Raw genomic sequence first — 57,671 nt, forward strand, 5'->3', positions numbered from 1 at the left:
TGATTATCTAAAGCAGTTAAACTGATTTAAATAATTGTCGAATAACTCAATACCTGTGAGTGTCCACACAGATTTCTTGTTCGTATTGTTAAAGAGCGTTGCTAACATGAAAAACTTAATTTTCACTTAGCGGCCGTTGACGCTAGGTCGTTGGCTTGGGCTGCGTATTCTACGCAATCCGTTGTCAGCGTCAAGTGTTTTTTTCAAACTTTCTTTTCGCTTTGAAACATTCTATTTGAATCCTTCAAACTGACTCGTCATTGGCGTGAGCCGCTTGCCGTGTCAGTGGTTGCGCATTATAGGGAGCTTAATTTTTTACGCAAGCGCTTTTTAGAGATAATTGTAGTTTTCTTGCTGTTTGTTGTCTTTTTGAACTGAAACCCATATTTTAAGCTATTTTTTATCCAGATCTTAACTTGATAAAGCCTTATACTCAGTAAAACACTTTATTTAGGACTCTCTATGTCAGCTCATTTACGTACTTATCAAGGCATCACACCAACTCTGGCCGAAGGCACTTATGTTGATACTGCAGCTATTTTAGTTGGTGATATCCATTTAGATGTCGACGCAAGCGTCTGGCCCTTAGTTGCAGCCCGTGGTGATGTTAACCATATTCGTATTGGTAAGCGCTCAAATGTACAAGATGGCTGCATTTTGCATGTTACGCGTAAGTCTGCCGCCAAACCTGACGGTCATCCACTTATTATTGGCGATGATGTCACTATTGGACATAAGGCTATGCTGCACGGATGCCAACTTGGAAATCGAATTTTGATTGGTATGGGGGCTATCGTACTTGATGGTGCAGTAATAGAAGATGATGTCATTCTTGGTGCTGGCTCACTTGTGCCTCCTAATAAGGTACTACAAAGTGGTTTTCTCTATGTTGGCAGTCCTTGTAAGCAGTCACGCCCATTAACTGCTGCCGAATTAGCTTTCTTACCTCAGTCAGCTGACAACTACGTAAGACTTAAGAATGAGTACTTGGAAGATTTAGCGGCCACTGCAACTTAACCCAATTAGCTCCTCGTACCACAAATAACAGTTGGCGGTGAACAACACGACTCACCGCCTGCAGCTTATTGCTAGGTTTGACTGGTTAATTGGATCTCGCCTTGTTCATCGAAAGCTTCTTGGGCTATTAGCGACTCAGCCCAATCTTCCATATCGAAACGGTATTCTTCAAACAAGGCCTTTGCATTGCCGCTATGACAATTAACTTCTTGGGTAAATACACTCAATTGGCTAAAGCTAATACGACAAGTGATGTTTTGCCCTTGTTGCTGAGCATAAAAGCTCACGCCGGTATCAGTTACATCGATGAGATCGGTAAAGATCACGCTTTGGTTCATGGATTATCCCAGTTCACTATCTATTTATACCAAGCTAACTTCCAAGTTCGCTGCGAAGCTGCTGCATTACTTTTGCTGCATCAGGGCGTACATTGCGCCATAAATAAAAGCTTTGCGCCGCCTGACCGACCAACATCCCCAAACCATCGCAGCACTGACGAGCACCCAAGGACTGTGCCCATTGATTAAATAAACTCACCTCACGGCCGTAGCTCATGTCATAGCAATAAGTGCTGCTAGTAATAATCGTGCTCGGCAAGCTAATAAGTTTGCCGGTTAAGCCTGCTGAGCTTGAATTAATAATGACGTCATAGCCAGCAGCGAGCTCTGTAAGCGTTAGCGCCTTGATATTACCATAGCGACTAAATAACTGAGCTAACTGCAGAGCTTTGTCATGGGTGCGGTTAGTGATATCGAGCTGAGCAACACCCGCCTGTAGCAGGGGTAAGATACAGCCTCTTGCTGCGCCGCCCGCCCCCACTAGCAATACCCGCTTGTTAGTGAGGGAAGTTAATTGACGCTCAATATCGGCAACCAAACCAAGACCGTCGGTATTATCGCCCCTAAGCTTGCCATCTTCTAAGCGCACTAGGGTGTTCACCGCTCCTGCGAGTTGAGCTAACTCACTGAGCTCATCACATAAAGCAAAAGCTTGCTCTTTAAATGGTGCTGTGACGTTGGCCCCACGACCACCAGAGGCAAAAAATGACTTAATACTAGTCTCAAACCCTTCCACAGGAGCCAGCACTGCCGAATAGCTCATGTTTTGCTGAGCCTGTTTGGCAAACTCAGTGTGGATCATGGGCGATTTACTCTGGCCGATTGGATTACCAAAAACGGCGTACTTATCTGTCATCTCGTTACTCTGTGGTTTGTTCTGCGGTTGTTCCGGCGGCTTACTTTTACAGCTCGCGAATTGCCTCGCCTCGATTATAAGCTTTAGGCAATGGCGATTGCGTCATATAGCGGTTACGAAGCTTATCCTGACGACTCTCAAGTTGCTGTGCCTTACCCTTTATCCATAATTTTTCGACTCTAGTGCTGTATTCGAACGGATCCCCGCTCCAAAGTACTAAATCCGCTTCTTTTCCTATCTTAATACGTCCCGAATTTAACTGAAACACATCGGCAGCATTTGCGGTTAGTGCTTTTAGAGCCTCTTGAGCAGGTAAGCCATTAGCCACAGCATTACCCGCGGTATACCTCAGTGCATATAAACCATGACTGTCACCTGGTAAGGACAAAATAATCTTAACTCCAGCCTGATTAAGCTGAGCGGCATTAGTCATGGCATTATTGAGTGAGTCAAAGCCATCTGGCAGATTATCCATGGCATTGATAATGACCGGTACCTTGGCATCCACCAGCTGCTGTGCCACTAGTGCTCCATCCGCGGCGCCACTTATCACTAGTTTCAGCTGATATTGCTGTTTCAGCTTAAGCAATGCCAAAATATCACTCGCGCGATGAGCTTCTGCAATTAGGGTTTTATTGCCTTTTAGCACCTCGATTAGCACCAACTGCTCGCGACTTGGCTCTTTATCTTCTTTGTCACTTGATTTGGCTTTAGCTTTTTTGCTCGCTTTAAGCTGTGCCTCTTGGGCATCGGCTAATTGTTCTGCAAGGGTTTGCAGTGACATAGCTCGAGAGCCTTCATCTTTAGCACCGACTTTCACCAGTAATGGACCTTGGGCTGAGATGATGCTATCCCATTCTCCAGACAAGGAAACCACAAAGGCTTGCCCCGCAAAAATGCTTTCACCACCGCGACTCACTACCAGATTAGAAGTCACGCCGCCTTTACGGGCAAAAGCGATAGTGCTGGCTTTAGGGTTAAACCCTAAACTGGGGTCGAAACTAATACCGGCCTCTTTGTCGCCGCTATCATTAGTTGTTGCCACCATGCCAACTTCAACTAAGCCTAACGGGTTCATCGAACCGATAAGCCCTGGCGTTAACGTCTTGCCCTCTGCATCAAATTCAACATCGGCTTGGTAGTTTTTGGGGTTTATCCCGATGATTTTATCATCCTCAATCAGCACTGTGGCCTGAGTTAATATGCCTTGCTCTGTCGCCGTATGTACTGTGGCATTTTTAATCGCTAAAGTTTGCGCCGATAGCGAGCCAGTGAACAATAAGGCGCAGGCTAAGCTCAGTGGCAATCGTTTATTATTTATCATGTTAATCCCTGTTGTCGGCCTATTGTTGCCCAAGCATAAAGTCACTTTTAGCCTGATAGGCTGGAACTTTACGGTCGTAGACTTTAGCGCCATCGATATACACTTGGTCTGCTAACGCATAAACACTAAATGGATTGCCATTCCAGAGGACGATATCAGCATTTTTACCCACTTCAACCGAACCTGTTTTAGCATTAATACCTAAAGATTTAGCAGCATTTAAGGTTATCCATGCGATAGCATCCTCTTCCTTAAGCTTAAAGCCTTGCTCATTAGCTCGATAAAGAATTTTGGCCGCTTCTTGGTTCAGGCGCTGAATAGTCACAGCTGAGTCTGAGTGCACTATGGCGCAAGAGCTTTTCGCCGCATCCACCATGGCAACGTTTTCCAACACCATGTCATAGGCTTCCATCTTAAAGCCCCACCAATCTGGCCACATGGCGGCGCAGTTCTGGTTTTGCGCCAAGAGATCAGCAATTTTGTATGCCTCGATGGCGTGATGAAAGGTGCCAGAGTGATAATTAAACTCTTTACCTAAATCTATCATCATCGCCATTTCTTCGGCTTTATAACAATGATTGTGAATAAGTATTTCCCCCTCCAACACCCCGACTAAGGTGTCTTTCATCAAGTCACGTTTCGGGGCTTTAGGATTTTTACCTAAGTTATAATCGGCGTCATACTTATCCCATGCGCGCTTATATTCAGTGGCTTCGATAAAGGCCTGCCGATAACCCGCCATATTGCCCATACGAGTCATAGGCAATGTTTCACGGCTGCCATAGAGCGACTTAGGATTCTCACCACAGGCCATCTTTAGGCCATAAGGTGCTGCGGGAAACTTCATGGCTTGCATGGTTTGAGTGGGCACATTTTTTAAGGTGACTCCCCTGCCACCAATAAGATTGGCAGAACCTGGCAATATCTGCATTGTGGTCACGCCACCTTCTCGGGCGCGGTTAAAGCCTGGGTCTTGAGGCCAAACACTATGCTCCGCCCACACTTCGGCGGTAACAGGTGCCGTCATTTCATTGCCATCATTGTGGGACTCTACCCCAGGGCTTGGGTACACCCCAAGATGGGAGTGAACATCAATAATCCCTGGTGTTAACCATTTTCCGCTAGCATCCACTTGCCGCGCATCTGTGGCCACAAGTTGACTACCGACAGCGGCAATTTTCCCTTCAACCACCAGCACATCGGTATTTTCAAGCTTTTGACCTGTCGCCGTTAACACCGTGGCATTTTTCAGCAACAAGGTATCGCTGGGCATCGCCTGATAAGTACTTGGGTAAGGGTTTTTATTGATAGTCACTTTAGGGTCTTGCTGAACTCGGCCGCAGCCAACTAACGTAGATGCTGTTAGCGCCGCAGTTATTGCAACAAATACCAATGACGGCGAAGAACCTGCCATAGTTTTATCTCCTTTATTTTTGTTCAATCTAAACAAGTTTGCCCTTAAAGAACAGCCGCTAACTGTATAAAAAGATTTCATAAAAGGCAGTTCGCCTTTAAATCGACAAAAAAACACCCTCAAAACTTTGGATCTCGCCAACGCTTAGCCTAGGCTAGCGTTATAATGCCAGCACAATAACCACTATGAATGAAGAGTAAATGAACTGGCTAAAAAAGCTTTTTACAAAATCAGCAGCTCGCGATGACAGGGATGCAGAACAATCCAATGCCTATGACTTAATTGGTGGCGATAAGGTGATTAAAGCCATAGCCCATGAGTTTTACCAGCAGATGCAAACAAGGCAAGATACTCAGGCTTTACTCGCCATCCATCGCGCGCCGATTGCAGAGTCGGAACAAAAACTTTATGAGTTTTTATCTGGCTGGCTTGGTGGGCCGCAACTGTATCAACAAAAATATGGTCATCCGGCATTAAGAGCCAGACACATGCCATTTGCCATTGATGCATCAATGCGTGACCAATGGCTTAGCTGCATGCACAGCGCCATAGAAAAACACATAAAAAAGCCTGAACATCGCCAAGCGATTATTCAGGCTATCTCAACATTGGCCGATCACATGCGTAACCAGTAATGCTCAATAAGGCTTAGGCTTGCTGCAACCAATCTTGGGGTGTTAAATATACCTCATACAATTCAGCTTCCGCTGAACCTGCTACAGGGGTAAAACCATATTCCCAGCGCACTAATGGCGGCATGGACATCAAGATAGACTCAGTTCTTCCGCCAGTTTGCAGGCCAAATAAAGTGCCTCTATCGTAAACCAAGTTAAACTCCACATAACGACCACGGCGATATAGCTGGAACTGGCGTTCATGCTCACCAAAGCTAAGTGCCTTACGGCGCTCAACAATAGGGGCATAGGCGTGAATAAAGCCTTCTCCCACGGCGCGCATAAAGGCAAAGCTCTGCTCAAAACCGGCTTGATTGAGATCGTCGAAAAATAACCCACCAACACCGCGAGTTTCGTTTCTATGGGGTAAGAAGAAGTAGTCATCACACCACTTCTTGTACTTGGGATACACCTCTTCACCAAAAGGCGCACACAAGTCTGCTGCGGTCTGATGCCAACTAAGCACATCTTCTTTAAAGGGATAATAAGGCGTTAAATCGAAACCGCCGCCAAACCACCACACAGGATCGGCCCCTTCTTTACTGGCTATAAAGAAGCGCACATTAGCATGCGTTGTGGGTATGTATGGATTATTAGGGTGAATAACTAACGATACGCCCATGGCTTCAAAGCTGCGCCCTGCAAGCTCAGGTCTGTGAGCAGTGGCAGATGCAGGCATTGCTGCACCTGTAACATGGGAAAAGTTCACCCCTGCTTGCTCAAAAACCTTACCCTTGGTTAATACGCGGCTAGTACCGCCGCCGCCTTCGGCACGCTCCCATGAGTCAGCTTTAAAACTTGCTTCACCATCGAGTTGCTCTAACTGCGTGCAAATACTCGCTTGCAGTGCCAACAAAAATTGTTTGACGGCATTAGTATCAGGCCCTGTCATTAAAAATCCTTTATTGTCCGTTACGTAAAACTAAGCCACTACGGGCATCGATTATGGTCGAAGGTTGTGCTTGCTGCCCTAAATCTCCAAGGATCAAGGCATCTATTTTACCAGTAAAATCAGTCAATATTTGGCTATTTGTTAAAACTGGTGTTTGACCTGCCAAATTGGCACTGGTGGACACTAACGGCTTGTTTAAGCTGTCGCACAGCTCACGCACAATAGGATGAGCCGAAATCCGTACGGCGATGGAGTCAAACTCACCGCGCAATTTGGTAGATACATGCGCTTTGACCGGCATTACAAAAGTAAATGGTCCTGGCCACTTGCTGTGAGCAAACTCTAACTGGATTTGAGTTAATTGAGAGACATCAATATAAGGCAGTAACTGCTCAAAAGAACTGGCGACTAAGATAAGTCCCTTCTGCCAAGGTCTTTGCTTAACCGCCAATAGCTTTTCGATTGCCTGGTCATTATCTGGATCGCACCCCAAGCCATAAACGGCTTCCGTGGGATAAGCGATAACACCACCCCGAGCGATTACAGGGCTAACTTGAGTCGGAGACAGTTGCAGCATTAAGGTTCCTTGGGCACTAAGATTTCATTGATGTGTAGATAAAGAGCTTAACTTCAGCGCGATTATACAGTCTCTATAAGTGGGCACAAATAACCTTTAAAGCCAGAGTAACATCAATAAATTATAACGCTCGTTTGTACTTGCAAGCCTTTTGCGGACATTCTAAACGTAAACCCGCAGCGCCTTTACGCTCCACGAGAATACCAAAACCACAGTCAGGGCAAGCCTCATTGTGGGGCGGATAGTTGACAATAAATTTACACTTGGGGTAGTGATTGCAAGCAAAAAAGGTTTTGCCAAAACGACTGGTGCGGGATTCTAACTGGCCTTTATGGCATGTTGGGCATGTTATGGGTTCTTGCGCCACGCTATGGTCGGTTTTTTCGATGTGATTACACTCAGGATAATGGCTACAGCCGATAAAAATACCAAACCTGCCCGATTTAACCGCCAATTCATGACCACATTTAGGACACTCAGATCCCGCAATCAATTGGGTATCTATGGCCTCATGCTGCACTAGTGGGCGAGTATAGTCGCAGCTTGGATAATTATTGCAGCCAACAAAGCCGCCATGTTTGCTATGCCTAACCGATAATTCACAGCCGCATTTAGGGCACTGTTCATACTCTTTCTCTAGCGCATGCTCATGGGCACTAAACAGTTGTTGATCGATTTTGGACATGGGACTCTCAATTACCTAAGCATTATTTATATTCGATTAGCGATCAAAAAAGGAGGCTAAGCCTCCTTTCATTTTTCTCATTTAAGAGTGTAAGCGCCCTTCCGGTTGCTCAAAGATTAAGTCTTCCATCTGTTCATAGGCTGACTCATTACCAGGCACATTAAATAGTACCATAAGTATTACCCACTTAAGATCATCTAAGATAAGGCTAGCCTCATCTAATTCCATGACTCTGTCGATCACCATTTCACGGGTTTCAACGCTGAGCACTTGAATTTGCTCAAGGAATAATAAAAAACCACGACTCTCAACATCAAGTTTCGCCATTTCATCTTTGGTATAGATGCGAAATGATTGCTGCGCATGATTGCACAGATATGGCTTATCGCTTTCTTGCAGATCAGCCAAACGCTCAAGCCAAGAAAGCGCTTTTAAAATATCGGCTTGGTGAAAACCAGCTCGGGTGAGTTCTTTGGTTAGTTCATCTTCATCAACTAACAACTCAATTTCACTATGCACATAGTTTTCAAATAGATACATGAGGATATCAAACATACCTAGCTCCTCTTTAGTCTGACGTAACCGCCGGGGACCGATGCCACCCAACCCTGTAACTCAAGTTCAAGCATTTGCACTAACACCAGATCTATCGTTTTTCCACTATGCTCAACCACCATATCAAGACTTGTGGTCTCATATCCTACACTAGCTAACAGCTGAGGAAATGGCAAATTACAATTATTGTCAGCTTGTATATGGTGACGACTACGCACATCTTCAAGGTGAAAGTCGATTAAACTGACTAATTCTTCCATTATATCGGCAGCAGACTCCACAAGCTTTGCCCCATTTTTAATTAAATCGTGACAACCTTGATGATATCCGCCTATCACTGAGCCCGGCACCGCAAACACTTCGCGGTTTTGCTCCATGGCAAGGCGAGCACTAATGAGTGAGCCACTCTTGCGACACGCTTCCACCACTAAAGTGCCCACACTCAAGCCACTGACGATGCGATTACGGCGAGGAAAATTGGCAGCAAAGGCGGTAACGTCCGGCCAATATTCGCTAATAATGCAGCCTGACTGTTGAATCTGTTGATATAGACCTTGATGACGTTTGGGGTACACTTGTTCAACCCCTGAACCTAAAACAGCAACTGTACTCCCTCCCTGAACCAAGGCACCTTTATGGGCCGCACCATCTATGCCTGTAGCCATTCCACTAGTAATGGCTAGACCCTGATAAGCCAATTGCCCTGCCAATGTATGTGCAATTTCAAGTCCCGCCGGCGATGCGTTACGGCTACCTACGATTGCCAATGAAGGTAATAATAAGCGATGAATATCGCCCTTGATAAATAACACACTCGGGGGATCGCTGATTTGCTTTAATAACCTAGGGTACTGAGCATCACTAAAGGTCACAATATGGTGATTTTCAGCAGATGCTAGCCAAGTTAATGCCTGTTCGACCTTGGGAAAGTTGATACTGAGTTTGGCAAGAGTGCTGCTAGAAAGGGGCAAGGTGTGCTTTTCATGCTCGAGGCGTTGCCGCAACTCTTCCACGTCCATATGGGATAATAATTGTTGGATCCGAGCTGGCCCTAACCCAGATACAGCAGCAACAATTAGCCAGTCGACCAGGTTGTCAGAAATTACAAATTCCGCAAAGACTTAAGTTCAGGCGTAATAAGTTTATCTTTGACCCTCACTGGATGAGCATTAGACATAATCAACGCCATACTGGTTTTTTCAAACACTTTAAACACCATCACATTGCCATTAAATACATCGGGGACTTGATAAACTCTGTCGTTGGAAAACTTAGCGACTAGGTTATCATATGATGATCTATCGATTTCTCGCACCGGTAAGCCATCTTGGCCTATCACTATTTTTTCACCATCACGGTAAATCGCAAACACATGCCCAGGTTCAATGCCATCGGCTTTCCCCCTGTCCAGATATACCACATCTAACTTACCCACTTCACGAATATCCTTTTCAATAGCAAGCACTTCCGTAGGCTCAGTAAGTTGAGCCGCTTTAGGCATAAACAATGCTGACATTAAAGCTTGATCTTCAACCGGTGCAACACGAAAACCGACTTTGGTCTCCTGCAGGTTAGTTAACAATTTAATCTTAGAGATTTCGCCAGACTCCACCACTCGCCCGCTAGCACTCAAGATAATCTCCTGCCCCAGGGGTTCATCCGTGCTCGCCTGAAAAAACTCTCGGCCAGGAACGTAAATGGCAACCTTCTCACCTATTGGCATATTAGTATCGACATAGACGATATCGCCCACAATATGATGTTTAGAAGGGCTTTCGCCGCCAAGTACCATGGGTAGAGCTTCTAACCAGGTTTTCTCGACAATACGATTTTGGGCTAAATATGGCTGTATCAAAGATAACGCTACCGCTGGGATAGCGGCATTCTTCGATTTAACCCTACCTTCAACCAACTTCTTGAGCAGGGTTTTATTCCGCACCAATCTAGGTTGGCCATCAATAAATACTAAGGTCAATTGGTCGCCAGGGTAAATCAGATGGGGGTTTGCGATATGAGGATTTCCCCCCCACAAGGTGGGCCAACGCCAAGGATCATTTAAAAAATAACCTGAGATGTCCCAGAGAGTATCGCCTTTTTTAACGACATAGGTATCAGGGTGCCCTGACTTTAAAGCCAACGTATCTGCATGTAATTGCGTCACACCCAATGAGAGAAATATAACTAATAATATGCGTTTCATGGTGGCATCCATGTTGTTTAGCTCTTTATTAGAGCTTTTTACTGTTATTGAGAGTCAGTAGGGATTAAAATTACCCCCATTAGCAATAGCCAGTATAGTTAACTGGTTATCAATTGACATATTTCTACGAGTTTATATATGCCACTATTAAATGTATTACGCTTTCCAGATGAACGTTTACGCACGATTGCCAAGCCAGTAACCGATTTTGGCCCTGAACTACAGGCCCAGATCGATAGCATGCTTGAAACCATGTACGCAGAGAAAGGTATAGGTTTAGCCGCTTCTCAGGTGGATTTTCATCAGCAACTTATTGTGATGGATCTTCAAGATGATGTTGAGCGCCCTAAAATATTCATCAATCCTGAGATTGTCGCCAAAAGTGGTGATTTTAGTAATGAAGAAGGTTGCCTATCGGTACCCGGCGTTTACGCTAAAGTGGATCGCGCCGAGTTTGTGACTTTGAAAGCCTTAGACAGAGACGGTAAGCCCTTCACTGTGGAAGCCGACGAGTTGTTTGCTATCTGTATTCAGCATGAAATGGATCATCTTAAAGGTAAGCTATTCGTTGACTACTTATCACCACTTAAGCGCCAGCGCATCAAGACCAAGCTTGAAAAAGAAGCCCGACTAGAAGCAAAAGGCAGCTAAATATCAATGAAGCCATTAAATATTATCTTTGCCGGAACTCCGGATTTTGCCGCCAGACATTTACAAGCCTTGCTCGATTCAGAGCACAATGTCATTGCCGTTTATTCGCAGCCAGACAGACCCGCTGGACGCGGTAAAAAACTGACAGCAAGCCCAGTGAAAGAGCTCGCTATGAATCATGATGTACCTGTGTATCAACCCGCCTCTTTAAGAGTTGCTGAAGCTCAGGACGAATTGGCTGCACTGAATGCCGACATTATGGTTGTTGTGGCTTACGGCTTAATTTTACCTCAGATAGTATTAGATACTCCCCGTTTAGGTTGTATCAATGTTCATGGTTCTATATTGCCAAGATGGCGTGGCGCAGCGCCAATTCAGCGAGCACTTTGGGCCGGTGACAATGAAACGGGTGTCACCATAATGCAGATGGATCTTGGACTTGATACTGGCGACATGTTGCTCAAAACTCATTTACCTATTGAAGACATTGATACCTCTGCCAGTCTCTATGAAAAGCTCGCTGCACAAGGACCCCAAGCCTTGCTTCAAGTCTTAGAGGGGTTAAATGCTGGCAGCTTACAAGGCGAGCCACAAAATCAAGCATTAGCCAATTATGCTGAAAAGCTATCAAAAGAAGAAGCGAGAATCGATTGGAATAAGAGTGCTAAGCAGCTATGGCAAGAAATTCGCGCTTTTAACCCTTGGCCTGTAAGTTATTTCGAATACCAAGACAGCACTATTAAAGTCTGGCAAGCCAGCTATAACCCACAAGCTAACAGCGCAGCTGCGGGGACTATTATTAGCGCCGATAAACACAGTATTGAAATCGCAACAGCCGAAGGCAGTTTATTATTAGAAATTATCCAGCTACCGAACAAAAAACCTTTGGCTGTTGCCGATATTTTAAACTCTCGGGCAGACTGGTTTACAGCGGGCTTGAGCTTAACCCAAGAGACTAACGGATGATGAATTTACGCGCTTTGGCGGCCAAAGCTATATTTGATGTGCTTGAGAAGGGATTATCGCTCTCGGTGGCTCTACCCTTACAGCAGCAACATGTGCACAATGGCAAAGACAAAGCGTTATTAGCCGAACTCTGCTATGGCGTGATGCGCCAACTGCCTCAGCTTGATAAATGCGTCAGTGATTGTTTAACCAAACCCTTCAAAGGCAAGCAGCGTATCTTGCATCAATTATTGCTTGTCGGTTGTTACCAACTGTACTTTACCCGCATCCCTAGCCATGCTGCGATATCTGAGACTGCTGAAGCCTGTCGTCAGTTGAAATTCGATGGTCTAGTGAAAGTGGTCAACGGCGTACTTAGAAATATCCAGCGTCAAGAACCTCAACTCAATACCGACTCCGACACCTTAAAGTACAATACCCCTGCATGGTTAATTAAGCGCTTGCAGCAAGCCTACCCACAAGACTGGCAGCAAGTGATAGAGCAAAGCCATGAACGCCCACCTATGTGGCTACGTAATAATCGCCTAGTGCAAACCCGTGATGCCTACCTTGCAAGCTTAGCCGCTGAAGATATTCAAGCCACAGCAGGCTTAAGCCCTGATGCAATTTTGTTAGCAAACCCTACAGATGTAATGCAACTGCCCGGTTTTATGTCAGGTAGCGCGTCGGTGCAAGATGGCGCCGCCCAATGGGCCGCGACCTTATTAGCCCCACAAGCCAATGAAGTAGTACTTGATGCCTGCGCAGCTCCTGGAGGCAAGACCTGTCACCTATTAGAAATTGCACCAAACATTAGCCTAACTGCAGTTGATTTTGACCAGAAGCGTTTAGAGCGAGTGCAGCAAAACCTAGACAGATTAAATTTATCAGCGCAAGTTATCCATGGTGATGCAGCCAATATTGATAGCTGGTGGCAAGGTGATAAATTCGATCGCATTCTACTGGATGCGCCGTGCTCCGCCACAGGAGTTATCCGCCGCCATCCAGATATCAAATGGCTACGTAAAAATAGCGATATTAGTGAACTTGCCACATTACAGATGCAAATTTTAGATCATTGTTGGCAATGGCTAAAACCTGGTGGCACGCTGTTATACGCCACTTGCTCAATTCTTCCTGAAGAAAACAGCCAGCAGATCAGTGCATTTCTAAGCCGCACTGCCGATGCCTCACTGGTCGCCATAAGCGAACAAACTAATCCTGATGATATCGGCTGGCAAATTTTGCCTGGACAACATAACATGGACGGCTTTTATTACGCTCGTCTCGTGAAAGCACTCTAAATAGGATACACGGGCTAGATGAAAATCATCATTTTAGGTGCAGGGCAAGTAGGCGGAACCTTAGCGGAAAACTTAGTCGGTGAAAACAATGACATCACTCTAGTGGACAGCGACAGAGACCGCCTGCGGATCTTGCAAGACAAGTTTGATTTGCGTGTAGTCGTGGGCCATGGCGCCCACCCTAGTGTATTAAGAGATGCCGGCGCCGAAGATGCCGACATGTTGATTGCGGTCACCAACAGCGATGAGTGTAATATGGCGGCCTGCCAAATTGCCTACACCTTGTTTGGCACCCCAACCAAAATTGCCCGCATTCGCTCGGAAGCCTATCTAGATATTCAAGATAAATTATTCATCAATAGCGAGATAAAAAATAGCGATGCCAAGCCTCGAGGGGGCTTTGTTATTGATGAGTTAATCGCTCCCGAGCAACTCGTCACCAACTACATTCAGCGATTGGTCGAGTACCCTGGCGCACTGCAGGTGCTGCAATTTGCTGAAGGCAAACTCAGTTTAGTGGCTGTAAAAGCCTATTATGGTGGCCCGTTAGTGGGTAATGCTCTGGCAACACTGCGAGAGCACATGCCTAATATCGACACTCGGGTGGCAGCAATCTTTCGCCAAGGCAGGCCTATTATGCCAAGGGGCACCACTGTCATAGAAGCCGATGATGAAGTGTTTTTCTTGGCCGATACCCGCCATATTCGCGCCGTAATGAGCGAAATGCAAAAACTCGATGGTTCTTATCGCAATATTATGATTGCAGGCGGCGGTAATATCGGTTTTGGCCTAGCTAAAAAACTGCAACGTAATCACTCGGTGAAGTTAATCGAGCACAGACAAGAGCGCGCCGAAGCACTGTCTGAGAAGCTAGATAAAACCACAGTATTTTGCGGTGACGCCTCAGATCAAGAGCTGTTAATGGAAGAGCATATAGACCAAATCGATGTGTTTATTGCTGTCACCAACGACGATGAAGCCAATATCATGTCAGCGTTACTCGCAAAACGTATGGGCGCCAAAAAAGTCATGGTGCTGATCCAGCGTGAAGCCTATGTAGATATTGTCCAAGAAGCCAATATTGATATTGCTATTTCACCACAGCAAGCCACTATTTCAGCGTTACTAACTCATATACGTCAAGGTGATATCTGCAACGTGTATTCGCTACGTCGTGGTGCAGCAGAGGCCATTGAAGCTATTGCTCATGGCGACTCTAGTACCTCTAAAGTCATTGGCAAGCAAATCGGTGACATTAAACTTCCACCAGGCACTACAATTGGCGCGGTAGTGCGTAACGATGAAGTATTAATGGGCCATGATAGAACAGTAATAGAACAAGGCGACCACGTTATCTTGTTCTTAGTCAATAAGAAGTTTATTAGCGATGTCGAAAAATTATTCCAACCAAGTGCGTTTTTCTTTTAATTATCATTCAACTACTGGGAGCTAGAATGCAGCAAGAAATCGAGGTCGATGTCATGCTTAACAATGCACAAACAGCGGCAAAATGGCTCAAAGCCATCGCCAATCCTTATCGTTTAATGATTTTGTGTTTGTTGCTAGAAAATGAGCTCAGTGTTACTGAGCTTAATGAAACAGTGCCTTTAAGTCAGTCCGCACTATCACAACATTTAGCAGTATTAAGGGCGGAAGATTTAGTGGCAACACGCAAGAGCTCACAAATAGTCTATTACGCCCTTAAAAACGCTGAAGTCACTGAGATCATCTCAATATTACATCGCCGCTATTGCAGTGAAATGAACAGCGAAGTCTAGGTTAACTATTGCTGATTCATAAAGTGCTTAGCGAACTCATCAACTTTATTCCAATCAGTAAAATCAAAGGTGCCTTTAGTGTCCGTCGGGCCTTTTGTCATCCACATGATAAAACGTATCATAAAGCGATCAAACGGGCCGTATTTAGGGTAAGCAATTTTACCGCCGAAAACCTCTAATATTTGAGGCTGCCAAGCTGATAACTGCAAAAACTTAATCATATAAGGATTGGTAGCAGGAGTATTCTTCTCAGGTTTTCTAGCAACAACATTAACACTAAAAAAGCCATTCACCTTGCTACGCAGCAAGGCTTGGTGAGAGTTAACAAAACTAAATAACTCAGGCCTGTGTTTGCCGTAGCGGATACTGGCACCGATCAAAATTCTATCTGCTTGAGTTAAGGATTCAACACTCGCCTCCGACAAGTTTAGTAGCTCCACTTGCTCGCCTGCATCTTGCATCACCATCTGCATTTTTTGACAAATGGCTAAGGTTTGCCCATCCACTGTTGAATATAAGATTAACGTTTTAGTCATTAGTTTTTCCAGAATGTGGGGGTAAATAGTACCAACAAAGTAAACACTTCCAAACGGCCAAATAGCATAGCAATAACCAACACCCACTTAGCGCCGTCACTGATGCTCGCATAGTTGTTAGCCACATCGCCTAGCCCTGGACCTAAGTTATTTAAACTCGCAGCTGTGGCACTAAATGCCGTGAGTGCATCCATTTCCATCATCATTAGTGCCAGCATGCAAACAACAAACACTAGAGCATAAGCCGAGAAAAACCCCCAAACAGCATCAATAATTCTGTCTGGCAAGGCCGAGCCTGCAATTCGAATTGAATACATGGCCTTAGGATGAACTAAGCGCTTTAGCTCTCGTGAGCCTTGAAGCAGCAAGAGAATAAGTCGAATCACCTTCATACCCCCCCCCGTAGAGCCTGCACAGCCACCAATGAAACTTGAGAATATCAATAGTATCGGTAGAAATAACGGCCAAGTATTGAAGCTTTCAGTCCCAAAACCTGCGGTGGTAGAAATAGAAACCACCTGAAAAAAAGCATAATCTAAGGTTTGCTCTGGGGTATCGTAAATACCTGCAGAGTAAAGTGTTACAAAACAAATAGCGGTCAAGATCAGTTGTATTGCAATCAAGGCTTTAAATTCGGTATCTTTAAAGTACACCTTGAAATTAATCCCTCTGAGGGAAAATGCCGCAAAATGCAAACTAAAGTTCACCGCTGCAATCAGTAAAAATACCGCGCAAATAGTGTTAATCATCGGGCTATTAAAATAACCGATGCTAGCATCGTGAGTTGAGAAACCACCAATAGCAATGGTAGAGAAAGAGTGGCAAATAGCATCAAATACACTCATGCCAGCAAAGTAGAATGCCGTAGCACAGGCTACGGTTAGCAATAAATAAATGTACCACAAGGCTTTTGCTGTTTCGGCAATACGCGGGGTCATCTTACTGTCTTTGACGGGGCCTGGGATCTCTGCTTTGTACAGCTGCATGCCACCGATACCTAATAGTGGCAAGATTGCCACCGCAAGCACGATGATCCCCATACCGCCCATCCACTGCAACAAATGCCGATAAAACAAAATAGCTTTCGGCAATACATCAAGCCCAACAATGACTGTTGCGCCTGTAGTAGTTAGCGCTGAAAATGATTCAAAAAAACTGTCGGTCCAACTTAAATCGGGTTCCTTAGCAAAAATAAAGGGTAAAGCACCTATTGAGCCCAGTACAGTCCAAAACAGCACCACAATAAGGAAGCCTTCGCGGGTTCTTAATTCTGCTTTTTGGTGACGATTGGGGTACCAGAGTAATAACCCAAGTAAGATGCTAACAACAAATGCTTTAATAAATGCTGTACCACCACCATCACCGTAAAAAATAGCAATTAATGCTGGTGGAAGCATGGTGATGGAGAATAATCCCATCAACAAACCTGTGATCCTTATTATTGTTTTATATTGCATTTATCAGTTTCAGTCAGTTTGTTAATTAGGTTAAGAAAGCTATTTTGGCACAGATGTGCGGCTCATCAAACAGCAAACTCTGGGATTAAACAGCCTTGACTCATCGCCGCCAATTCTAAAATAAAATGGTCTCGATGACTTAGGGCTAGCTCAAAGTCTAGCTCAACGGCTTCGGTAAATCGCCTATCGACAATCACCCCGTGGTATTTTTGAATTAAGTGTTCAACATCAGCCAATTGGCTATACTGACATTTAAGCTTCGCCGCTTGGCGGATAAACTTAACTTGAGTGCTTAAATTGTTTAGTCCTTGCTTAATGCCTGAGGAGTAAGCTCTTACTAACCCACCAACACCTAACTTAGTGCCGCCAAAATAACGCACCACAAGTGCCCCAATCTCTCCCAACTGAGCACCTTGTAAGGTGGCAAGCATAGGACGTCCAGCACTGCCAGCTGGCTCACCATCATCACTTGACCCCATATCAATAGTGTTGCTCGGCATTCCGGCAACAAAGGCATAGCAATAATGACTGGCGCCGGGGTAATCGATTTTTGCTTGGGCTAGCATCTGTTTCATCACCTCAGCATCTGGGCAATGAAACAATAAGGAAATAAAGCGGCTGTGCTTGATTTCCTCTTCTATGACTAAGGTCTGAGATGGAACCCTATATTGCTCTATCAAACCCAGGCTCAATCAGTCAGGCCACACTCACGGGTCATATTTTCATTTCTATCATGGTGAACAATGACATTGTCTTCTATGCGTATGCCGCCAAAAGGACGGAAATGCGCCACTTGTTCCCAATTGATTTGCTGCTTACGACCGTCTTGTTTAAGTTCGTCCAGCAAAGAATCGATAATATACAAGCCAGGCTCTATGGTCAGCACTTGATTGGCTTCTAGTGTGCGGGTACAACGCAAATAGGGATGTGCTTCTGGCGCTGGGATGTGGGTACCGCGCTCATCATGAAGATAGCCGCCCATATCATGTACTTGCAGGCCTAACATGTGACCCAAACCATGGGGGAAGAACACATTGGTGATCCCCTGCTCGACTAAACCAGCGGCCTCACCTGTTGCCAAGTTAAAATCGAGTAACAGCTGAGCAATATGATGATGGGTCTCAATATGAAGGTCAGTGTACTTAACCCCTGGCTTTATTCTGTCGATGATAGCCAACTCGACAGCATTAAGTGCCGCTATCAAATCGCAAAAACTATTTTTCTCAAATGCATAAGTACGGGTAATGTCCGACGCATAACCATGGAAGTTAGCACCGGCATCTAATAGAAATGACAAGCGCTGAGCAGGTTTTGTGTGCTCCAATGCCGTGTAATGCAAAATAGCAGCATTCTGGTTAAGTGCTACGATGTTGCCGTAGGGAACTTCGTTTTCACTCTGGCCAACACTGGATAAATACTCTTGTTGGATCTCAAATTCACTGCCGCCATTAAAAAACGCATTCTTTGCAGCCTGGTGTCCCTTAACGGCGATGTTATTGGCTTGGCGCATACACTCAAGCTCATATTGAGTCTTAGTGGCTCTGTGATAATGCAAGTAGTTCATCACGGCATCTGGGTTACGTGAGGTAAAGCCTAATACATCAGCAACATCTAAGTGCTCACCTAAATAAGCCCAGTTAGTGATGTCTTTGGGTAAAAACTCTGCCACGCGATCGGCTTTAGTTAACAGCTTAATATCCACATGTTCAGTCCAAAAAGCATCGGGCACATCACTGACTTTATGCCAAAAATCCACTGGACGATAAAAAACTAACGTGGGCTTGTCTCGGCCATTCACTATTAACCAACAGTTAGGGTTATCAATCACAGGCACCCAAGCCTTGAACTGTGGATTAACCTTAAACGGATAGTTCATATCATCTAGAAATTGCCTATGGGGTTGCCCAGAATGGATCACTAATCCCGATAGTTTTTCTCTTGCGATAATCTCAGCAACGCGTCGATTAAGTTCTACAATATGTTCACTAAAGTGATGAGCCAATTGATCCATGATTATTCCCTGTTATAAAAGGTTTGCAAACCCTGTGAGTCTATCACAAAGATGAAAAATCACTCTAGTCGATAAAAAATTAAACGGCCGTTTAAATTGGGTGTTGTAATTTCTGTCATTTAGTCGCACACTGAGTGTAACTGGTCAAATGATGGCCGACACTGCTGTAGAACAAGCTACTGTGTATCGATGTGGAAGTCGCTTTTTAGCAATAAGGAAGCAAGCAATGATCTACCAAAGCCCCACCATTCAGGTTGAGTTACTTGAAGATAATATTGCCAAGCTGTGCTTTAACGCACCAGGCTCGGTTAACAAATTCGACAGAGAAACTCTTGCCTCGCTCGATGCTGCACTAGACAGCATCAAAAGCAACGCCAGCATACAGGCGTTGGTATTAACCTCAGCTAAAAGCACCTTTATCGTGGGTGCGGATATCACCGAATTCTTAGGCCTGTTTAAGCAAGATGATGCAACTTTGCTCTCTTGGGTAGAACAAGCGAACGCGATTTTCAATAAGCTAGAAGATCTGCCATTCCCGACTATCTCTGCAATCAATGGTTTTGCATTGGGTGGCGGTTGTGAAACCATTTTAGCCACAGACTTCCGCGTTGCAGACACCAATGCGCGCATCGGTCTTCCTGAAACCAAACTAGGTATTATTCCAGGTTTTGGTGGCACAGTACGTTTACCTCGCGTTATTGGCGCAGACAACGCACTAGAGTGGATCACCACAGGTAAAGAGCAACGCCCAGATGACGCCCTTAAAGTTGGCGCTATCGATGCCGTTGTTGAACCAGAAAACTTATTCGCTGCGGCACTGCAAATGCTTAAAGATGCCCTAGCCGAGAAGCTAGATTGGCAAGCCCGTCGTAAACGCAAGCAATCACCATTAACGCTGCCAAAACTTGAAGCTATGATGTCGTTCACTACAGCTAAAGGCATGGTCTACGCGGTTGCGGGTAAACACTACCCAGCGCCAATGGCTGCTGTTGGTGTTGTTGAGCAAGCGGCAGGGTTTGATAGAGCTGGTGCATTAAAAGTGGAAAATCAAGCCTTCATCAAGCTTGCTAAAACTGATGTTGCTCAGGCATTAATCGGTATTTTCTTAAACGATCAGTTCGTTAAAGGCAAAGCCAAGAAAGCTGGTAAGTTAGCAAAAGATGTTAATAACGCTGCGGTATTGGGTGCAGGCATTATGGGTGGCGGTATCGCTTACCAGAGCGCCAGCAAAGGCACACCAATCGTGATGAAAGACATCGCTCAGCCAGCCCTAGAATTAGGTCTGAATGAAGCCGCTAAGATTTTAGCTACCCAAGTGGCTCGCGGTCGTTCAACACCTGAGAAAATGGCCAAGGTACTTAACAACATTACTCCATCATTGGACTACGCAGCCATTAAGCATAGCGACATTGTGGTTGAAGCTGTTGTTGAGCATCCAAAAGTTAAAGCTACAGTACTTGCAGAAGTTGAAGATTTTGTCGCAGAAGATGCCATCATCGCCTCTAATACTTCGACCATTTCTATCAACCTATTGGCAAAAAGCCTGAAGAAGCCTGAACGCTTCTGCGGCATGCACTTCTTTAACCCAGTGCACAAAATGCCGTTAGTTGAAATCATCCGTGGTGAGCACAGCTCAGAAGAAACCATTGCCTCAGTTGTGGCTTATGCCAGCAAAATGGGTAAGACACCCATAGTAGTAAACGATTGTCCAGGCTTCTTCGTTAACCGCGTGCTATTCCCCTACTTTGCTGGTTTCAATGGTTTGCTTGCTGATGGCGCTGACTTTGCAGCTGTCGATAAAATCATGGAAAAGCAGTTCGGTTGGCCAATGGGCCCAGCTTACTTGCTTGATGTTGTTGGCCTAGACACGGGTCATCACGCTCAAGCAGTTATGGCTGAAGGCTTCCCAGATCGCATGGGTAAAAGTGGCACAGATGCAATTGACATCATGTTTGAAAACAAACGCTTAGGTCAGAAAAACACCAAAGGCTTTTACACTTACTCAGTGGATAATCGCGGTAGACCAAAGAAAGATGTTGATGCCACTAGCTACCAGTTATTAGGTGCCGCTTTTGGTGAATTAAAAGCATTTGAAGCTGATGATATTATCGCCCGTTGTATGATCCCGATGATCATTGAAACGGTACGTTGCTTAGAAGAAGGCATTATCGCTTCTCCTGCTGAAGGCGATATGGGTCTAGTTTACGGTCTTGGTTTCCCACCATTCCGTGGTGGCGTATTCCGCTACATAGATACCATGGGCGTCGCAAACTTCGTCGCTCTTGCAGACAAATACGCACACTTAGGTGGCTTATATCAAGTTACCGATACTATGCGTGAACTTGCAGCCAATAACGGTAGCTACTACCAAGCCTAATTCAGTGGGAAAGGAAATAATCATGAAACAAGCTGTTATCGTAGACTGCATTCGTACCCCAATGGGCCGCTCTAAGGCTGGGGTATTTAGAAATGTACGTGCAGAAACTTTGTCTGCAGAATTAATGAAAGCCTTACTTATCCGCAACCCGCAACTGGATCCAAGTCTGATTGAAGATGTGATCTGGGGTTGTGTGCAGCAAACATTAGAGCAAGGCTTTAACATAGCCCGTAATGCGTCACTGCTTGCTGGCATCCCAAAGACAGCTGGTGCTGTTACGGTTAACCGTTTATGTGGTTCATCTATGGATGCGATGCATCAAGCTGCTCGCGCCATTATGACTGGTATGGGCGACACCTTCATCATTGGTGGTGTGGAACATATGGGCCACGTGCCGATGAACCACGGTGTTGATTTTCACCCAGGCTTAGCAAACACAGTTGCAAAAGCTTCTGGCATGATGGGCTTAACCGCCGAAATGCTAGGAAAAATGCATGGCATTAGCCGCGAGCAACAAGATGCATTTGCAGTACGCTCACACCAGCGTGCCCATGCAGCAACAATTGAAGGTCGATTTGCCAAAGAGATTTGGGGTATCGAAGGCCATGACGCAAGCGGTGCGTTAATCAAAGTTATGCATGATGAAGTTATTCGCCCAGAAACCTCAATGGAATCACTTGCAGGCTTACGCCCAGCATTCGATCCTGTGAACGGTACTGTTACTGCTGGTACTTCTTCTGCACTTTCTGATGGCGCATCAGCCATGCTAGTGATGGAAGAATCTAAGGCTCGCGCATTAGGTTTACCAATTCGGGCACGCATTCGCTCTATGGCGGTTGCAGGTTGTGATGCTGCAATCATGGGTTACGGCCCAGTTCCAGCCACTCAAAAAGCACTGGCGCGCGCAGGGTTAACGGTTGCAGATTTAGATGTCATCGAGCTTAACGAAGCCTTTGCGGCTCAATCACTACCTTGTGTTAAAGACTTAGGTCTTCAAGATGTAGTGGAAGAGAAAATCAACCTTAACGGCGGCGCGATTGCACTTGGTCATCCACTAGGTTGTTCTGGCGCACGAATCTCTACGACGCTGATTAACTTGATGGAAGAGAAAGATGCCACCATAGGTCTTGCGACTATGTGTATCGGTCTTGGTCAAGGTATTGCGACTGTGTTCGAGCGGGTTTAATTCCCTAGCGCTTAAGCCATAAAAAACGAGTTCAATGCTAAATTGGACTCGTTTTTTTTATTTCTAAATTTTCCTGATTAGGATTATGTTCCACGTGAAACAACTTTGATGAAAATTTATTTTTAAATAAATCCCCCTTCTTAACACTCTGGAAACTGAATTAACCTAAGTTTTACCCCAAGCAAACTTGGCAAGGCTAGATCACAGGAGTAACATTAGTCCAATTTATTTTTAAGAAGTTAATTCGAATGACTGATGTTTTCTCACAGGCCCAACACCAACTCGACGCACTTGGCTTACGTTGCCCTGAACCTGTAATGATGGTCAGAAAAACCGTGAGAAAAATGGCTGATGGCGAAACCTTGCTTATCATCGCCGACGACCCTGCCACTACCAGAGACATTCCCAGCTTCTGTGAATTTATGGACCACACTCTAATCGCCAGCGACACCAGTAAAACACCCTACCAATATCTACTTAAAAAAGGTCTCTAATCATGTCTGTCGCTTTAGTTTCTGTCGCTTATAAAACCGTGAAACGCGGTCCAATGAATGAAGTGATAACGGCTAACGTGACCATAGATAAAGGGGTTGAAAATGATATTTTGGGCCGTCCAAGCAAGAGACAAGTAACAGTTTTATCTAAGCAACAATGGGATAAAGCCTGCGCTGCAATTAATGCCGACTTAAGCTGGCTCAAACGCAGAGCGAATCTATTAATTAGCGGGCATGAGTTTAGCGCCGCTGATGTAGGTAAAATCATTCAAATTGGCGATGACTTACGCTTATTAATTACAGGCGAAACCGATCCTTGTCGCAAGATGGAGCAAAGCCATCCAGGTTTAGAGGAGGCACTAACCCCAGATTGGCGCGGCGGTGTTACCTGCAAAGTTTTACACTCGGGGCTTATTTACCCAAACGACAAGATTGTTATCAGCAAATACTAGATCGATTCATCACCTGAGTGTTCGTGCTCTTTCATTCGAAAGCCTTTATTCGAACCGCTTTATTCAAATTTGCCGCAGAATAAACAAGCTGCAATTGTCTGTCATTATTTGAAACAGATTTAAGATGTTACTTTATCCATTAATATGGGATAAAGAGTATCAAAAATAGCACTCGATTGACTCATAGAAACTCATTTTTAGCGTATCTCAGCGAGAGATAAGACTTAGAAAGTGAACAACATTCGTCAATAATCCTCCATTATTAAAATCACAATAAACGGAATGCTTATGCTAACAATAAAATTGACCCCACTCTACACCGCCATTGCATTAACACTTGGATGCTCATCATTGGCTTATGCAGAAGATAAAGCACCAAAATGGCAAGTCAGCGCTCCAGAAAACGCCCCATTGGAACAAGCCTCCATTAATGTCAATGAAGGCACTTGGATGAATCTAAGCGTCTCACCTGACGGCAAGCATATCGTATTTGATTTGTTAGGAGATATATACCAGATCTCAACTTCCGGTGGTGATGCAAAACCCTTGGCCAAAGGTATCGCTTGGCAAATGCAGCCAGTCTATAGCCCAGATGGTAAATATATTGCCTTCACCTCAGATGAAGATGGCGGTGACAATATTTGGGTAATGAATGCCGATGGTAGCAACCCACACCCAGTGACCAAGGAAACATTCCGCTTACTAAACAGTCCTGCATGGAGCACAGACTCACAGTACTTAGTCGCTCGTAAACATTTTACAGCCAGCCGTAGTTTGGGCGCTGGTGAAGTATGGTTGTACCATGTGGCTGGAGGTGAAGGGGTTAAACTTACCGAACGCCCTAACGATCAGAAAGATTTAGGAGAGCCAGCCTATTCCCCCGATGGTCGCTACATTTACTTTAGCCAAGACGATACTCCAGGAAAAACCTTCCATTATTCAAAAGACTCCGTCAGTGGTATTTACAAGATAAAACGCTACGATACTCAGACTGGCGATATTGAAATATTAGTTGAAGGTACCGGTGGTGCGATTAGACCAACCCCTAGCCCTGATGGTAAAAAACTGGCTTATATCAAACGTGATGGTTTCCAATCGTCGCTATATTTATTAGATTTACAATCAGGCGAGACTAACAAGCTTTATGCTGAACTCGACCGTGACATGCAAGAAACCTGGGCTATCCATGGTGTTTACCCAAGCATGGCCTGGACCCAAGATAATGAAAACATTGTATTCTGGGCCAAGGGTAAAATTAATAAACTCAAGCTTAATGATTTGTCAGTCAGCAACATTCCTTTTAGCGTAAACACTCAACTGGATGTACAGCCTTCAGTTCGATTCAGCCAAAATCTTGATCAAGATAAATTCGATGTGAAAATGTTACGTATGGCACAAGTGTCACCAGACGGTAAGAAGGTGGTATTCGAAGCTTTAGGTAAGTTGTGGATCCGTGACATAGAAAATGACACTCAAGAACGTTTGACTCGACTCGATGATGATATCAACGAGCTATTCCCGCAGTGGTCACGTGATGGCAAGCAAATAGTGTTCACCACTTGGAATGATCAAGACCAAGGTACGGTCAGCCTGATTAGCGCCCGTGGCGGCAAAGCGACAAGGTTAACTAGCGAACCAGGTAAATATGTTGAACCAACGTTTGCCCCCAATGGTCAGTTTGTTGTGTACCGCAAGGCCAATGGCGGCAACTTAACCCCGCGCACTTGGTCACAGGAAACAGGACTGTATAAGGCCGACATCAAAGGTAAGCAAAACACAAAGATCACCGCTGATGGCTACCAAGCACAATTTGGTGCAGGCTCAGATCGAGTTTTCTTTATGGAGCAAGGTGAAACACCTCAACTGTCCTCAATCCGTATCGATGGTTTTGACAAACGAGCTCATTACACCAGTGAGCATGCCACTGAATTTAGAATCTCCCCCGATGGTGAGCATCTGGCTTTTGCTGAGCGCTTCCGTGTCTATGTTACTCCTTTTGCTAAACACGGCGAAACCATTGCCATAGGTCCTAAAGCCAGTAATTTACCTGTTATACAGCTAAGCACCAGAGCCGGTGAAAGCATTAGCTGGGGCAATAGCAGTGACAATCTTTATTGGACACTTGGCCCAGAACTTTACCAAGCTAAAGTTGACACTCAATATGCCAGTAAAGAGAAACCTGAGCCAGCCAAAGTGACAAATATCGGCTTTAAAAAGGATACCTATGTTCCACGTGGAACAGTCGCGTTTGTTGGTGGCACAGTCATTACCATGGAAGATGATAACGTCATAGAAAAAGGCGTGGTTATTGTCAAAGATAATAAGATTGTCCTTGTCGGTGATGCGAGTACTCAACCCCCTAAAGACGCTCAAGTATTCGATATTTCAGGTAAAAGCATTATGCCAGGACTCTTCGATGCCCATGCACATGGCCCACAAGCAGACCATGAGATTATTCCACAGCAAAACTGGGCATTGTATTCAGGCCTATCTCTTGGGGTTACCGCTATTCATGACCCATCAAATGACACCACTGAAATTTTTGCAGCATCGGAACAACAAAAAGCCGGTAGCATAGTTGGGCCGCGGATATTCTCTACTGGCACGATATTGTATGGTGCCAATGTGCCTGGTTACACTTCCCATGTAGACTCCCTTGATGATGCAAAATTTCATTTAGAACGCCTCAAAAAAGTCGGCGCGTTTAGCGTTAAAAGTTATAACCAACCAAGGCGTAATCAGCGCCAACAAGTTATTGCTGCAGCTCGTGAATTAGGAATGATGGTCGTGCCAGAAGGCGGCAGTTTACTGCAGCATAATCTTTCAATGGTGGTCGATGGTCACACGACCCTAGAGCATTCATTGCCAGTCGGTGCTATTTATTCTGATATCAAACAACTGTGGAGCCAAACTAAGGTGAGTTATACCCCAACCTTAGTGGTCGCCTATGGAGGTATTTCGGGTGAAAACTATTGGTATGACAAGACTGATGTGTGGGCTCACCCAAGATTGTCGGCTTACGTGCCCGCTGATATTCTTCAAGCACGCTCTATGCGCAGACCTACGGCACCGGATGGTCACTACAATCATTTCAATGTGGCTAAAGTAGCCAATGAGCTTAATGATCTTGGTGTTAAAACCAACATAGGTGCTCATGGACAAAGAGAAGGTTTAGCCGCACATTGGGAAATGTGGATGTTTGCTCAAGGTGGTATGAGTAATCAAGATGTGCTTAAGACAGCGACTATTAACCCTGCAATAACTTTTGGTATGGGTCATCAATTAGGCTCAATCAAGGCTGGAAAGCTGGCTGACCTTATTGTTATCGATGGTAATCCGTTAACCGATATCCGAGTCACAGATAAAGTTGTCTATACCATGACCAATGGCCGTTTATTCAATGCTGAAACCATGAACGAACTTAATGGTAATAAGCTGAAGCGAAAAACCTTCTTCTTTGAAGAAAAAAATAAACTTTAATCCATTGTTTAATAGTAAATTATTGAGTCGTCACAAGCAGTATCTATACTTGTATATCATCAGCTATACAAGCTAGAACAAAAAAGGTGTTCCACGTGGAACACCTTTTTTATTACTCGATTTTTATAATCGATTTATTTTTTAACGCTGTTAAGTTAACGGTGAGATTGTGAGTTAATGGCGCAGAAACAATCTTGAGTATGATCGTTCACCATACCGACTGCTTGCATAAAGGCATAACATATCGTCGGACCAACAAAGTTAAAACCTAACTTCTTAAGCGCCTTAGACATAGCTTCAGACTCAGGGGTTTGTGCTGGCACATCTGCCATGGATGAGAAATTATTTAGCTTAGGTGCCCCACCCACAAAAGCCCATAGAAACTCAGAAAAATTAATGCCCTGCCGCTCTATGGCCAAGTACGCTTTAGCATTGCGAATAATAGAATTCACCTTAAGACGATTACGCACTATACCTACGTCTAACATTAATTCTTCAACTTTGGCATCATCAAATTCAGCGATTAACCTAGGGTCAAAGTTAGCAAATAGCCGCTCATAGTTTTGTTGTTTCTTTAGAATAGTGATCCAAGATAACCCCGCCTGTTGACCATCCAAACAGAGTTTGGCGAATAATTGCTGACTATCGTATTCAGGCCGCCCCCAGACATTGTCATGATATTCTTGATAGAGCGGGTCATCACTAACCCAAGCGCAACGATTAATTTGCATGATACGGTATCCATTGGCATTTTTAGTTATGCATTAAAAAATAACCTACATCTAGCCTGATCTACAAGGTATAATCAAAACCATTTTCTAGCCCAACAGCAGTAGACATTACGATGAAACATGACGTAAAGACATTCCAGGGATTCATCCTTACCCTGCAAGAATATTGGGCGCAACAAGGTTGCGCAATCGTTCAACCCTTGGACATGGAAGTTGGTGCTGGGACATTCCACCCACAAACCTTCTTACGTTCATTAGGCCCAGAGCCAATGAGCAGCGCCTATGTTCAGCCTTCACGCCGCCCAACTGATGGCCGTTATGGTGAAAACCCTAACCGACTACAGCATTATTATCAGTTCCAAGTGGTGCTTAAGCCATCGCCAGCTAATATCCAAGAGTTATATTTAGGCTCGTTGGAAGCGTTAGGTATAGACACTCAAGTCCATGATATTCGTTTCGTTGAAGACAACTGGGAATCGCCAACACTCGGCGCCTGGGGTCTAGGCTGGGAAGTCTGGCTAAACGGTATGGAAGTGACACAGTTCACTTACTTCCAACAAGTAGGCGGCATAGAATGTAACCCAGTTACTGGTGAGATCACCTACGGCCTTGAGCGTCTAGCCATGTACATTCAAGAAGTCGATAGCGTCTATGATTTAGTCTGGACTGATGGTCCTATGGGCCGCGTGACTTATGGTGATATTTTCCACCAGAATGAAGTTGAGCAGTCAACTTATAACTTCGAGCACGCCGATGTAGACTTTATGTTTACCTTGTTCGATCAGTGCGAAAAAATGTGTCAGCACTTATTAAGCCTAGAGAAGCCATTGCCGCTTCCTGCTTACGAGCAAGTTATGAAAGCCTCACATGCATTCAACTTACTCGATGCCCGCCACGCCATTTCAGTTACCGAACGTCAACGTTACATTCTTCGCGTTCGCACCATGTCTAAAGGTGTCGCTGAATCTTATTATCAAGCACGTGAAGCACTTGGCTTCCCTTTGTGTAAGTAGAGGTCATCCATGAAATTTGAAAACTTACTCATAGAAATTGGTACTGAAGAATTACCGCCTAAATCACTGCGCACTTTAGCTGAATCTTTTCTTGCTAACTTCAGTGATGAACTTGCCAAGGCAGATATCCCTTTTAGTACATCGACTTGGTATGCAGCGCCTCGCCGCCTAGCATTAAGCATCACAGGTCTAGCACTAGCTCAAGCCGATAAAGTGGTTGAAAAGCGCGGTCCAGCCGTGAGCTCTGCCTTCGATGGCGACGGTAACCCGACTAAAGCCGCCCAAGGTTGGGCGCGCGGAAACGGTATTACGGTAGAGCAAGCCGAGCGTTTAGTCACAGATAAAGGCGAATGGTTAGTTCATCAAGCCAAAGTCGTGGGTGTTCAGACTAACAGCCTGATTGCAGCTATGGCTCAACGTGCCTTAGATAAACTCCCTATCCCTAAGCCAATGCGCTGGGGCGCCAATAGCACCCAATTTATTCGTCCAGTACACACAGTGACCATGCTACTTGGCAGCGAATTAATTGCCGGAGAATTACTGGGCATTACGTCGGACCGTATTATTCGCGGTCATCGCTTTATGGGTCAGCCAAGCTTTCAACTGGATCACGCCGATAACTACTTAAGCGCCCTGAAAGAGCAAGGCAAAGTCATGGCTGATTACCAACTACGTAAAGCTATCATTAAAGCTGATGCAGAAGCTGCAGCCGCTAAGATTGGTGGTGTGGCTGATATTCAAGAAGACTTGCTCGAAGAAGTCGCCTCCTTAGTTGAATGGCCAATCGTGCTCACAGCAAGCTTTGAAGAAAAGTTTTTAAACGTGCCAGCTGAAGCCTTGGTTTACACCATGAAGGGCGATCAAAAATACTTCCCAGTGTTTGATAAGTCAGGAAAATTACTGCCTAACTTTATCTTCGTGACCAACATTGAATCAAAAGATCCACAGCAGATTATTTCAGGTAATGAGAAAGTCGTACGCCCTCGCTTAGCCGATGCTGAATTCTTCTTTAACACAGATAAAAAGCACAGCTTGGCATCACGCCTTAGCAGCTTAGAGACAGTGGTATTCCAGAAGCAATTAGGCACAGTAAAAGCACGTGTCGAGCGTATATCAGGGTTAGCTGGTTTTATCGCGACTGAGCTAAATAACAATAATGTCCCAAGTAGCAGTGTTGATGCCGCGCGCGCAGGGTTATTATCCAAAGCAGATTTAATGACCAATATGGTGATGGAGTTTACCGATACTCAGGGCACCATGGGCATGCATTATGCGCGCCTTGATGGTGAGACTGAAGCGGTAGCTATTGCCCTTGAAGAGCAGTACAAACCAAAGTTTTCTGGTGATACTGTGCCTACAGCGAGTGTCTCTTGTGCGGTCGCGTTAGCCGAAAAACTTGATACCTTAGTGGGTATTTTTGGTATTGGCCAAGCACCAAAAGGTGCAGCGGATCCATTCGCACTACGTCGCGCCGCCATTGGTATCTTACGCATTATTGTTGAGAACAAACTGCCGCTAGATTTGGTTGACCTTATCGCTAAGGCGCAAGCCCTTCATGGTGCGAGCCTAAGCAATAGCAATGCCGCTGAAGACGTACTTGAATTCTTGATGGCACGCTTCCGTAGCTGGTATCAAGATAAAGGCATTCAAGTGGATGTTATCTTGGCAGTATTGGCCCGTCGCCCTACGCGCCCTGCTGATTTTGACAGTCGCGTTAATGCGGTATCGCATTTCCGTGGTTTAGAAGCCTCTACCGCACTTGCTGCTGCTAACAAACGCGTTTCTAACATTTTGGCTAAGGTTGAGGGCGAATTGCCTGCTAACGTAACACTAAGCCTGCTAACTGAAACGGCTGAGAAAGCCTTAGCCAAGCAATTAGCAAGCTTGCAACCTAAGCTAGCGCCTTTGTTTGCAACAGGTGATTATCAGCAAGCACTGACTTTACTTGCCGAGCTTCGTGAAAGCGTCGATCAATTCTTCGAAGATGTGATGGTAATGGCAGATGATGAAGATCTAAAGAACAACCGTTTAGCTTTGTTAAACAACTTACGTGACCAGTTCTTACACGTTGCCGATATTTCACTGTTGCAATAAAATTGTTCCAGCAAAGCCTTTATAAACAGGGCGCTATAAAAGACGTGAATATTCACTAACAAAAATGGAGCCAATGGCTCCATTTTTATATCTGCTGTAAAGTCATACCCATTTTTATTGAAACATCGCCGACTTTGCCGTGTTTTAGTTATCAAAAAAGGAAAGCCTAGGCTTTCCTTTTTTATTTGTTGCTATGTTATTAGCGCAATGCTTAAACCTTCATTGTTAAATGTCGATTTTTATACATCTAGGTTGGCCACGTTCAAGGCGTTAGCCTCAATAAACTCACGACGAGGTTCTACATGATCGCCCATTAATGTGGTGAACAACTGGTCAGCGCCCACAGCATCTTCAATGGTGACGCGTAGCATCCGGCGAGTCTCAGGGTCCATTGTGGTTTCCCACAATTGCTCTGGGTTCATTTCACCCAATCCCTTATAACGTTGAATATAAAGACCACGTTTAGCTTCACCTATCATCCAATCTAACGCTTCAAGGAAGCTATCAACTTCTTTTACTTTCTCACCGCGTTGAACATAACCGCCCTCTTCAACCATTCCATCCAGTGCGACACCGAGTTTAGCGATGCGCTTGTAATCCAATGAATGGAAGAAGTCATAACCGAATAGGTATTCGGTATCAATACCATGCTTACGAATAACCATCTTCGGCAGGTAAACTTTACGCTCAATATCAAACTCAGTGACCATGTCGTAAATCACGCCATTGGTCTCTAATTCAATCAAGTCAGCAACAAAGGCTGCACACCAAGATTTCATTTGCGTTTCATCAGCCAACATAGCACCAGTCACTTCTGGATGATACAACATGCGGTTAAGCACTATGCTTGGATAACGCTTTTGAAGACGAGCGATAATAGCCTCAACTTCGCGGTACTGGGCAACTAAACGCTCTAGCGGCTCACCAGACATACCAGGTACGCCCTGAGATGGATAAATATGAGTACCATCTAACGCTTGAGTGGTTAAATACTCAGTCAAGGCAGGCTCATCTTTAAGGTACTGCTCTTGCTTACCTTTTTTCACCTTGAATAACGGTGGCTGAGCGATGTAAATAAAGCCGCGCTCGATAAGTTCAGGCATTTGACGGAAGAAGAAGGTCAACAGCAAGGTACGAATGTGCGAGCCGTCGACGTCAGCATCGGTCATGATGATGATGTTATGGTAGCGAGTCTTATCTGGATCGTATTCTTCACGGCCAATACCGCAACCTAATGCAGTGATAAGTGTTGCAACTTCTTGAGAAGATAACATCTTATCGAAACGAGCTTTCTCTACGTTGAGGATTTTACCTTTCAGTGGCAGAATCGCTTGGTTCTTACGGTTACGTCCCTGCTTGGCACTGCCACCAGCAGAGTCCCCTTCCACTATGTATATTTCAGAAAGACCCGGGTCTTTCTCTTGGCAATCTGCAAGTTTACCTGGTAAGCCACCTAAATCTAATGCGCCTTTACGACGAGTCATTTCACGGGCTTTACGGGCTGCTTCACGAGCTCGGGCGGCGTCAACAATTTTGCCAACAATCAGCTTAGCATCGGCAGGATTTTCCAATAGGTAGTCGTTTAACTGCTCCCCCATGGTTTGTTCAACGGCACTTTTCACTTCACTAGACACTAATTTGTCTTTGGTCTGCGAACTGAATTTAGGATCAGGCACTTTAACTGAGATAACCGCAGTCAAACCTTCGCGGGCATCATCACCTGTTGCGCTGGTTTTACCTTTCTTATTGAAACCTTCACGCTCCATATAAGTATTGAGGTTACGAGTTAATGCCCCTCTAAAGCCGGCTAAGTGAGTACCACCATCGCGCTGAGGAATATTGTTGGTGAAACAGTAAATGTTTTCTTGGTAGCCGTCATTCCACTGCATCGCCACTTCAACGGTAATACCGTCTTCACGTTCTTGAGAAAAATGGAATACGTCTTTGTTGACAGGGGTTTTATTGCGATTCAAATAGTGTACGAATGCGCTAATGCCGCCTTCGTATTTAAAGAATTCATCTTTGTTTTCGCGCTCATCAACTAGGCGGATACCCACGCCTGAGTTCAAGAAAGATAATTCACGAACACGCTTTGCTAGAATATCGAAATGGAACTCGACGTCAGTGAAGGTGTCGGTGCTTGGCCAAAAACGGATTTCTGTACCTGTTTTAACTGCATCACCAATTTCTGCAATTGGAGAATCTGGGACACCGTGAGTATAAAACTGCTCATAAATCTTACCAGCACGACGAATGGTTAACTGTAGTTTGTGTGACAATGCGTTAACCACTGACACACCAACACCGTGCAAACCACCAGAGACTTTATAAGAGTTGTCATCGAACTTACCGCCAGCATGAAGTACCGTCATGATAACTTCAGCAGCCGATACGCCTTCTTCCTCATGGATAGACACTGGAATACCGCGGCCATCATCTTGTACAGATACAGAACCATCTGTATGTATGGTGATAGTGATATCACTACAGTGACCGGCCAAGGCTTCATCGATAGAGTTATCGACTACTTCGAACACCATGTGGTGAAGACCCGTGCCATCATCAGTATCACCAATGTACATACCAGGTCTCTTGCGTACTGCATCAAGGCCTTTTAATACCTTAATACTCGAAGAATCGTAACTATTATCAGACATATTTCTCTCTCGTTATTATTCAATTACCGTAACTTGCCCTTGTTCCACATGAAACACCTTGCTGGGAGGGCTAGCTAACGAATCGACTATTGCCGCAGGTTCGATGGCAGTGACAAAAATTTGTGCGCCTGTCTCGGTTAACTGCTTGAGCAATAGCTGCCTATGCTGTGCATCCAATTCGGATGGCAAATCATCTACTAGGTAAATGCTTTGCTTATCTTGTTGCTGTTTCAGCAACTTTCCCTGTGCAATACGCAGTGCACAGACTAACAATTTTAACTGGCCACGGGACAAGGCGTCTTGAACGGGCAAGTTGCCGACACGCAGTCTTAAATCTGCTTTGTGCGGTCCACTCACTGTATGTCCTGTGGCTAAATCTCTAGAATACTGGCTTTCGAGTAACTGGGCTAAATCCGTTTTACTGTCCCATCCTCGTGTAAATGAAATGCTGATATTCACCTGAGGTAAAAACTCTTCGATTATACCCTTAAGTAGTTCATTTAACGAGTCTACATAATGATTTCGTATCTGAGTGACCTGTTCAGCATAACGCACCAACTCCTTATCCCAAAATAGAATATTTGCATAGGAAGAATTATTCCTAAGAAGCTGATTTCGTTGTTTTAATACTCGTTTCACATTGGTCCAAGCCAAGTGGAATTGCTCATCAGAGTGAAATGCCCCCCAATCAATAAACTGACGCCTGGCCTTAGGGCCTTCAAACAGTAGCGAAAAACTCTCAGGAGTGATCACTTGTATCGGCAATGTTTCGGCCAAAGTCGATAACCGTTTTACTCTATCCCCATCAATTTTGACTTCTATATCACCGTTTCTATGACGTCTTAAGCCGACTTTGCTCTCACCATTTTGATGACTGAGTAGCGCAAACAAGGTGAGTTTATCTTCATCATGGCGGATCACTCGTTGGGATAAATGACTGCGAAACGAGCGCCCCATGCCGAGGAAGAAAATGGCTTCTAATATGCTGGTTTTACCGCTGCCATTGTGACCATAAATGAGGTTCAAGCCTTCGCTTGGCAGTAGGTTAGCCTTGGTAATATTACGAAACGATTCTATGCTAATCCGCTGTAAACTCATGCAAACCTATATTTGGGACAATCAAGTGGGAAAACCAAGGAAAACGAGAGACAAAGAAGGTGCCAAGGCACCTTCTTAAATGGATACTGCAGTCAAATATTAGAGACGCATTGGCATTACCACGTACATGGAGTCTTCTTCCTTGTGGTTTTCTATCAAGGCGCTTGAATTGCCATCAATAAGCGTAATACGCACATCTTCACTGGCTAAGTTATTCAGTACATCTAGTAAATAACTGACGTTAAAGCCAATCTCAAGATTTTCAGAATCATATTCAACGTCTATGATTTCCTCGGCCTCTTCTTGTTCAGGGTTATTAGCAGTGATCCGCAATAAACCCGGCTCTAACTGAATACGTACACCGCGAAACTTCTCATTAGATAAAATAGACGCGCGGGTAAGGGCTTGTTTAAGTTGATGACGACCGGCAACGACCACCTTGTCACCGCCTTTTGGCAATACTCGGCGATAATCAGGGAAACGGCCATCCACCAGCTTGCTAGTGAACACAGCCGTGTCTGTCACAGCACGGATCGCACTTTCACCAATGGCAATACTGATATCTTTATCGTCGCTGTCTAGTAAGCGTGACATTTCAACCACCCCCTTACGGGGTACAATCACTTGCTTTTCAGGCAAGTCAGCGTCTATTTTTCTGTGGCTTAAGGCCAATCTGTGACCATCTGTAGCAATGGCTTTTAAAGTATTACCTTCGGTTTCAAACAATAAACCATTGAGGTAATAACGCACATCTTGGTTAGCCATAGAAAACTGGGTCGAATCAATAATTGACTTCAGCACGCCCTGCTTAATAGTAAATTCGATTTCTGCCTGAAAGGCTTCCACATTGGGATAATCTGATGCTGGTAGCGTCGCCAAGGTAAAGCGGCTGCGTCCCGAGCGCAATAACCAGCGGTTATCTTGCTGCTCAACGTGCAATTCGCTTTGTTCGGGTAATGATTTGACGATATCGAGTAATTTTTTAGCTGGAACCGTGGTATTGCCAGGGACTACATCACCATGAATAGCAGCCTGGCCAACTAGCTCAACTTCTAAATCTGTGCCGGTAAGACTGATAGAGTCTTGGCTAACCTTAACCAACAGGTTAGCTAAAATAGGCAAATTATGACGACGTTCGACAGCACCGGTAACCAATTGAAGTGGTTTTAATAGGGCGTCTCTATCGATAGAAAATCTCATTTGGTCTTAATTCCCTAAATTAAGAAGATAAGGTTCTAATTAAATTAGCATAATCTTCTTTAATGTCATGACTTTCTTCACGTAATTGTGCAATTTTACGACACGCGTGCAATACAGTTGTGTGATCGCGGCCACCAAAAGCATCACCAATTTCCGGCAAACTTTGGTTGGTAAGCTCTTTAGACAATGCCATTGCAACTTGTCTAGGCCTTGCCACGCTGCGTGAACGTCGCTTAGACAGCATATCAGCCATCTTGATCTTATAATACTCGGCGACTGTCTTTTGTATATTATCTATTGTGACTAATTTTTCTTGTAGCGCTAACAAATCTCTTAAGGCTTCACGCACAAAATCTATGGTGATGGGCCTGCCAGTAAAATTAGCGTTAGCGATAACCCTGTTTAATGCCCCTTCTAATTCGCGCACGTTAGAGCGCAAACGCTTGGCGACAAAAAAGGCCACTTCATCGGGAAGGTTAATACCGCTTTCTTGGGCTTTACGCATCAAGATCGCCACACGAGTTTCTAATTCTGGAGGCTCAATAGCCACTGTCAGTCCCCAACCAAAGCGAGACTTTAATCGATCTTCAACCCCATCGATCTCTTTTGGATAACGGTCAGAGGTTAAGATGATCTGATGATTACCTTCTAATAGTGCGTTAAAGGTATGGAAGAATTCTTCTTGGGATCTGTCTTTGTTAGCGAAGAATTGAATATCATCGATAAATAAAGCATCAACACTGCGATAATAACGCTTAAATTCTTCAATGGCATTATTTTGCAGCGCTTTAACCATATCCTGAACAAAGCGCTCAGAATGCATATAAACCACTTTGGCATTAGGATTGTTTTTAATGATGCCATTGCCGACAGCATGCAATAAGTGAGTCTTACCTAAGCCTGTGCCGCCATATAAGAATAATGGGTTATAAGCGCCGCCTGGATTTTCAGCCACTTGCATTGCCGCCGCTTTACCTAATTGGTTTGATTTACCTTCAACGAAGTTATCAAACTGATAAGTCGGATTAATGTTGCTGCGATGATTATCATTAACCATGGGCTCAGCTTGGATATTAAATGCCGTACCAACGCGAGCCTTAGTTTGGGTATAACCTGCAGTCGGTCTCGGGGTAGCTGGTGCTGGCTGCACGGTGCGCGCAGAAGGGCGACTACCAATATCAAAACGCAATTTGGGAGCATTACTACCCATCTGCTCAGTAAAGAACTGATTGATAATATTGATGTACTTATCCCTAACCCAATCAAGCACAAAGCGATTGGGTGCATAAAGCACTAAGGTATCGCCATCCATTTCAGCTTGTAACGGACGGATCCACATACTGAACTGCTGAGCCGATAACTCATCTTGTAGTCTTCCGATACATTGTTGCCAAAGTGAAACCGCCACTTAACTCTACCCCAAATTTTTTGCTAAAGGAGATGTATTCTATAGTGAGAAGTGTCAGATCGCTATCCTTTAAAACATAATTATCCCCAAGGAGATCATTAGGTGTGGATATCTGTGATCCAACGGGATCAAAACGGATCCACTTTTAAGGATCTATTTAGCAAATACACGCAATTGCTGCTTTATTATCGGATCAAGATCGATCTATAATGCCCCCGCTTTGATCTGCTCAGACGCGCTATAAACCACTAGATATTGTGTTGATGCACAGAGTTATCCACAAACTATTGTGTGTGGGAGCCCTTTTGCAATGAAACAGATTTAAAGTTTATCGGCAGAAAATTTTCATATAATGGCTTTCCTTATTGACGTTAGCCATTAAAGTGATTACAATTCGGCCTCTTTTTTGCCCTTACTACATTTAGTGGTAAGCCAATATTCACTTAACAAAGACGGATTGCCATCATGAGTAAACGTACTTTTCAACCTAGCAACCTGAAGCGCAAGCGTTCTCACGGCTTCCGCGCTCGTATGGCCACTGTAGGCGGCCGTAAGGTGCTTGCACGTCGTCGTGCGAAAGGTCGCGCTCGTTTATCTGCATAAGTAGATAACCAGGTGACTAGTTATACCTTTTCGCGGGAGTTACGTTTGTTAACTCCCGCGCAATTTAAAACTGTATTCTCCAATCCTATCAAAGCATCCTCTGCTGAAATCACTCTGCTTGCTATTCCTAATATTGAGCAACATCCACGCCTTGGGTTAACTGTCGCTAAACGTTTTGTTAAGCGTGCAAATCAGCGTAACCGAATTAAGCGTGTGATAAGAGAAAGTTTTCGTTTAAATCAACATGATATTCCAGCTTTGGATATTGTTGTATTAGTCAGAAATGGCGTGATGGAAATGGAAAATGCTGAACTTAATAAACTGATAGAAAAGTTATGGCGCAAGCTCAGTCGCCGCTACAATGGCTAGCTACCACGGTAATACGTGGCTATCAACTCTTCATCAGCCCTCTTTTGGGACCTAGATGCCGTTTCAATCCCACTTGCTCACACTATGCTATCGAAGCAATTAAATTGCACGGAACAGCGAAAGGTAGTTGGTTTGCATTGAAACGCATATTAAGATGTCACCCTTTACATCCCGGCGGAAGCGATCCCGTCCCTCCTAAAAATGACAGGTGTAATAAATAGGCTATGGAATCTCAACGCAATATATTGCTTATCGGTTTGTTGTTTGTCAGTTTTTTACTTTGGCAGCAGTGGCAAACAGATAATGCGCCGCAAGTAGCGGCTCCGCAAACACAAGTTCAATCTAATATTTCAGCTGAACCTAGCTCAGATGTACCAGAAGCCGATGGCAACCTGAGTGCACCTGTGGTGGCATCAACTAATCTTATCAATGTCACCACAGACCAACTGGTATTAAAAATTAATCCACTTGGCGGCGATATTGTTTATGCAGCATTAGTTAAGCATAAAACTGAAATTGATAAAAATGACCCTTTTATACTACTTGAGCAAAGCAGTGATTTTAACTATATCGCTCAAAGTGGTCTTATTGGCCGTGATGGTATTGATAGCAGCACTAAAGGCCGCGCTCAATTCACCACCACATCAAGTGATTTCACCTTAGACGATGGCCAAGACAGCCTAACAGTACCACTCACATTAGTGACTGATACTGGCGTTAGCTACACTAAGGTATTTACTTTTACTCGTGGTCAATTTGATGTTGGCGTCGATTACAAGGTAAACAACACTTCTGATAAGTCTTTGCAATTGCAAATGTACGGTCAAATCAAGCAAACCATCAAGCCTACCGAAGGTAGTATGATGATGCCGACTTACCGTGGTGCAGCTTTCTCTACTTCAGATGTACGTTACGAGAAGTATGACTTCGAAGACATGGCTGACAAAAACCTTGACCAATCAACCTTAGGTGGTTGGGCGGCAATGTTACAGCACTACTTCGTATCAGCCTGGATCCCACCTGCGACAGATGCTAATACCATTTTTTCTAGTGTGACTGCAGGTGGCTATGCCAACATAGGTTTCCGTGGTGCCATCTATGATGTTGCCCCAGGTAGCGAGCAGAGCATCAGTGCCCAGTTTTATGTCGGTCCGAAAGACCAAACAAGACTAAGTGCCATTTCAGAAACCTTAAATCTCGTTGTAGATTATGGCTTCCTTTGGTGGTTAGCTGTGCCTATTTACAAACTATTGATGTTCTTCCAGTCTCTAGTAACTAACTGGGGTATCGCTATTATTCTTATCACCTTAACAGTGCGTGGTTTGTTATATCCACTGACTAAGGCTCAGTACACTTCTATGGCTAAGATGCGAAATCTACAGCCTAAGCTGACTGAAATGAAAGAACGCTTTGGTGATGACCGTCAAAAGATGGGTCAAGCCATGATGGAGCTGTACAAAAAAGAAAAAGTTAACCCTATGGGTGGCTGCTTACCTATCTTGTTACAAATGCCTATCTTCATCGCCCTTTACTGGGTGTTGCTAGAGAGCTATGAGCTACGTCACGCCCCATTCATGTTATGGATCAATGACTTATCTGTACAAGATCCATATTACGTGCTGCCATTACTCATGGGTGCATCTATGTTCTTAATGCAAAAGATGCAACCAGTGGCACCAACCATGGATCCTATGCAAGTTAAGATGATGCAGTGGATGCCTGTTATCTTTACCGTGTTCTTCCTCTGGTTCCCAGCTGGACTAGTACTTTATTGGTTAGTGGGTAACATAGTTGCGATTACACAGCAGAAGATTATTTATGCAGGTCTTGAGAAAAAAGGCTTAAAATAAGCCCAAGCTCAGCAAATAATTTATTGTGTAATTAGATAAAAAGGCGGCTTAAAGGCCGCCTTTTCCTTTTAAAATTTTACCCTTTATATAGGTATCAGCGTGACAACAGACACTATTGTGGCACAAGCCACAGCTCCAGGCCGAGGCGGCGTAGGCATCATTCGTATTTCAGGTGATTTAGCCACTAATGTGGCCATGGCAGTGTTGGGTAAAGTGCCTAAAACTCGCTACGCCGATTATTGCGACTTCAAAGATGCCGATGACAGGGTCATAGATCAAGGCATAGCGTTATTCTTTAAAGGGCCTAATTCCTTCACAGGCGAAGACGTATTAGAGCTACAAGGCCATGGCGGGCAAATAGTGTTGGATATGCTGATCAAGCGTGTGATGCAAGTCAGCGGCGTGCGCATAGCCAAGCCCGGTGAATTCAGTGAACAAGCCTTCTTAAATGATAAATTGGATTTAACCCAAGCCGAAGCCATTGCCGACTTAATCGATGCCACCAGCGAGCAAGCCGCCAAGAGTGCCTTGCAATCCCTGCAAGGTGAGTTCTCAAAAGAAGTCCATGAGCTGGTTGAGCAAGTGACTAACTTGCGCTTATATGTTGAAGCCGCTATTGATTTTCCCGATGAAGAAGTGGATTTTTTATCTGATGGAAAAATTGCCAACTCCTTGTACCGCATTATCGAAAAGCTCGACACAGTACAAGACAGTGCTAAACAAGGCTCTATCATACGTGAAGGCATGAAAGTGGTTATTGCCGGGCGCCCTAATGCCGGTAAATCAAGCTTACTCAATGCCTTAGCAGGTAAAGAATCAGCCATAGTCACCGAAATAGCCGGCACCACCCGCGATGTCCTACGTGAGCACATACATTTAGACGGCATGCCACTACACATTATCGATACCGCAGGTTTACGCGACACTGAAGATACAGTAGAAAAAATTGGTATTGAGCGTGCTTGGGATGAAATAGCTACCGCAGACAGAGTCTTGTTTATGGTCGATGGCACCACGACTGAGGCTGTCGATCCCCACGATATTTGGCCTGACTTTATCGACCGCTTACCCGCAAGACTTGGGGTTACTGTTGTGCGTAACAAGGCAGATTTAACCGGTGAATCACTTAAGATGACTCAAGAGCCATCAGCGGGTGAGGAGCCATCAGCAAACGTGGAATCTTCAACCAACCAAGAGCAAGGCTTTGAGGTTTTCCGCATCTCTGCCAAGACTGGTTTAGGCGTTGAAGAATTAAAGCAGCACTTAAAATCCTTGATGGGTTACCAAAGCAATCTTGAAGGTGGTTTTATCGCTCGTCGCCGTCATTTAGAGGCCCTAGAATTAGCCGCCAGTCACTTACACCTGGGTAAAGAACAGTTAGAAGTGTATTTAGCAGGAGAACTGCTTGCTGAAGAACTACGCATGGCCCAAATGGCTTTATCGGAAATCACGGGTAAATTTACCTCCGATGATCTCTTGGGTAAGATTTTCAGCTCCTTCTGTATCGGTAAATAGTCTTAACCTTGATGCTTGCTAATAATGTTGTAGTGCTCGACTTTGAAACCACAGGCTTATTCCCAGAAATGGGCGACCGCGCCATTGAGATTGGTGCAGTCAAATTGGTTAATGGCCAAGTCGTCGACACCTTTCAAGCACTGATAAACCCAGGTCAGCGGGTAAACAGCTTTATTGAGCAATATACTGGTATTAGTAATCAAATGCTTAAAGATGCCCCAACATCAAAAGTGGTGATGGGGCAATTTGCTGAGTTTATCGATGGATTTAACTTAGTGGCCCATAATGCCAGCTTCGATAAAAAATTCTTAGATGCCGAGTTTTCAGCAAATAGGCTCAGTTATAACGGTCAGTTTGCTTGCTCTTTATTGTTATCACGACGCATAAGCCAAGAGGCTCCCAATCATAAACTCGCCACACTAGTTGAACACCACCAATTACCCAACGAAGGTGTATTTCACCGCGCCTTAGCCGATGCCACCATGACAGCTCAGCTGTGGTTACATCAGTTGAATCTATTGCAGCAACAGCTTCCCAGCCAACAAATCACCTTTGATATCATCAGTAACATAACCCATTTACCTAAAGCTAAAATAGTCAGCTTGTTGCAAGCATTAAGATAGACGCAAACGGTCTAAAGTTACCTGTATGAAAACGATTATCCTTGCTAAAAAAAGCAGCTATAGAATTTACGATAACAATTAGTTATATGTTTTAAATACTGTCATTTATTTCGCCGCCACCCTATTGCTATTTGTATGACTAACAGATTAAATTGCGCCGCTTTCTCCCCCTTATTATGGAGACTTAAACATGAGAGCTGTTGTTTGTAGTTTGTTAGTGATAGGTGCAATGAATCTGGCAGGTTGTGCAGCAACGCCAAATACCTTTGCCACAAAAATAAAAGCACAAGGCGAACAACATTTAGATCTATCTCAACAATGGGAACAAGGTCTTAAAGATGTTAATAACGCTAAAGCGCTGCTCACCAGTGGTCAAAAGCTGATTAGCGAAGGCAAGACAGAAATTTTTGAAGGTGAAAAACTCATAACAGAGGCCAGAGCCGAAGCTCAACGGCAACGTAATGTATTTATTGCTAAGGCAGGTAGCCTAAGTGGCGCTCAATCGGGTATTCATGCAACTAAACTCACTGAAATTCTCGAAGACATCGCCGATCTTTGGGAAGACGCTGACGAAAAATTCGTTGATGGCAAAGAACTTATTGAAGAAGGTAATACCAAGGTTGCTGAAGGTGAAAGCGCCTTGCAGCAAGGGCAAACTATGCTTGGAAATGGCCGCAGTAGAATGCAGCAAGCCGAGACTAAATACCAAGAGCGCACAGGCCAAGGCCTAGTAGAACAAATGCACATTGAAGAGCAATCACGTAACTTCTAATCTGCCATATAACTTAACCTCACACAGAGGATTCCAACCGATATTGGACCATACATACACCAATATCGGTTTTATTCTGCATACAAGTGAGTATCCAAAGCGGCTTAATTTAACCCCATCAAATTAATCATCAATTAGGTAAATTTTCAGCTAATTTGTCCACCAATAAGCGCACTTTAGGTGATAAATGGCGATTGTGGGGATACAGTGCCCAAATCCCTTCTTTAGATTGCTGAAAAGGCTCAAGTAATACTTTAAGTTTACCTTCAGCTAATGCTTGGCTGACATAATAATCAGGCAGTTGCACTATGCCAAGCCCCCGGATAGCTGCGTCCAGTAAACTAAAGCCGCTGCTACAACGTAAGCGACCCTGCACTTTAATGCTCTTAATCTTACCTTGCTCAATAAATTGCCACAGAGGCTGACTGCCTATCAGGCAATTATGTTGGTTTAATTCAGACAAACTATAGGGTGCACCATAAGCCTCAATATAACTTGGCGCCGCACACACATACTGACGACGGTTGCTCAGGCGTTTAGCCATCATGCTCGAATCTCCAAGCTGGCCCAGTCGAATCGCTAAATCAAAACCGCCATCGATAAGATCTAACCTTTGATTAGTCAGCTCACATTGCACTTCGACTTGTGGGTATTGGGCCATAAAAGCAATCACGATTGGCATAATGTGAGTTTCACCATAAGTGACTGGCGCTGTCATTTTTATTAAGCCTTGTGGGGTATCTTTAAGGCTCGATATAGCGCGCTCTGCATCGTCTAACCCATTGAGTACCTGACGACAATGTCGATAATACACAGTGCCTTCATCAGTTAAGGCTACCTTGCGAGTGGTGCGATAAAACAACTTGGTGCTTAAACGATCTTCTAACTGACTGACCTGACGGCTGACCTGTGCAGTAGATATGCTGAGCCTTTTTGCTGCCGCAGTAAAACTCTCAGCTTCAGCCACAGCGACAAATTCAGAAATGCCTTCCCACTGCAACATTGTTACATCCTCGTAAAGGTTATTTGTTAAATAAGCCAATTATCATCTGACTATAAAGAAATACAATAGATAAATCGACTAAGGGCTAAACTTAGTCAGCTCACATTTAACCCTCACCATTAGGACATAATTATGACTGCACAATTTATCAAGTCTAAAGCCGCTATCGCTTGGGGCCCAGGACAAGCATTATCCGTAGAAGAAGTGGATGTGATGTATCCAAAAGCCGGTGAAGTAATGGTAAAAATAATTGCCACTGGTGTGTGCCATACTGATGCATTTACTTTATCGGGTGATGATCCTGAAGGGGTATTCCCAGCGATTCTAGGCCATGAAGGTGGTGGTATCGTTCATATGATTGGTGAGGGTGTAACTAGCGTGCAAGTGGGTGACCATGTTATTCCGCTATACACAGCTGAATGCGGTAAATGTAAATTCTGCACCTCAGGTAAAACCAATTTATGTAGCGCGGTACGTGAAACCCAAGGTAAAGGCTTAATGCCAGATGGCACCACACGTTTTTATAAAGATGGCCAACCGATATTTCATTACATGGGTTGCTCGACCTTCTCTGAATACACAGTATTACCCGAAATTTCGTTGGCAAAAGTCAACCCAAGCGCTCCCCTTGAAGAAGTGTGCTTGCTCGGTTGTGGCGTAACCACAGGCATGGGCGCCGTACTTAAAACGGCAAAAGTTCAACAAGGTGATACCGTGGCAATATTCGGCCTTGGTGGCATAGGCTTATCTGCTGTTATTGGCGCAACTATGGCTGGAGCCAGCCGCATTATCGGTGTTGATTTAAACGAATCTAAGTTTGAATTGGCTAAAAAACTTGGCGCCACAGAGTGTATTAATCCTAAAGATTTCGACAAACCCATTCAAGAAGTCATTGTTGAAATGACCGATGGCGGTGTGGACTTCTCCTTTGAGTGCATAGGTAATGTTAACGTAATGCGCAGCGCCTTAGAATGTTGCCATAAAGGCTGGGGTGAGTCTGTGATCATAGGTGTAGCTGGCGCAGGGCAAGAAATATCTACCCGTCCTTTCCAGTTGGTGACAGGTAGAGTCTGGCGTGGCAGTGCCTTTGGCGGCGTAAAAGGACGCAGTGAATTACCCGGTATCGTTGAGCAATACCTAAATGGTGATTTTAAGCTGGATCACTTTATTACTCATACAATGGGCCTTGAGGATATAAATCAAGCTTTTGATTTAATGCATAAAGGCGAAAGCATTCGTACCGTTATCCATTTCGATAAATAATCTACTGCCGCCCTAGCTCAATGCTAGGGCATAAAGGACAAGTCATGACTCTGGATAATATCAGCAGTAATAAAAGTTTTTCTGGTTGGCACAAGCAGTATCGCCATCATTCTCACAGCTTAAATTGCGCTATGCGATTTGCCATTTTTTTACCGCCTCAAGCCATGAATGAAAAAGTACCAGTACTCTATTGGCTATCTGGGCTTACCTGCACCGATGAAAATTTTATGCAAAAAGCGGGAGCCCAAAGACTCGCGGCACAACTTGGTATAGCTATTGTAGCGCCTGATACCAGCCCTCGTGGCGATGATGTGCCCGATTGCCCAGATGCTACTTATGACTTTGGTTTAGGTGCAGGCTTTTACGTTAATGCTACCCAAGCGCCGTTTAACACTCATTACCAAATGTACGATTACATAGTCAATGAATTGCCAAGCTTGATTGAAGCCCATTTCCCAGTGAACAACAAACGCAGTATTGCAGGCCACTCCATGGGCGGTCACGGTGCATTAACCATTGCCTTAAAAAATCCAACTCGCTACCAAAGTGTGTCGGCATTTAGCCCTATTTGTAACCCCATTAACAGTCCATGGGGCATAAAAGCCTTTAGCGGTTACCTAGGTAAAGACAAGCAAAATTGGTTGAACTATGACAGCTGTGAATTAATGAAAAAAAGCCATCATTTTGTGCCTGCGCTGGTGGACCAAGGCGAAGATGATAGCTTCCTTAAAGAGCAGCTAAAGCCTGAAAATCTACAGGCAGTAGCTAAAAACATCAACTACCCACTGAAGTTAAGAATGCAGCCAGGCTACGATCATAGCTATTATTTTATCGCTAGTTTTATCGAAGACCACCTACATTTTCATGCTAAACACTTAAGTTAATTTCCCTCCTGTTTAAGGCGTGCAAAGTCATCCTTTGCCGCCGCAGCCAGCTTCTGCATTAATAACATCTATGTCGTAGTTCGAATGACCTGTGCGCAATTAAAAACTTAGTTCCAACTTACCCCATAATACTGATAAATAAAAAATCACCTTCCATAGGCCATAATAGCGGCGACTACAGGGTCAATATCACCAATCCCCACAGACATGAGAAAACCTCCATAGCTAATACCTTCATTAAGATGCTGACCTCTGATTAACAAGATAAGCATGTACAGTCTCGAGATAAAACAGTTAATTCAGCTGTAGTTTTAGCCCAATCCTGCAGTTTTTCGTCAAATACTAACCAAGCACTAACAAGGTAAATACTGATGAACTTGAATATACCCAATAGGAATTCGGGTAAACTAGGCCATTAATCATTAGTAACGGACGTTTATATGGCAAAAATAGCCTTAATAGTAGGCACTACATTAGGTGGAACTGAGTATGTAGCCGATGATATGGCAGCTCAATTGGTCGAATTAGGCCATCAGGCTGAGGTTTATATGCAGGCAGAATTGATGAAATTATCAGCAGAATCTCTATGGTTAATTGTCAGTTCAACCCATGGTGCAGGTGAATTACCAGACAATATTAAGCCATTTTATGAACAGTTAATGGCAAGTGATCGCGATCTTCGCGGCTTAAAATTTGCCTTATGTGCCATCGGTGACTCTAATTACGATACTTTTTGTCATGGCCCTGAAAAAATAATTGATCAATTAAAACGACTAGGAGGCGATCCCTTTGTGGATAAGATCCAAATAGATATTCAGTCCACTCCCGTACCTGAAGAGCCAGCATTGGCTTGGTTAGCTCAATGGCAACATCTACTCAACTAATCCAGAACTGTTAATTTAAATATAAATACCCACAATTCAAACTACTCTTATCCACAAATTGTTATTTTAAATAATAAGTTTGTGGATAAGCTATTATTTTTAGCGATCATAACTCTGTACTTTTATGAGTCCGATCTGCACAAAGATCCACCTTGTGGATAAGTCGCTATTCTATCCCCACCTTATATCGAGTTTGATCGCTAACTGATCACAGGATCGAGTTCTTGTTATCTTATGATTATAAAGGATTTTTAGGGTTACACACAGAAAAGTGCGATCCTAATAGTAAACATAATAAAGAGATCTATATAAAGATCTTAAGATCTATTAAGCAAAACCTCTGCGATCAAACCAGTGAAATAGATCATTCACGTTCAGCAAAGCAAGTGCTAAAATACCTCCCTTACTCAATTTAAAATTGAACGATACTGTTAAGAAATCTAAGGTCGCATAATGCATTTTCACGAAAGGTTTGATGTTATTGTTGTAGGTGGTGGTCATGCCGGAACTGAAGCGGCATTAGCATCTGCAAGAATGGGCTCTAAAACACTCTTGCTAACTCACAACATAGATACGCTAGGACAGATGTCTTGTAATCCAGCCATAGGTGGGATTGGTAAGGGCCATTTAGTCAAAGAAATCGATGCATTGGGTGGCGCCATGGCAATAGCCACGGATTACGCAGGTATTCAATTTAGAACCCTAAACTCCAGTAAAGGCCCAGCAGTGCGAGCTACTCGTGCCCAAGCGGATCGTGCCTTGTATCGTCAAAAGATCCAACAAATTCTACAAAACCAACCAAACTTACGTATTTTCCAACAAGCCGTTGATGACTTAGTTGTTGAGAATAATCAAGTGGTTGGTGTGGTAACCCAAATGGGATTGGCCTTTGAATCACCAGCTGTAGTGTTAACCACGGGCACATTTTTAAGCGGTAAAATTCATATTGGTATGCAAAATTACAGTGGCGGCCGAGCTGGAGATCCACCAGCAATTGCATTAGCCAACCGCTTACGTGAATTGCCAATTCGTGTCGGACGTTTAAAAACCGGTACCCCACCACGAATCGATGCCAACAGTATAGATTTCTCTCAAATGACTGAGCAAAAAGGTGATACACCTTTACCTGTAATGTCATTTATTGGCAATGTAGAGCAGCATCCGCGACAAATTTCTTGTCATATCACTCATACCAATGAAAAAACTCACGATATTATTCGTGGTGGATTGGACAGAAGCCCTATGTATTCAGGGGTTATAGAAGGCATTGGCCCAAGATATTGTCCATCAATTGAAGATAAGATCCATCGCTTCGCTGATAAGACTTCTCATCAAATATTTATCGAACCAGAAGGCTTAAGCACCAACGAAATTTACCCAAATGGTATTTCAACTAGCTTACCTTTCGATGTGCAATTGAACTTAGTACGTTCAATTAAAGGCATGGAAAATGCTGAGATTATTCGCCCAGGCTATGCCATAGAATACGATTATTTTGATCCAAGAGATCTAAAAAACTCGTTAGAGACCAAAACCATCAATGGTTTGTTCTTTGCAGGACAAATCAACGGCACCACAGGCTACGAAGAAGCAGGTGCGCAAGGTTTATTGGCTGGCATGAATGCTTCATTGCAAGTGCAAGGCAAAGAGACTTGGTGTCCACGTCGCGATCAAGCTTATTTAGGCGTGTTAGTTGACGACCTATCAACATTAGGCACTAAAGAACCCTACCGCATGTTTACTAGTCGCGCGGAATACCGTTTATTGCTGCGTGAAGATAATGCCGATCTACGTTTAACTGAAAAAGGCCGTGAGCTTGGTTTAGTTGATGATGAACGCTGGGCTAAATTCTCTGAAAAGCGTGAATCTATAGAGCTTGAATTGCAGCGTTTACGTGGCCAATGGATCCACCCCAACTCACCTTTACTTGGGGTATTAAATCCTGAATTAAATACCCCTATTTCTCGTGAAGCATCTTTTGAAGACTTATTACGTCGTCCTGAAATGGATTATAAGAAATTAATGTCGTTAGAAGGTTTTGGCCCAGGTCTTGAAGATCCTAGTGCTGCAGAGCAAGTGCAAATTCAAGTTAAATACTCAGGTTATATTCAGCGCCAGCAAGATGAAATCGACAAGGCTATTCGCCATGAAAACTCTCTGTTGCCGTTAGATCTTGATTATCAAGAAGTGCCTGGGCTTTCTAATGAAGTGATTGCAAAGTTAAATAATCACAAACCAGATACCATAGGCCAAGCGTCAAGGATCTCGGGTATAACTCCTGCGGCAATTTCAATTTTGTTGGTTCACCTTAAAAAACGCGGTTTACTTCGCAAAACAGCTTAAAAACGAGGCTAAGTAACCCTCAATTCACTAAGGGAAGTCATAGGGCTTCCCTTAGTGCTTTTACGGCTTCATAATAGCTAACGACTGTTAATTTTACTTTACGAGGCTTTGCCGTGTTATCTTCCCAACTCAGTGCTTATTTAGCTGAAATGAACCTATCGGCCACTGAGCAACAACAGCGCCAATTGATTGGTTTTGTTGAAATGCTAAATAAATGGAATAAGGCCTATAATCTCACCTCGGTTCGTTTACCTGAACAAATGTTAATTCGTCATGTGATGGACAGTTTGGCTGTTTCTCCTTATCTTAGCGGTAACAGGTTTATCGATGTTGGCACAGGTCCAGGTTTACCCGGGATCCCGCTTGCTATTATGAATCCTAATAAAGAATTTGTGTTGCTCGACAGTTTAGGCAAGCGGATCCGTTTTCAAAAACAAGTGCAATTTGAACTTAAAATTAACAATATCAGTTCGATAGAAAGCCGTGTGGAAGCTTTTGAGCCTGAAAATAAATTTGACGGTGTACTCAGCAGAGCCTTTGCATCTGTGCAAGATATGTTAACTTGGTGTCATCACCTTCCTCATAGCGAAGGGACATTCTATGCCTTAAAAGGGCAGTTAAACCCAGCTGAACTTGACGCTATTCCTGAAGGATTTGAGCTGGTAGAGACCATAGTGCTGCACGTGCCCCAATTAGATGAACAGCGTCATTTATTAAAGCTTAGAAAAAAGCGCAGTTGATTCATCAAGTAATTTAGATTTAATCTATTGATATATAGAATAATTTAATAACAATTAAACAAGACAGGATGACATTGTGGGTAAAATCATTGCCGTAGCTAACCAGAAAGGTGGAGTTGGAAAAACAACAACTTGTGTCAACCTAGCCGCGTCTTTGGCTGCAACCAAACGTAAAGTGTTGCTGATTGACTTAGATCCCCAGGGTAATGCCACCATGGGCAGCGGCATTGATAAATACGAGGTTGAACATACTGCCTACGACTTATTAGTGGAAGATAAACCTTTCGATGACATTGTCGTCAAAAATACTGTTGGTAAGTATGATCTTATTGCTGGTAACGGCGATGTAACAGCTGCAGAAATTAAGCTGATGGAATTTTACGCGCGTGAAGTTCGCTTGCGTAATGCTCTTGCGCCGATTAAAGATAATTACGATTATATTTTTATTGATTGTCCGCCATCATTAAACATGCTCACAGTAAATGCCATGTCGGCGGCTGACTCTGTACTTGTACCTATGCAGTGTGAATACTATGCCCTCGAAGGATTGACAGCACTGATAGATACCATTTCCAAATTAGCCGCTATGGTTAACCCTGGGTTAACCATAGAAGGCATTTTACGCACTATGTACGATCCCCGTAACCGCTTATCTAATGATGTCTCAGACCAACTGAAACAACATTTCGGCGACAAAGTGTATCGTACTGTTATTCCAAGAAATATCCGTTTAGCAGAAGCCCCTAGTTTTGGTGCCCCAGCAATGTATTACGATAAAACCAGTGCTGGGGCTAAAGCCTATTTAGCCCTTGCGGGTGAAATTATTCGCCGCGCAGAGCAAACCAACACTAAACAGGCGTAAGGAAGAATAATGACGTTAAAAAAACGCGGTTTAGGTAAAGGTTTAGATGCTTTACTTAGCCACAGTAATGCGGCCAGCCGTAAATCAGAACAACAAGAACAAGCAAACGCTGATCCTATTGATGGCAAACTTATTGAGCTAGATTTAGATTTATTGCAGCCAGGTAAATATCAGCCACGACGCGATATGTCGCCAGACGCTTTAGAAGAACTCGCTGAATCTATTCGCTCTCAAGGTGTAATTCAGCCGATTGTTGTGCGAAAAATAGGTAGTGGTCAATATGAGATTATTGCTGGTGAACGCCGTTGGCGTGCAGCACAATTAGCTCAGTTAGATAAAATTCCTTGTTTAGTTAAGCAAGTCGCCGATGAATCTGCAGTGGCTATCGCCCTGATTGAAAACATTCAGCGTGAAGATCTCAATGCCATGGAAGAGGCGGTTGCTCTTAATCGTTTATTAGAAGAGTTTGAATTAACTCACCAACAAGTGGCCGATGCTGTCGGTAAATCACGGGCAAGTGTGTCTAATCTATTGCGATTAAATAGCTTAAATGAACCTGTTAAACGTTTGTTGGAAAATGGCGATATTGACATGGGGCATGCCCGTGCTTTATTGGCGATTGAAGGTGATGAACAAACAGAACTTGCGCGTTTAGTTGCATCTAAAGACATGACTGTTCGCGAAACGGAACGTTTAGTCAATAAAGCCCTTTCACCGAGCAAAACTGTGGAATCTAAAGAAAAAGATCATGATGTTAGTCGTCTAGAGCAGAGCTTAGTTGAACGATTAGGTGCAAAGGTATCTATTAATCATAGCGCTAAAGGTACAGGTAAGATTGTTATCAATTATCAAAACTTAGGTGAACTTGACGGAATTCTTGCCAAAATAGGTTAGAAACCGTTTGTTTTATAAATAATCAACAACCTACTTAATGAGTGAAAATCTGTTATTTTTGGTTTTTAACACGATTTTCACTCAAATGTCGCACTTTTCCCCCTCTCAAAGTTGCATTGAAAGCTTGAAAAGGTATACTTTCGCAAGCTTTTTGTGCATGACTTTATTCGGATATTGAGTCCGGTCATCGAAACAAAAAGTATTAATGCGGAGAAGATCCATTGAGCAAAGTTTTAGCACATCGTGGCCGATTGTCAGCCTATAAGCTAGTGATGGCACAGGCGGTGGTGGCTGGATTTGTATCGATAGTCTTTTTCGCCGTGTGGGGAGTTCAGTTTGGCTGCTCTGCTTTGGCAGGTGGTTCAATTGCTGTACTCCCTAATTTTGTATTCGCAACCCTGGCCTTCTCTCATATGGGAGCAAGTTCATCGGCAAAAGTCGTTAAGACTTTTTACTGGGGGGAAGCGGTAAAGTTGCTGTTAACCATTGCGATGTTCTCACTGGCGTTTATCAAGCTAGAGGTGGTATTTATGCCGCTTTTTGTTTGCTACACACTGGCGTTAATCGTGCATTGGACGGCTCCTTTATACTTCAAGCAAAGTTAAGTGGGATGAATCATGGCTGCAACTGGTGACGCGTTAACACCGCAGGGCTATATCCAGCACCACCTTACTAACCTATCGGTTGGTGAAGGCTTTTGGACATGGCACATTGATTCGTTGCTCTTTTCGGTTGGTCTTGGCGTATTGTTCCTGTGGATTTTCCGCAGCGTTGGTAAGAAAGCGACTACCGGTGTTCCTGGTAAACTTCAGTGTTTTATCGAGATGATCGTTGAGTTCGTTGATGCTAGCGTGAAAGAAACTTTCCATGGCCGCAATCCTGTGATTGCACCTTTAGCTCTGACAATTTTCGTCTGGGTATTCATGATGAACTTCATGGATATGATCCCAGTAGATTGGTTACCTTCATTAGCAGCGCTTGCTGACGTAGAGTACCTAAAAGTTGTTCCGAGTACTGACGTTAACATTACCTTCAGCTTAGCTTTAGGTGTGTTTGTGCTGATTATTTACTACAGCATTAAAGTCAAAGGTGTGTCTGGTTTTGTGAAAGAACTGACGCTACAGCCCTTTAACCATTGGGCAATGATACCCGTCAACCTCTTGTTAGAATCTGTTACCTTGATTGCAAAACCAATTTCATTGGCATTGCGTCTGTTTGGTAACTTATACGCAGGTGAGTTGATCTTCATTCTTATTGCGCTTATGTATGGTGCTAACTGGGCTATTGCCACTCTAGGTATAGGTTTACAACTAGGTTGGTTAATTTTCCACATATTAGTTATCACGCTACAAGCATTTATTTTCATGATGTTAACCATTGTTTATTTAAGCATGGCTCATGAAGATCATTAAGAATTGCTGAAGAAATTTTTAAACTAAATTATCTAACTAACATAGATTTAGATACTGGAGATACAGATGGAAACGATTTTAGGCATGACAGCTATCGCTGTTGCTTTGCTGATTGGTATGGGTGCGTTAGGTACTGCAATCGGTTTCGGCTTACTAGGTGGCAAGTTCTTGGAAGGCGCTGCGCGTCAACCAGAGATGGCTCCTATGCTACAAGTTAAAATGTTCATCGTTGCTGGTCTTCTAGACGCTGTAACCATGATCGGTGTTGGTATTGCGTTATACATGCTATTTACCAACCCATTGGGTGCAATGCTATAACAAACGCTTCTGTCTTAACTATTAATAGGAGGCTGTTGTGAATTTCAACGCTACCCTAATCGGACAGTCGGTCGCCTTTTTAATCTTCGTGTGGTTCTGCATGAAGTTTGTATGGCCACCTTTGATGAATGCCATCGAAGAACGCCAAAAAAGGATTGCTGATGGATTGGCTGATGCCGATCGTGCAGTAAAAGACCTAGAGTTGGCTCGCTCAAAAGCGACTGATCAACTAAAAGAAGCCAAAGCGACGGCTAACGAAATTATTGAGCAAGCTAACAAGCGCAAAGCTCAAATCGTTGACGAAGCTAAAGCTGAAGCAGACGCTGAGCGTGCAAAAATTATCGCTCAGGGTAAAGCAGAAATTGAAGCCGAACGTAATCGCGTGAAAGAAGATCTGCGCAAGCAAGTTGCTACTCTTGCCATTCTTGGTGCAGAGAAGATTCTTGAGCGTTCGATTGATCCAGCCGCCCACAGTGACATAGTTAATAAACTTGTTGCTGAAATTTGATAAGGAGTTGAGTTATGGCTGAATTAACCACCATCGCTCGCCCTTACGCAAAGGCAGCTTTTGATTTTGCTATTGAAAATAATGCCGTTGATAGCTGGGCAGAAATGCTCAACTTTACCGCATTGGTAAGTGAAAACGAATCAATGAAGCCATTATTAGCTGGCGGTTTAGCCAGTGGCAAACTTGCAGCACTGTTTATCAGTGTGTGCGGTGAGCAAATTAATACGCAAGGTCAAAACCTGATAAAGGTAATGGCTGAAAACGGTCGCTTAGAGGTACTAACTGCTGTATCCGAGTTATTTACTGGATACCGCAACGAGTGGGCAAAAGAAGTTGAGGCCTCAGTGGTTTCAGCTATTGAGCTTAGCTCTGAGCAACAACAGCAAGTTAGTGTTTCTTTAGAGAAACGTCTCGCACGCAAAGTAAAGCTGAATTGCAGCACAGATGCCACGCTAATCGCGGGTATGATCATTAGAGCAGGCGACTTAGTCATAGATGGCTCAGTCAGCGGTCAGTTGGCCCGCCTCTCTGATAAGCTGCAATCGTAATTGGGAGTTTGAGCATGCAACTGAATTCCACTGAAATCAGCGATCTGATTAAACAGCGGATCGAGCAGTTCGAAGTCGTTAGTGAAGCTCGCAACGAAGGTACTATCGTTGCAGTAAGTGACGGCATCATCCGCATTAACGGCCTAGCCGATGTAATGCAAGGTGAAATGATCGAACTGCCTGGTAACCGTTATGCAATCGCGTTGAACTTAGAACGTGATAGCGTCGGTGCCGTAGTAATGGGCTCGTATGCCGGTTTGGCAGAGGGCGTAAAAGTTAAGACTACTGGTCGTATTCTGGAAGTTCCAGTTGGCCGTGGTCTGTTAGGTCGCGTACTTAACACTCTAGGTGAGCCTATTGATGGAAAAGGACCTGTCGACAACGACGGTTATTCTCCAATCGAAGTCATCGCCCCTGGTGTTATTGAGCGTCAATCAGTTGATGAGCCAGTGCAAACCGGTTATAAGACTGTTGACTCCATGATCCCTATCGGTCGTGGCCAACGCGAATTGGTAATTGGTGACCGTCAGACTGGTAAAACAGCACTGGCGATTGATGCCATTATCAATCAGAACAATTCAGATATTAAGTGTGTATACGTCGCTATTGGTCAGAAAGCTTCTACCATAGCAAACGTTGTACGCAAACTAGAAGAGCACGGCGCGTTGGCTAACACCATAGTTGTTGTTGCTACTGCTTCTGAAGCAGCTGCATTGCAGTATCTAGCACCATATTCTGGTTGTTCTATGGGTGAATACTTCCGTGATCGCGGTGAAGATGCACTAATAGTTTATGATGATTTGTCTAAGCAAGCAGTTGCTTACCGTCAAATATCATTGCTACTTAAGCGTCCACCAGGCCGTGAAGCTTACCCAGGCGATGTATTCTATCTACATTCTCGTTTACTTGAGCGTGCTTCACGCGTAAACGCGAACTATGTTGAAAAGTTTACCAAGGGTGCAGTAACAGGTAAAACCGGTTCGTTAACCGCATTGCCTATTATTGAAACTCAAGCGGGTGACGTATCTGCATTCGTACCGACCAACGTAATTTCTATTACAGATGGTCAGATCTTCCTTGAGACTGACTTGTTTAACTCAGGACTTCGTCCTGCTGTTAACCCTGGTATTTCTGTTTCTCGTGTTGGTGGTGCGGCTCAGACTAAGATCATCAAGAAACTGTCTGGTGGTATTCGTACTGCACTAGCACAGTATCGAGAGCTTGCTGCGTTCTCACAGTTTGCATCAGATCTTGACGATGCAACTCGTGCTCAATTAGAGCATGGTGAGCGTGTTACCGAACTTATGAAACAAAAGCAATATGCTCCAATGAGCGTAGCTGCGCAGGCTGTGGTTATTTACGCAGCTGAAAAAGGCTACCTTAAGAGTGTTGCGCTGAATAAGATCGGTCACTTCGAAGCCGCTCTGCTCTCGTTCATGAACAGCGAGCACGCTGCCCTGATGAATAACATCAACGCTACCGGCGATTACAATGCCGATATCGAAGGTGAAATCAAGGCTGGTCTCGACAAGTTCGTGGCGACCCAAACCTGGTAAACATTTGCGAGGTGTCTTAAGACACCTCAGGTCCAGATTGGAGAGTAGAGATGGCCGGCGCTAAAGAGATTAAAACCAAGATCGCGAGTGTTAAAAACACTCAAAAGATCACGTCCGCCATGGAAATGGTGGCAGCCAGCAAAATGCGCAGAGCGCAGGAACGCATGGCTGCAAGCCGTCCATACGCGGAAAGCATGCGTAAGGTAATCGGTCACGTAGCGCAAGGTTCTCTCGAGTTTAAACACCCCTATTTAGAGGTGAGAGAGGCTAAGCGGGTTGGTTACATTGTTGTAGCAACCGACCGTGGCCTTTGTGGTGGTCTAAACGTCAACCTTTTCAAAAAGGTGATTTTAGACGTGAAAAACTGGAAAGCCGAAGGTGCAGAAGTTGAATTTTGCCCCATTGGTGCGCGCAGCGTACAGTTTTTCAAAAGTTTTGGCGGTCAGGTATCTGCACACGCTTCAGGTTTAGGCGATGCTCCAAAGCTCGCTGACTTGATCGGTACAGTACGTGTAATGCTACAAGCTTACAACGAAGGCAAGCTGGATCGTTTGTATGTGGTATTTAACAAATTCGTTAATACCATGACACAAACTCCTGTGATCGAGCAGCTGCTACCTTTGCCGAAATCTGCAGACGATGTGAAGTCTCATCGCTGGGATTACATTTACGAACCGGATCCAAAAGACATTTTGGAAACATTATTGGTTCGTTATGTGGAATCTCAAGTGTATCAAGGCGTTGTTGAAAACCTTGCTTCTGAACAAGCTGCCCGTATGGTAGCGATGAAAGCGGCAACGGATAACGCTGGTGATATGATAGATGGCCTTCAGTTGGTCTATAACAAGGCCCGTCAGGCTGCGATTACGCAGGAACTGTCGGAAATTGTTTCAGGTGCCTCTGCAGTTTAGGTTAGGTAACGAATACAAGTTTTAGAGGATTAATCATGAGCACAGGTACTGTTGTCCAAGTGATTGGCGCGGTTGTGGACGTAGAGTTTCCACAAGATGCCGTACCTCAAATATATGACGCTCTTAAGATCACTGGCGAAGGCGCTTGTAAAGGCTTAGTGCTGGAAGTTCAGCAACAGCTTGGTGGTGGTGTAGTTCGTACCATCGCTATGGGCTCTTCTGATGGTTTGCGTCGTGGTCTTGAGGTTGTAAACACAGGTTCACCAATTTCTGTTCCGGTAGGGGCTGCGACCCTTGGCCGTATCATGAACGTATTGGGTGAGCCTATTGATGAGTGTGGCGAAATTGGTGAAGAAGAACGTTATGTTATTCACCGTGCCGCCCCCTCATATGAAGATCAATCTAGCTC

Annotated in this window: 56 protein-coding genes (1 of these 56 running past the window's edge); 36 read left to right on the plus strand and 20 right to left on the minus strand. The window is 44.2% G+C overall.

Features of this window, described 5'->3' with window-relative positions; translation table 11 throughout:
• Positions 1 to 462 precede the first annotated feature (462 nt).
• Positions 463 to 1,017 carry a gamma carbonic anhydrase family protein gene (locus H5073_RS10270; RefSeq protein ID WP_182679482.1) on the plus strand — a complete coding sequence of 185 codons (555 nt, stop codon included), beginning with the start codon at positions 463 to 465 and terminating at the stop codon, positions 1,015 to 1,017.
• Positions 1,018 to 1,088: 71 nt separating this feature from the next.
• Here the strand turns inward: H5073_RS10270 and H5073_RS10275 are convergent, their stop codons facing one another.
• The 4 genes from H5073_RS10275 to H5073_RS10290 are packed head-to-tail and all read right to left on the minus strand — an operon-like array spanning position 1,089 to position 4,949.
• On the minus strand, positions 1,089 to 1,355 hold the full coding sequence (locus tag H5073_RS10275; RefSeq protein ID WP_182679483.1) for a DUF1488 domain-containing protein: 267 nt from the start codon (positions 1,353 to 1,355) through the stop codon (positions 1,089 to 1,091).
• Positions 1,356 to 1,389: 34 nt separating this feature from the next.
• Entirely contained in the window at positions 1,390 to 2,211 is an 822-nt protein-coding gene (aroE, locus tag H5073_RS10280; protein WP_182679485.1) for a shikimate dehydrogenase, read from the minus strand.
• 46 nt (positions 2,212 to 2,257) lie between these two features.
• A complete protein-coding gene (locus tag H5073_RS10285; RefSeq protein WP_182679487.1) occupies positions 2,258 to 3,535 on the minus strand; it encodes an amidohydrolase family protein in 1,278 nt (425 codons plus the stop codon).
• Between the two features lie 19 nt (positions 3,536 to 3,554).
• On the minus strand, positions 3,555 to 4,949 hold the full coding sequence (locus tag H5073_RS10290; protein ID WP_182679490.1) for an amidohydrolase: 1,395 nt from the start codon (positions 4,947 to 4,949) through the stop codon (positions 3,555 to 3,557).
• A gap of 200 nt (positions 4,950 to 5,149) precedes the next feature.
• On the opposite strand from H5073_RS10290, the gene H5073_RS10295 reads away from it, so the two are divergent.
• Positions 5,150 to 5,584 (plus strand): group II truncated hemoglobin, encoded by a 435-nt coding sequence (locus tag H5073_RS10295; protein ID WP_182679492.1) that lies wholly within the window; start codon positions 5,150 to 5,152, stop codon positions 5,582 to 5,584.
• A 13-nt stretch (positions 5,585 to 5,597) separates the two neighbouring features.
• Here H5073_RS10295 and hemF read toward each other — a convergent pair whose 3' ends face one another.
• The 6 genes from hemF to H5073_RS10325 form a co-directional block, all read right to left on the minus strand.
• A complete protein-coding gene (gene hemF / locus H5073_RS10300) occupies positions 5,598 to 6,515 on the minus strand; it encodes an oxygen-dependent coproporphyrinogen oxidase (RefSeq protein WP_182679494.1) in 918 nt (305 codons plus the stop codon).
• Between the two features lie 10 nt (positions 6,516 to 6,525).
• The gene (locus H5073_RS10305) at positions 6,526 to 7,092 is read right to left on the minus strand and encodes an L-threonylcarbamoyladenylate synthase (RefSeq protein ID WP_182679496.1); all 567 of its coding nucleotides are present in this window, start codon (positions 7,090 to 7,092) and stop codon (positions 6,526 to 6,528) included.
• A gap of 121 nt (positions 7,093 to 7,213) precedes the next feature.
• Positions 7,214 to 7,777, minus strand: a complete 564-nt coding sequence (locus tag H5073_RS10310) for a type I DNA topoisomerase (protein WP_182679498.1) — start codon at positions 7,775 to 7,777, stop codon at positions 7,214 to 7,216.
• A gap of 81 nt (positions 7,778 to 7,858) precedes the next feature.
• Entirely contained in the window at positions 7,859 to 8,332 is a 474-nt protein-coding gene (locus tag H5073_RS10315; RefSeq protein ID WP_011494493.1) for a DUF494 family protein, read from the minus strand.
• A 2-nt stretch (positions 8,333 to 8,334) separates the two neighbouring features.
• Positions 8,335 to 9,351 (minus strand): DNA-processing protein DprA, encoded by a 1,017-nt coding sequence (dprA, locus tag H5073_RS10320; protein ID WP_182679501.1) that lies wholly within the window; start codon positions 9,349 to 9,351, stop codon positions 8,335 to 8,337.
• A gap of 83 nt (positions 9,352 to 9,434) precedes the next feature.
• Positions 9,435 to 10,544 (minus strand): LysM peptidoglycan-binding domain-containing protein, encoded by a 1,110-nt coding sequence (locus H5073_RS10325; RefSeq protein ID WP_182679503.1) that lies wholly within the window; start codon positions 10,542 to 10,544, stop codon positions 9,435 to 9,437.
• Between the two features lie 126 nt (positions 10,545 to 10,670).
• On the opposite strand from H5073_RS10325, the gene def reads away from it, so the two are divergent.
• From def to H5073_RS10350, 5 genes are read left to right on the plus strand one after another with little or no spacing between them, the layout of a single operon-like run.
• A complete protein-coding gene (def, locus tag H5073_RS10330) occupies positions 10,671 to 11,183 on the plus strand; it encodes a peptide deformylase (protein ID WP_182679505.1) in 513 nt (170 codons plus the stop codon).
• 6 nt (positions 11,184 to 11,189) lie between these two features.
• Positions 11,190 to 12,149, plus strand: a complete 960-nt coding sequence (gene fmt / locus H5073_RS10335; protein WP_182679507.1) for a methionyl-tRNA formyltransferase — start codon at positions 11,190 to 11,192, stop codon at positions 12,147 to 12,149.
• On the plus strand, positions 12,149 to 13,432 hold the full coding sequence (gene rsmB / locus H5073_RS10340; protein WP_182679552.1) for a 16S rRNA (cytosine(967)-C(5))-methyltransferase RsmB: 1,284 nt from the start codon (positions 12,149 to 12,151) through the stop codon (positions 13,430 to 13,432). The genes fmt and rsmB overlap by 1 nt, the downstream gene beginning before the upstream one ends.
• An 18-nt stretch (positions 13,433 to 13,450) precedes the next feature.
• Entirely contained in the window at positions 13,451 to 14,860 is a 1,410-nt protein-coding gene (gene trkA / locus H5073_RS10345; protein ID WP_182679508.1) for a Trk system potassium transporter TrkA, read from the plus strand.
• A gap of 26 nt (positions 14,861 to 14,886) precedes the next feature.
• Positions 14,887 to 15,210, plus strand: a complete 324-nt coding sequence (locus H5073_RS10350; RefSeq protein ID WP_182679509.1) for a metalloregulator ArsR/SmtB family transcription factor — start codon at positions 14,887 to 14,889, stop codon at positions 15,208 to 15,210.
• A 5-nt stretch (positions 15,211 to 15,215) separates the two neighbouring features.
• On the opposite strand, the gene hemG is transcribed toward H5073_RS10350, so the two are convergent.
• From hemG to pepQ, 4 genes are all read right to left on the minus strand, one after another.
• On the minus strand, positions 15,216 to 15,746 hold the full coding sequence (gene hemG / locus H5073_RS10355; protein WP_182679510.1) for a menaquinone-dependent protoporphyrinogen IX dehydrogenase: 531 nt from the start codon (positions 15,744 to 15,746) through the stop codon (positions 15,216 to 15,218).
• Positions 15,746 to 17,203 (minus strand): TrkH family potassium uptake protein, encoded by a 1,458-nt coding sequence (locus tag H5073_RS10360; protein ID WP_182679511.1) that lies wholly within the window; start codon positions 17,201 to 17,203, stop codon positions 15,746 to 15,748. Before H5073_RS10360 ends, hemG begins: the two co-directional genes overlap by 1 nt.
• A gap of 65 nt (positions 17,204 to 17,268) precedes the next feature.
• Positions 17,269 to 17,883 carry a YigZ family protein gene (locus H5073_RS10365; RefSeq protein ID WP_182679512.1) on the minus strand — a complete coding sequence of 205 codons (615 nt, stop codon included), beginning with the start codon at positions 17,881 to 17,883 and terminating at the stop codon, positions 17,269 to 17,271.
• An 8-nt stretch (positions 17,884 to 17,891) separates the two neighbouring features.
• Entirely contained in the window at positions 17,892 to 19,214 is a 1,323-nt protein-coding gene (gene pepQ, locus H5073_RS10370; RefSeq protein ID WP_182679513.1) for a Xaa-Pro dipeptidase, read from the minus strand.
• 226 nt (positions 19,215 to 19,440) lie between these two features.
• Between pepQ and fadB the strand changes: the two genes are divergently transcribed.
• From fadB to H5073_RS10395, 5 genes are all read left to right on the plus strand, one after another.
• Complete coding sequence (gene fadB / locus H5073_RS10375) at positions 19,441 to 21,591, plus strand: fatty acid oxidation complex subunit alpha FadB (RefSeq protein WP_182679514.1); 2,151 nt, start codon at positions 19,441 to 19,443, stop codon at positions 21,589 to 21,591.
• Positions 21,592 to 21,613: 22 nt separating this feature from the next.
• The gene (fadA, locus tag H5073_RS10380; protein ID WP_182679515.1) at positions 21,614 to 22,777 is read left to right on the plus strand and encodes an acetyl-CoA C-acyltransferase FadA; all 1,164 of its coding nucleotides are present in this window, start codon (positions 21,614 to 21,616) and stop codon (positions 22,775 to 22,777) included.
• 248 nt (positions 22,778 to 23,025) lie between these two features.
• The gene (gene tusA, locus H5073_RS10385) at positions 23,026 to 23,271 is read left to right on the plus strand and encodes a sulfurtransferase TusA (RefSeq protein WP_182679516.1); all 246 of its coding nucleotides are present in this window, start codon (positions 23,026 to 23,028) and stop codon (positions 23,269 to 23,271) included.
• A 2-nt stretch (positions 23,272 to 23,273) separates the two neighbouring features.
• A complete protein-coding gene (locus tag H5073_RS10390; protein ID WP_182679517.1) occupies positions 23,274 to 23,723 on the plus strand; it encodes an MOSC domain-containing protein in 450 nt (149 codons plus the stop codon).
• 288 nt (positions 23,724 to 24,011) lie between these two features.
• Positions 24,012 to 27,203, plus strand: coding sequence for an amidohydrolase family protein (locus H5073_RS10395; protein WP_182679518.1), 3,192 nt, complete (start codon positions 24,012 to 24,014; stop codon positions 27,201 to 27,203).
• Between the two features lie 155 nt (positions 27,204 to 27,358).
• Here the strand turns inward: H5073_RS10395 and H5073_RS10400 are convergent, their stop codons facing one another.
• Positions 27,359 to 27,934, minus strand: a complete 576-nt coding sequence (locus H5073_RS10400) for a DNA-3-methyladenine glycosylase I (protein ID WP_182679519.1) — start codon at positions 27,932 to 27,934, stop codon at positions 27,359 to 27,361.
• Positions 27,935 to 28,041: 107 nt separating this feature from the next.
• On the opposite strand from H5073_RS10400, the gene glyQ reads away from it, so the two are divergent.
• Positions 28,042 to 28,947, plus strand: coding sequence for a glycine--tRNA ligase subunit alpha (glyQ, locus tag H5073_RS10405; protein ID WP_182679553.1), 906 nt, complete (start codon positions 28,042 to 28,044; stop codon positions 28,945 to 28,947).
• Positions 28,948 to 28,956: 9 nt separating this feature from the next.
• Positions 28,957 to 31,041: a glycine--tRNA ligase subunit beta gene (gene glyS / locus H5073_RS10410; RefSeq protein WP_182679520.1), complete on the plus strand. Its 2,085-nt coding sequence runs from the start codon at positions 28,957 to 28,959 to the stop codon at positions 31,039 to 31,041.
• A gap of 239 nt (positions 31,042 to 31,280) precedes the next feature.
• Here the strand turns inward: glyS and gyrB are convergent, their stop codons facing one another.
• The 4 genes from gyrB to dnaA all read right to left on the minus strand — a co-directional run bounded on the left by gyrB (position 31,281) and on the right by dnaA (position 37,404).
• Positions 31,281 to 33,698, minus strand: a complete 2,418-nt coding sequence (gyrB, locus tag H5073_RS10415; protein ID WP_182679521.1) for a DNA topoisomerase (ATP-hydrolyzing) subunit B — start codon at positions 33,696 to 33,698, stop codon at positions 31,281 to 31,283.
• 15 nt (positions 33,699 to 33,713) lie between these two features.
• Complete coding sequence (recF, locus tag H5073_RS10420; RefSeq protein WP_182679522.1) at positions 33,714 to 34,796, minus strand: DNA replication/repair protein RecF; 1,083 nt, start codon at positions 34,794 to 34,796, stop codon at positions 33,714 to 33,716.
• Between the two features lie 99 nt (positions 34,797 to 34,895).
• Positions 34,896 to 35,996, minus strand: a complete 1,101-nt coding sequence (gene dnaN / locus H5073_RS10425; RefSeq protein WP_182679523.1) for a DNA polymerase III subunit beta — start codon at positions 35,994 to 35,996, stop codon at positions 34,896 to 34,898.
• Positions 35,997 to 36,015: 19 nt separating this feature from the next.
• Positions 36,016 to 37,404: a chromosomal replication initiator protein DnaA gene (dnaA, locus tag H5073_RS10430; RefSeq protein WP_182679524.1), complete on the minus strand. Its 1,389-nt coding sequence runs from the start codon at positions 37,402 to 37,404 to the stop codon at positions 36,016 to 36,018.
• A 465-nt stretch (positions 37,405 to 37,869) separates the two neighbouring features.
• On the opposite strand from dnaA, the gene rpmH reads away from it, so the two are divergent.
• From rpmH to H5073_RS10465, 7 genes are all read left to right on the plus strand, one after another.
• Positions 37,870 to 38,007, plus strand: a complete 138-nt coding sequence (rpmH, locus tag H5073_RS10435; protein ID WP_006083827.1) for a 50S ribosomal protein L34 — start codon at positions 37,870 to 37,872, stop codon at positions 38,005 to 38,007.
• Between the two features lie 12 nt (positions 38,008 to 38,019).
• Positions 38,020 to 38,376, plus strand: a complete 357-nt coding sequence (gene rnpA / locus H5073_RS10440; RefSeq protein WP_182679525.1) for a ribonuclease P protein component — start codon at positions 38,020 to 38,022, stop codon at positions 38,374 to 38,376.
• Positions 38,343 to 38,597 (plus strand): membrane protein insertion efficiency factor YidD, encoded by a 255-nt coding sequence (gene yidD / locus H5073_RS10445; protein ID WP_182679526.1) that lies wholly within the window; start codon positions 38,343 to 38,345, stop codon positions 38,595 to 38,597. The genes rnpA and yidD overlap by 34 nt, the downstream gene beginning before the upstream one ends.
• A gap of 3 nt (positions 38,598 to 38,600) precedes the next feature.
• Entirely contained in the window at positions 38,601 to 40,226 is a 1,626-nt protein-coding gene (gene yidC / locus H5073_RS10450) for a membrane protein insertase YidC (RefSeq protein WP_182679527.1), read from the plus strand.
• Between the two features lie 99 nt (positions 40,227 to 40,325).
• Positions 40,326 to 41,741: a tRNA uridine-5-carboxymethylaminomethyl(34) synthesis GTPase MnmE gene (gene mnmE, locus H5073_RS10455; RefSeq protein WP_182679528.1), complete on the plus strand. Its 1,416-nt coding sequence runs from the start codon at positions 40,326 to 40,328 to the stop codon at positions 41,739 to 41,741.
• Between the two features lie 11 nt (positions 41,742 to 41,752).
• Positions 41,753 to 42,364 (plus strand): PolC-type DNA polymerase III, encoded by a 612-nt coding sequence (locus tag H5073_RS10460; RefSeq protein WP_220488035.1) that lies wholly within the window; start codon positions 41,753 to 41,755, stop codon positions 42,362 to 42,364.
• A gap of 190 nt (positions 42,365 to 42,554) precedes the next feature.
• Positions 42,555 to 43,136, plus strand: a complete 582-nt coding sequence (locus H5073_RS10465) for a hypothetical protein (RefSeq protein ID WP_182679530.1) — start codon at positions 42,555 to 42,557, stop codon at positions 43,134 to 43,136.
• Between the two features lie 130 nt (positions 43,137 to 43,266).
• On the opposite strand, the gene H5073_RS10470 is transcribed toward H5073_RS10465, so the two are convergent.
• The gene (locus H5073_RS10470; protein WP_182679531.1) at positions 43,267 to 44,139 is read right to left on the minus strand and encodes a LysR substrate-binding domain-containing protein; all 873 of its coding nucleotides are present in this window, start codon (positions 44,137 to 44,139) and stop codon (positions 43,267 to 43,269) included.
• A 132-nt stretch (positions 44,140 to 44,271) separates the two neighbouring features.
• Between H5073_RS10470 and H5073_RS10475 the strand changes: the two genes are divergently transcribed.
• From H5073_RS10475 to atpD, 15 genes are all read left to right on the plus strand, one after another.
• Complete coding sequence (locus tag H5073_RS10475) at positions 44,272 to 45,402, plus strand: S-(hydroxymethyl)glutathione dehydrogenase/class III alcohol dehydrogenase (protein ID WP_182679532.1); 1,131 nt, start codon at positions 44,272 to 44,274, stop codon at positions 45,400 to 45,402.
• 44 nt (positions 45,403 to 45,446) lie between these two features.
• Complete coding sequence (gene fghA / locus H5073_RS10480; protein ID WP_182679533.1) at positions 45,447 to 46,286, plus strand: S-formylglutathione hydrolase; 840 nt, start codon at positions 45,447 to 45,449, stop codon at positions 46,284 to 46,286.
• A 440-nt stretch (positions 46,287 to 46,726) separates the two neighbouring features.
• Positions 46,727 to 47,170, plus strand: a complete 444-nt coding sequence (gene mioC / locus H5073_RS10485; protein ID WP_182679534.1) for an FMN-binding protein MioC — start codon at positions 46,727 to 46,729, stop codon at positions 47,168 to 47,170.
• A gap of 453 nt (positions 47,171 to 47,623) precedes the next feature.
• On the plus strand, positions 47,624 to 49,513 hold the full coding sequence (gene mnmG, locus H5073_RS10490) for a tRNA uridine-5-carboxymethylaminomethyl(34) synthesis enzyme MnmG (protein WP_182679535.1): 1,890 nt from the start codon (positions 47,624 to 47,626) through the stop codon (positions 49,511 to 49,513).
• Positions 49,514 to 49,626: 113 nt separating this feature from the next.
• Positions 49,627 to 50,253 (plus strand): 16S rRNA (guanine(527)-N(7))-methyltransferase RsmG, encoded by a 627-nt coding sequence (gene rsmG / locus H5073_RS10495; protein ID WP_182679536.1) that lies wholly within the window; start codon positions 49,627 to 49,629, stop codon positions 50,251 to 50,253.
• A gap of 76 nt (positions 50,254 to 50,329) precedes the next feature.
• Positions 50,330 to 51,115: a ParA family protein gene (locus H5073_RS10500; RefSeq protein ID WP_182679537.1), complete on the plus strand. Its 786-nt coding sequence runs from the start codon at positions 50,330 to 50,332 to the stop codon at positions 51,113 to 51,115.
• A gap of 9 nt (positions 51,116 to 51,124) precedes the next feature.
• Entirely contained in the window at positions 51,125 to 52,009 is an 885-nt protein-coding gene (locus H5073_RS10505; protein WP_182679538.1) for a ParB/RepB/Spo0J family partition protein, read from the plus strand.
• 221 nt (positions 52,010 to 52,230) lie between these two features.
• A complete protein-coding gene (locus H5073_RS10510; RefSeq protein WP_182679539.1) occupies positions 52,231 to 52,614 on the plus strand; it encodes an ATP synthase subunit I in 384 nt (127 codons plus the stop codon).
• A 12-nt stretch (positions 52,615 to 52,626) separates the two neighbouring features.
• Positions 52,627 to 53,421 (plus strand): F0F1 ATP synthase subunit A, encoded by a 795-nt coding sequence (gene atpB / locus H5073_RS10515; RefSeq protein WP_182679540.1) that lies wholly within the window; start codon positions 52,627 to 52,629, stop codon positions 53,419 to 53,421.
• 66 nt (positions 53,422 to 53,487) lie between these two features.
• Positions 53,488 to 53,739, plus strand: coding sequence for a F0F1 ATP synthase subunit C (gene atpE / locus H5073_RS10520; RefSeq protein WP_011498168.1), 252 nt, complete (start codon positions 53,488 to 53,490; stop codon positions 53,737 to 53,739).
• A 37-nt stretch (positions 53,740 to 53,776) separates the two neighbouring features.
• Complete coding sequence (atpF, locus tag H5073_RS10525; protein ID WP_011498167.1) at positions 53,777 to 54,247, plus strand: F0F1 ATP synthase subunit B; 471 nt, start codon at positions 53,777 to 53,779, stop codon at positions 54,245 to 54,247.
• 14 nt (positions 54,248 to 54,261) lie between these two features.
• Complete coding sequence (atpH, locus tag H5073_RS10530) at positions 54,262 to 54,795, plus strand: F0F1 ATP synthase subunit delta (protein WP_182679541.1); 534 nt, start codon at positions 54,262 to 54,264, stop codon at positions 54,793 to 54,795.
• A 14-nt stretch (positions 54,796 to 54,809) separates the two neighbouring features.
• The gene (gene atpA, locus H5073_RS10535) at positions 54,810 to 56,351 is read left to right on the plus strand and encodes a F0F1 ATP synthase subunit alpha (RefSeq protein WP_182679542.1); all 1,542 of its coding nucleotides are present in this window, start codon (positions 54,810 to 54,812) and stop codon (positions 56,349 to 56,351) included.
• 50 nt (positions 56,352 to 56,401) lie between these two features.
• The gene (gene atpG / locus H5073_RS10540) at positions 56,402 to 57,262 is read left to right on the plus strand and encodes a F0F1 ATP synthase subunit gamma (RefSeq protein ID WP_182679543.1); all 861 of its coding nucleotides are present in this window, start codon (positions 56,402 to 56,404) and stop codon (positions 57,260 to 57,262) included.
• Positions 57,263 to 57,297: 35 nt separating this feature from the next.
• Positions 57,298 to 57,671: the 5' end (the start) of a F0F1 ATP synthase subunit beta gene (gene atpD, locus H5073_RS10545; protein ID WP_182679544.1), read on the plus strand. 1,018 nt of this gene lie beyond the right edge of the window; 374 of the gene's 1,392 nt are visible here — the first part of the coding sequence; its start codon is at positions 57,298 to 57,300; its stop codon lies beyond the right edge, outside the window.

The organism is Shewanella sp. SR44-3 (assembly GCF_014163735.1).
GTDB lineage: Bacteria > Pseudomonadota > Gammaproteobacteria > Enterobacterales > Shewanellaceae > Shewanella.

Bases quoted from the DNA above. Each gene is read 5' to 3' on its own strand.
- H5073_RS10270 (WP_182679482.1), top strand. From the start codon at position 463: ATGTCAGCTCATTTACGTACTTATCAAGGCATCACACCAACTCTGGCC.
- H5073_RS10275 (WP_182679483.1), bottom strand. From the start codon at position 1,355: ATGAACCAAAGCGTGATCTTTACCGATCTCATCGATGTAACTGATACC.
- aroE (WP_182679485.1), bottom strand. From the start codon at position 2,211: ATGACAGATAAGTACGCCGTTTTTGGTAATCCAATCGGCCAGAGTAAA.
- H5073_RS10285 (WP_182679487.1), bottom strand. From the start codon at position 3,535: ATGATAAATAATAAACGATTGCCACTGAGCTTAGCCTGCGCCTTATTG.
- H5073_RS10290 (WP_182679490.1), bottom strand. From the start codon at position 4,949: ATGGCAGGTTCTTCGCCGTCATTGGTATTTGTTGCAATAACTGCGGCG.
- H5073_RS10295 (WP_182679492.1), top strand. From the start codon at position 5,150: ATGAACTGGCTAAAAAAGCTTTTTACAAAATCAGCAGCTCGCGATGAC.
- hemF (WP_182679494.1), bottom strand. From the start codon at position 6,515: ATGACAGGGCCTGATACTAATGCCGTCAAACAATTTTTGTTGGCACTG.
- H5073_RS10305 (WP_182679496.1), bottom strand. From the start codon at position 7,092: ATGCTGCAACTGTCTCCGACTCAAGTTAGCCCTGTAATCGCTCGGGGT.
- H5073_RS10310 (WP_182679498.1), bottom strand. From the start codon at position 7,777: ATGTCCAAAATCGATCAACAACTGTTTAGTGCCCATGAGCATGCGCTA.
- H5073_RS10315 (WP_011494493.1), bottom strand. From the start codon at position 8,332: ATGTTTGATATCCTCATGTATCTATTTGAAAACTATGTGCATAGTGAA.
- dprA (WP_182679501.1), bottom strand. From the start codon at position 9,351: ATGGACGTGGAAGAGTTGCGGCAACGCCTCGAGCATGAAAAGCACACC.
- H5073_RS10325 (WP_182679503.1), bottom strand. From the start codon at position 10,544: ATGGATGCCACCATGAAACGCATATTATTAGTTATATTTCTCTCATTG.
- def (WP_182679505.1), top strand. From the start codon at position 10,671: ATGCCACTATTAAATGTATTACGCTTTCCAGATGAACGTTTACGCACG.
- fmt (WP_182679507.1), top strand. From the start codon at position 11,190: ATGAAGCCATTAAATATTATCTTTGCCGGAACTCCGGATTTTGCCGCC.
- rsmB (WP_182679552.1), top strand. From the start codon at position 12,149: ATGAATTTACGCGCTTTGGCGGCCAAAGCTATATTTGATGTGCTTGAG.
- trkA (WP_182679508.1), top strand. From the start codon at position 13,451: ATGAAAATCATCATTTTAGGTGCAGGGCAAGTAGGCGGAACCTTAGCG.
- H5073_RS10350 (WP_182679509.1), top strand. From the start codon at position 14,887: ATGCAGCAAGAAATCGAGGTCGATGTCATGCTTAACAATGCACAAACA.
- hemG (WP_182679510.1), bottom strand. From the start codon at position 15,746: ATGACTAAAACGTTAATCTTATATTCAACAGTGGATGGGCAAACCTTA.
- H5073_RS10360 (WP_182679511.1), bottom strand. From the start codon at position 17,203: ATGCAATATAAAACAATAATAAGGATCACAGGTTTGTTGATGGGATTA.
- pepQ (WP_182679513.1), bottom strand. From the start codon at position 19,214: ATGGATCAATTGGCTCATCACTTTAGTGAACATATTGTAGAACTTAAT.
- fadB (WP_182679514.1), top strand. From the start codon at position 19,441: ATGATCTACCAAAGCCCCACCATTCAGGTTGAGTTACTTGAAGATAAT.
- fadA (WP_182679515.1), top strand. From the start codon at position 21,614: ATGAAACAAGCTGTTATCGTAGACTGCATTCGTACCCCAATGGGCCGC.
- tusA (WP_182679516.1), top strand. From the start codon at position 23,026: ATGACTGATGTTTTCTCACAGGCCCAACACCAACTCGACGCACTTGGC.
- H5073_RS10390 (WP_182679517.1), top strand. From the start codon at position 23,274: ATGTCTGTCGCTTTAGTTTCTGTCGCTTATAAAACCGTGAAACGCGGT.
- H5073_RS10395 (WP_182679518.1), top strand. From the start codon at position 24,012: ATGCTAACAATAAAATTGACCCCACTCTACACCGCCATTGCATTAACA.
- H5073_RS10400 (WP_182679519.1), bottom strand. From the start codon at position 27,934: ATGCAAATTAATCGTTGCGCTTGGGTTAGTGATGACCCGCTCTATCAA.
- glyS (WP_182679520.1), top strand. From the start codon at position 28,957: ATGAAATTTGAAAACTTACTCATAGAAATTGGTACTGAAGAATTACCG.
- gyrB (WP_182679521.1), bottom strand. From the start codon at position 33,698: ATGTCTGATAATAGTTACGATTCTTCGAGTATTAAGGTATTAAAAGGC.
- recF (WP_182679522.1), bottom strand. From the start codon at position 34,796: ATGAGTTTACAGCGGATTAGCATAGAATCGTTTCGTAATATTACCAAG.
- dnaN (WP_182679523.1), bottom strand. From the start codon at position 35,996: ATGAGATTTTCTATCGATAGAGACGCCCTATTAAAACCACTTCAATTG.
- rpmH (WP_006083827.1), top strand. From the start codon at position 37,870: ATGAGTAAACGTACTTTTCAACCTAGCAACCTGAAGCGCAAGCGTTCT.
- yidD (WP_182679526.1), top strand. From the start codon at position 38,343: ATGGCGCAAGCTCAGTCGCCGCTACAATGGCTAGCTACCACGGTAATA.
- yidC (WP_182679527.1), top strand. From the start codon at position 38,601: ATGGAATCTCAACGCAATATATTGCTTATCGGTTTGTTGTTTGTCAGT.
- H5073_RS10460 (WP_220488035.1), top strand. From the start codon at position 41,753: ATGCTTGCTAATAATGTTGTAGTGCTCGACTTTGAAACCACAGGCTTA.
- H5073_RS10465 (WP_182679530.1), top strand. From the start codon at position 42,555: ATGAGAGCTGTTGTTTGTAGTTTGTTAGTGATAGGTGCAATGAATCTG.
- H5073_RS10470 (WP_182679531.1), bottom strand. From the start codon at position 44,139: ATGTTGCAGTGGGAAGGCATTTCTGAATTTGTCGCTGTGGCTGAAGCT.
- H5073_RS10475 (WP_182679532.1), top strand. From the start codon at position 44,272: ATGACTGCACAATTTATCAAGTCTAAAGCCGCTATCGCTTGGGGCCCA.
- fghA (WP_182679533.1), top strand. From the start codon at position 45,447: ATGACTCTGGATAATATCAGCAGTAATAAAAGTTTTTCTGGTTGGCAC.
- mioC (WP_182679534.1), top strand. From the start codon at position 46,727: ATGGCAAAAATAGCCTTAATAGTAGGCACTACATTAGGTGGAACTGAG.
- mnmG (WP_182679535.1), top strand. From the start codon at position 47,624: ATGCATTTTCACGAAAGGTTTGATGTTATTGTTGTAGGTGGTGGTCAT.
- H5073_RS10505 (WP_182679538.1), top strand. From the start codon at position 51,125: ATGACGTTAAAAAAACGCGGTTTAGGTAAAGGTTTAGATGCTTTACTT.
- atpB (WP_182679540.1), top strand. From the start codon at position 52,627: ATGGCTGCAACTGGTGACGCGTTAACACCGCAGGGCTATATCCAGCAC.
- atpE (WP_011498168.1), top strand. From the start codon at position 53,488: ATGGAAACGATTTTAGGCATGACAGCTATCGCTGTTGCTTTGCTGATT.
- atpH (WP_182679541.1), top strand. From the start codon at position 54,262: ATGGCTGAATTAACCACCATCGCTCGCCCTTACGCAAAGGCAGCTTTT.
- atpA (WP_182679542.1), top strand. From the start codon at position 54,810: ATGCAACTGAATTCCACTGAAATCAGCGATCTGATTAAACAGCGGATC.
- atpG (WP_182679543.1), top strand. From the start codon at position 56,402: ATGGCCGGCGCTAAAGAGATTAAAACCAAGATCGCGAGTGTTAAAAAC.